43 protein-coding genes (1 of these 43 only partly in view) are annotated in these 57,671 nt (G+C 33.6%); 20 read left to right on the forward strand and 23 right to left on the reverse strand.

Annotated elements, in window-relative coordinates; genetic code table 11:
* The first annotated feature begins 56 nt into the window (after window positions 1–56).
* From QLS31_RS06680 to QLS31_RS06725, 10 genes are all read left to right on the forward strand, one after another.
* Window positions 57–536, forward strand: a complete 480-nt coding sequence (locus tag QLS31_RS06680) for a DUF6265 family protein (RefSeq protein ID WP_282710313.1) — start codon at window positions 57–59, stop codon at window positions 534–536.
* 189 nt (window positions 537–725) lie between these two features.
* A complete protein-coding gene (locus QLS31_RS06685) occupies window positions 726–2,873 on the forward strand; it encodes a TonB-dependent siderophore receptor (protein WP_282743211.1) in 2,148 nt (715 codons plus the stop codon).
* A 63-nt stretch (window positions 2,874–2,936) separates the two neighbouring features.
* Entirely contained in the window at window positions 2,937–4,082 is a 1,146-nt protein-coding gene (locus tag QLS31_RS06690; protein ID WP_282710316.1) for a PepSY-associated TM helix domain-containing protein, read from the forward strand.
* Between the two features lie 290 nt (window positions 4,083–4,372).
* Entirely contained in the window at window positions 4,373–5,878 is a 1,506-nt protein-coding gene (locus tag QLS31_RS06695) for an ankyrin repeat domain-containing protein (protein ID WP_282743212.1), read from the forward strand.
* An 86-nt stretch (window positions 5,879–5,964) separates the two neighbouring features.
* Window positions 5,965–6,447 carry a DUF2271 domain-containing protein gene (locus QLS31_RS06700; protein WP_282743213.1) on the forward strand — a complete coding sequence of 161 codons (483 nt, stop codon included), beginning with the start codon at window positions 5,965–5,967 and terminating at the stop codon, window positions 6,445–6,447.
* A 92-nt stretch (window positions 6,448–6,539) separates the two neighbouring features.
* Window positions 6,540–8,738, forward strand: a complete 2,199-nt coding sequence (locus QLS31_RS06705; protein WP_282743215.1) for a PepSY domain-containing protein — start codon at window positions 6,540–6,542, stop codon at window positions 8,736–8,738.
* 116 nt (window positions 8,739–8,854) lie between these two features.
* On the forward strand, window positions 8,855–9,850 hold the full coding sequence (locus tag QLS31_RS06710) for an FAD:protein FMN transferase (protein ID WP_282743216.1): 996 nt from the start codon (window positions 8,855–8,857) through the stop codon (window positions 9,848–9,850).
* A gap of 474 nt (window positions 9,851–10,324) precedes the next feature.
* The gene (locus QLS31_RS06715) at window positions 10,325–12,541 is read left to right on the forward strand and encodes a TonB-dependent siderophore receptor (RefSeq protein ID WP_282743217.1); all 2,217 of its coding nucleotides are present in this window, start codon (window positions 10,325–10,327) and stop codon (window positions 12,539–12,541) included.
* A gap of 147 nt (window positions 12,542–12,688) precedes the next feature.
* Window positions 12,689–13,237 (forward strand): PepSY-associated TM helix domain-containing protein, encoded by a 549-nt coding sequence (locus QLS31_RS06720; protein WP_282743218.1) that lies wholly within the window; start codon window positions 12,689–12,691, stop codon window positions 13,235–13,237.
* Window positions 13,238–13,372: 135 nt separating this feature from the next.
* On the forward strand, window positions 13,373–15,277 hold the full coding sequence (locus QLS31_RS06725; RefSeq protein ID WP_282743219.1) for an alpha/beta fold hydrolase: 1,905 nt from the start codon (window positions 13,373–13,375) through the stop codon (window positions 15,275–15,277).
* A 162-nt stretch (window positions 15,278–15,439) separates the two neighbouring features.
* Here QLS31_RS06725 and QLS31_RS06730 read toward each other — a convergent pair whose 3' ends face one another.
* Window positions 15,440–15,817: a hypothetical protein gene (locus tag QLS31_RS06730; RefSeq protein ID WP_282743220.1), complete on the reverse strand. Its 378-nt coding sequence runs from the start codon at window positions 15,815–15,817 to the stop codon at window positions 15,440–15,442.
* Window positions 15,818–16,076: 259 nt separating this feature from the next.
* On the reverse strand, window positions 16,077–18,710 hold the full coding sequence (locus QLS31_RS06735; protein ID WP_282743221.1) for a valine--tRNA ligase: 2,634 nt from the start codon (window positions 18,708–18,710) through the stop codon (window positions 16,077–16,079).
* Between the two features lie 217 nt (window positions 18,711–18,927).
* On the opposite strand from QLS31_RS06735, the gene QLS31_RS06740 reads away from it, so the two are divergent.
* A complete protein-coding gene (locus tag QLS31_RS06740; RefSeq protein WP_282743222.1) occupies window positions 18,928–19,314 on the forward strand; it encodes a DUF1573 domain-containing protein in 387 nt (128 codons plus the stop codon).
* Between the two features lie 61 nt (window positions 19,315–19,375).
* Here the strand turns inward: QLS31_RS06740 and QLS31_RS06745 are convergent, their stop codons facing one another.
* Window positions 19,376–20,707, reverse strand: a complete 1,332-nt coding sequence (locus QLS31_RS06745; protein ID WP_282743223.1) for an aspartyl protease family protein — start codon at window positions 20,705–20,707, stop codon at window positions 19,376–19,378.
* A gap of 127 nt (window positions 20,708–20,834) precedes the next feature.
* Between QLS31_RS06745 and QLS31_RS06750 the strand changes: the two genes are divergently transcribed.
* The 6 genes from QLS31_RS06750 to lgt all read left to right on the forward strand — a co-directional run bounded on the left by QLS31_RS06750 (window position 20,835) and on the right by lgt (window position 26,275).
* Window positions 20,835–22,040: a pyridoxal phosphate-dependent aminotransferase gene (locus QLS31_RS06750; RefSeq protein WP_282743224.1), complete on the forward strand. Its 1,206-nt coding sequence runs from the start codon at window positions 20,835–20,837 to the stop codon at window positions 22,038–22,040.
* A 232-nt stretch (window positions 22,041–22,272) separates the two neighbouring features.
* A complete protein-coding gene (gene folE / locus QLS31_RS06755; protein ID WP_282743225.1) occupies window positions 22,273–22,944 on the forward strand; it encodes a GTP cyclohydrolase I FolE in 672 nt (223 codons plus the stop codon).
* 90 nt (window positions 22,945–23,034) lie between these two features.
* Complete coding sequence (locus QLS31_RS06760) at window positions 23,035–23,400, forward strand: four helix bundle protein (protein WP_282743226.1); 366 nt, start codon at window positions 23,035–23,037, stop codon at window positions 23,398–23,400.
* Window positions 23,401–23,470: 70 nt separating this feature from the next.
* On the forward strand, window positions 23,471–24,949 hold the full coding sequence (cysS, locus tag QLS31_RS06765) for a cysteine--tRNA ligase (RefSeq protein WP_282743227.1): 1,479 nt from the start codon (window positions 23,471–23,473) through the stop codon (window positions 24,947–24,949).
* Between the two features lie 82 nt (window positions 24,950–25,031).
* Entirely contained in the window at window positions 25,032–25,280 is a 249-nt protein-coding gene (yidD, locus tag QLS31_RS06770) for a membrane protein insertion efficiency factor YidD (RefSeq protein WP_099714647.1), read from the forward strand.
* A 68-nt stretch (window positions 25,281–25,348) separates the two neighbouring features.
* Entirely contained in the window at window positions 25,349–26,275 is a 927-nt protein-coding gene (lgt, locus tag QLS31_RS06775) for a prolipoprotein diacylglyceryl transferase (protein ID WP_099714646.1), read from the forward strand.
* A 60-nt stretch (window positions 26,276–26,335) separates the two neighbouring features.
* Here lgt and QLS31_RS06780 read toward each other — a convergent pair whose 3' ends face one another.
* From QLS31_RS06780 to QLS31_RS06835, 12 genes are all read right to left on the reverse strand, one after another.
* On the reverse strand, window positions 26,336–28,603 hold the full coding sequence (locus QLS31_RS06780; RefSeq protein WP_282743228.1) for a T9SS type B sorting domain-containing protein: 2,268 nt from the start codon (window positions 28,601–28,603) through the stop codon (window positions 26,336–26,338).
* A gap of 141 nt (window positions 28,604–28,744) precedes the next feature.
* A complete protein-coding gene (locus QLS31_RS06785) occupies window positions 28,745–29,359 on the reverse strand; it encodes an acyloxyacyl hydrolase (protein WP_282743229.1) in 615 nt (204 codons plus the stop codon).
* 135 nt (window positions 29,360–29,494) lie between these two features.
* Window positions 29,495–32,467, reverse strand: coding sequence for a protein translocase subunit SecDF (gene secDF, locus QLS31_RS06790; protein ID WP_282743230.1), 2,973 nt, complete (start codon window positions 32,465–32,467; stop codon window positions 29,495–29,497).
* Between the two features lie 226 nt (window positions 32,468–32,693).
* On the reverse strand, window positions 32,694–33,629 hold the full coding sequence (gene mdh / locus QLS31_RS06795) for a malate dehydrogenase (RefSeq protein WP_099714643.1): 936 nt from the start codon (window positions 33,627–33,629) through the stop codon (window positions 32,694–32,696).
* A gap of 125 nt (window positions 33,630–33,754) precedes the next feature.
* A complete protein-coding gene (gene gyrB / locus QLS31_RS06800; RefSeq protein WP_282743231.1) occupies window positions 33,755–35,698 on the reverse strand; it encodes a DNA topoisomerase (ATP-hydrolyzing) subunit B in 1,944 nt (647 codons plus the stop codon).
* Window positions 35,699–35,879: 181 nt separating this feature from the next.
* Window positions 35,880–37,496 (reverse strand): asparagine synthase B, encoded by a 1,617-nt coding sequence (gene asnB / locus QLS31_RS06805; RefSeq protein WP_282743232.1) that lies wholly within the window; start codon window positions 37,494–37,496, stop codon window positions 35,880–35,882.
* A 195-nt stretch (window positions 37,497–37,691) separates the two neighbouring features.
* Complete coding sequence (locus QLS31_RS06810) at window positions 37,692–39,317, reverse strand: amidohydrolase (protein ID WP_282743233.1); 1,626 nt, start codon at window positions 39,315–39,317, stop codon at window positions 37,692–37,694.
* Window positions 39,318–39,490: 173 nt separating this feature from the next.
* Window positions 39,491–41,167 (reverse strand): asparagine synthase B, encoded by a 1,677-nt coding sequence (asnB, locus tag QLS31_RS06815; RefSeq protein ID WP_099714639.1) that lies wholly within the window; start codon window positions 41,165–41,167, stop codon window positions 39,491–39,493.
* Between the two features lie 233 nt (window positions 41,168–41,400).
* On the reverse strand, window positions 41,401–41,850 hold the full coding sequence (locus QLS31_RS06820; RefSeq protein ID WP_282743234.1) for a hypothetical protein: 450 nt from the start codon (window positions 41,848–41,850) through the stop codon (window positions 41,401–41,403).
* A 179-nt stretch (window positions 41,851–42,029) separates the two neighbouring features.
* Window positions 42,030–43,838: a TonB-dependent receptor gene (locus QLS31_RS06825; protein ID WP_282743235.1), complete on the reverse strand. Its 1,809-nt coding sequence runs from the start codon at window positions 43,836–43,838 to the stop codon at window positions 42,030–42,032.
* A gap of 47 nt (window positions 43,839–43,885) precedes the next feature.
* On the reverse strand, window positions 43,886–44,749 hold the full coding sequence (locus QLS31_RS06830) for a PhzF family phenazine biosynthesis protein (protein ID WP_282743236.1): 864 nt from the start codon (window positions 44,747–44,749) through the stop codon (window positions 43,886–43,888).
* Window positions 44,750–44,831: 82 nt separating this feature from the next.
* A complete protein-coding gene (locus QLS31_RS06835) occupies window positions 44,832–47,846 on the reverse strand; it encodes a tetratricopeptide repeat protein (RefSeq protein WP_282743237.1) in 3,015 nt (1,004 codons plus the stop codon).
* Between the two features lie 236 nt (window positions 47,847–48,082).
* Here QLS31_RS06835 and QLS31_RS06840 point away from each other — a divergent pair, with 236 nt between their 5' ends.
* Together QLS31_RS06840 and QLS31_RS06845 are read left to right on the forward strand one after the other, a co-directional pair.
* Window positions 48,083–48,766, forward strand: coding sequence for an ATP-binding cassette domain-containing protein (locus QLS31_RS06840; protein WP_099714636.1), 684 nt, complete (start codon window positions 48,083–48,085; stop codon window positions 48,764–48,766).
* On the forward strand, window positions 48,766–49,656 hold the full coding sequence (locus QLS31_RS06845; RefSeq protein WP_282743238.1) for a glycosyltransferase: 891 nt from the start codon (window positions 48,766–48,768) through the stop codon (window positions 49,654–49,656). Before QLS31_RS06840 ends, QLS31_RS06845 begins: the two co-directional genes overlap by 1 nt.
* Here QLS31_RS06845 and QLS31_RS06850 read toward each other — a convergent pair.
* From QLS31_RS06850 to QLS31_RS06860, 3 genes are read right to left on the reverse strand one after another with little or no spacing between them, the layout of a single operon-like run.
* Window positions 49,653–50,753, reverse strand: a complete 1,101-nt coding sequence (locus QLS31_RS06850; protein WP_282743239.1) for a glycosyltransferase family 4 protein — start codon at window positions 50,751–50,753, stop codon at window positions 49,653–49,655. The two genes, QLS31_RS06845 and QLS31_RS06850, sit on opposite strands and share 4 nt — an antisense overlap.
* The gene (locus QLS31_RS06855; protein WP_121342642.1) at window positions 50,750–51,157 is read right to left on the reverse strand and encodes an FdtA/QdtA family cupin domain-containing protein; all 408 of its coding nucleotides are present in this window, start codon (window positions 51,155–51,157) and stop codon (window positions 50,750–50,752) included. The genes QLS31_RS06850 and QLS31_RS06855 overlap by 4 nt, the downstream gene beginning before the upstream one ends.
* Window positions 51,141–52,265, reverse strand: coding sequence for a glycosyltransferase (locus QLS31_RS06860; protein ID WP_282743240.1), 1,125 nt, complete (start codon window positions 52,263–52,265; stop codon window positions 51,141–51,143). Before QLS31_RS06860 ends, QLS31_RS06855 begins: the two co-directional genes overlap by 17 nt.
* A gap of 42 nt (window positions 52,266–52,307) precedes the next feature.
* Here QLS31_RS06860 and QLS31_RS06865 point away from each other — a divergent pair, with 42 nt between their 5' ends.
* Window positions 52,308–53,216, forward strand: a complete 909-nt coding sequence (locus QLS31_RS06865; RefSeq protein WP_282743241.1) for a glycosyltransferase — start codon at window positions 52,308–52,310, stop codon at window positions 53,214–53,216.
* Here QLS31_RS06865 and QLS31_RS06870 read toward each other — a convergent pair.
* The 5 genes in view from QLS31_RS06870 to QLS31_RS06890 are tightly spaced (at most 35 nt apart) and all read right to left on the reverse strand, a layout consistent with a single transcriptional unit that may run on beyond the window.
* Window positions 53,213–53,968 carry a transferase gene (locus QLS31_RS06870; protein WP_282743242.1) on the reverse strand — a complete coding sequence of 252 codons (756 nt, stop codon included), beginning with the start codon at window positions 53,966–53,968 and terminating at the stop codon, window positions 53,213–53,215. The two genes, QLS31_RS06865 and QLS31_RS06870, sit on opposite strands and share 4 nt — an antisense overlap.
* Window positions 53,961–55,448, reverse strand: a complete 1,488-nt coding sequence (locus tag QLS31_RS06875) for an oligosaccharide flippase family protein (RefSeq protein ID WP_282743243.1) — start codon at window positions 55,446–55,448, stop codon at window positions 53,961–53,963. Before QLS31_RS06875 ends, QLS31_RS06870 begins: the two co-directional genes overlap by 8 nt.
* A 3-nt stretch (window positions 55,449–55,451) precedes the next feature.
* Window positions 55,452–56,552 carry a DegT/DnrJ/EryC1/StrS family aminotransferase gene (locus QLS31_RS06880; RefSeq protein WP_282743244.1) on the reverse strand — a complete coding sequence of 367 codons (1,101 nt, stop codon included), beginning with the start codon at window positions 56,550–56,552 and terminating at the stop codon, window positions 55,452–55,454.
* Window positions 56,549–57,499 (reverse strand): FemAB family protein, encoded by a 951-nt coding sequence (locus QLS31_RS06885; RefSeq protein ID WP_282743245.1) that lies wholly within the window; start codon window positions 57,497–57,499, stop codon window positions 56,549–56,551. The genes QLS31_RS06880 and QLS31_RS06885 overlap by 4 nt, the downstream gene beginning before the upstream one ends.
* Window positions 57,500–57,534: 35 nt before the next feature.
* Window positions 57,535–57,671: the 3' portion of a trimeric intracellular cation channel family protein gene (locus QLS31_RS06890; RefSeq protein WP_099714626.1), read on the reverse strand. Its footprint extends 466 nt past the window's final position; 137 of the gene's 603 nt are visible here — the last part of the coding sequence; its start codon lies off the right edge, out of view — the gene reads right to left on this strand; its stop codon occupies window positions 57,535–57,537.

Below are 57,671 nucleotides of genomic sequence, written 5' to 3' on the forward strand. Positions count from 1 at the left end.
TCTATTTTATTTTTTTATACTTTAGCGTTTCAAAATAACACCAAATACTTACACATATGTTTCGAAAAACAACTCTTATACTGCTTTTGCTAGTTATTGTTTCCTGCAAAAATTCTGATTCCAATAAAAACGAAAAAATCAAAGCGGCAAGTTGGCTTTTGGGGAATTGGGAAAACAAATCAGCCGATGGTAATCTAACGGAAAATTGGGAGAAATTGAACGATAGCACCTTTCAAGCACAATCCTATTACATAAAAGAGAAAGATACAGTGCATTTTGAATCTATCATTTTACAACAAAAAGGAGAAAACTTAACGTATACTGCAACCGTAAAGGGACAAAATAATGACAAACCCGTTGTTTTCAAATTGACAACTGCAACCGATAAACAAGTATCATTTGAAAATTTGAAACACGATTATCCTCAAAAAATCAGTTACAGCCAAATTACTCCAGACAGTTTAGTCGCTAAAATTTCGGGAATCCAACAAGGAAAATCAAGTTCTGAACAGTTTTCGATGAAAAAAATCAAATAAAACTTTAACAATTAAGTTTCAATCAAAACCTTGCTCTAAATAAGCAAGGTTTTTTTTATGCCGTAAAATACTGACTTTCAAATTATTGTAAATTATTTTTTAATATTATTTATATTTAGTCTAAATAAGTTTTGCTAAAACAAAAAGCACTATTATATTTGCGGTATTATTTTTAATTAATCTAAATAAATGAAAACGATAAATACATTTTACCTGTCTGTTTTATTAATTGGCATAACAGTGAGTGCTCAAGAAAAAAAAGAGCAAGAAAAAGATTCTCTTAAAACCTTAAAGGAAGTTATTGTAAACACCAACAAATACAAGTACAAAAGAGAAAAAAGCACTACGGTTTCAAAAATGCCTTTGAACAATATCGAAAATCCTCAAGTGTACAATACCGTTACCAGCGAATTATTGAAAGAGCAAGTAGTGACTAATTTTAATGATGCTTTGAAAAATGCAACTGGTATAACGCGTCTTTGGGAATCAACGGGACGTGGCGGCGATGGAGCAGAATATTTTTCTATGAGAGGATTTGCTGTTCAGCCTACCATGATTAATGGTCTTCCTGGAATCAATAACGGAAGTATCGATCCTGCAAATGTTGACAACATTGAAGTTATAAAAGGACCGTCGGGAACATTATTTGGAAGCAGCTTAATTTCTTACGGAGGTTTAATAAACACTGTCACTAAAAAGCCATACTCAACTTTTGGTGGAGAAATAAGTTATATTTCAGGATCGTATGGATTGGACCGAATCACTGCCGATGTAAACGTACCTTTAAATTCAGATGTTGCCGTTCGAATAAATACAGCGTATCAAAAAGAAAATTCGTTTCAAGATGCAGGTTTTGGCAAATCATTTTTCTTTGCGCCTTCGCTAAGTTATAAAGTGAATGATAAACTTTCATTCTTAATAAATACAGAATTCACCAACAGAAATTCTGCTAAAGCGCCCATGATTTTCTTGAGCAGATATTCTCCTTTATCTTTTAATTCAATCGAATTATTCGAAAGAAATTATAAAAAATCGTTTACTTCAAACGAATTATCAATCAGTAATCCAACGTATAGTTTACAAGCTCAAATGTTTTACAAGTTATCTGACCAATGGACTTCCCAAACAGTATTATCCAGAAGTAACAGTAAAACAAGCGGATATTATTCGTATTTATTTGACGCATCAAATGGAAATGATTTTTCAAGATACATTTCTAAAAGAAACGGAGAAACTTTGGCAACTGATATTCAGCAGAATTTCATTGGCGACTTTAAAATTGGAAGTTTAAGAAACCGATTGGTCGCAGGTATTGATTATTATAAATCAAATATTATAAACGGAAGCACCGGTTGGTTAGGAAACGGAACTGTTTCCTTAATCGATGGATCAGATACGGGAGATTTGACCCAAGCAGGAGTTGACAACCTTTTAGTAGGTTCATTTGAAGGAAACTCAACTGCTGAAACGGAAGTTATTAGTGCTTATGCTTCGAATGTGTTGAATATTACGGATAAATTATCTGCCATGGCGAGTTTGAGAATTGATAACTTCAAATCTAAAACAGCAACCGAGGAAAACAGTCAAGCAGTCGTTTCTCCAAAATTCGGTTTGGTTTACATGCTGATTAAAGATAAAGTTTCTGTTTTCTCTAATTATATGAATGGCTTTGTAAATGTAACGCCACGAGAAGTTTCTGAAGTGGATGGTTCTAATCCGAGAATGGAATCTTTTGACCCAGAACAAGCCAATCAATATGAGTTTGGACTAAAAACAAACTTGTACAAGGATATTATTTCGGCATCGATTAGTTATTACAACATTGATGTAAAAAATAGAATAATGACTGATCCCAATAATATCAACAACTCCATTCAAGGCGGCGAAGTAAACAGTAAAGGTGTTGAGGTGAGTTTTACGGCAAATCCTGTCAAAGGATTTAACATCATTGCCGGATTCAGCAACAACAAAAGTGAAGTTACCAAAGACAATCCCGGAGATGGTTATTTAGGACAAAGACCCGAAGAAGCAGGACCGGAAACCCTGGTTAATTTCTGGGCTAATTACACGTTGACTTCAGGAAAATTAAAAGGTTTCGGAATTGGATTTGGCGGAAACTATGCCAGCGAGTACAAAACCTTAAACAGAGCGAATATTGGAACATTTGAGTTGCCAAGTTATACCGTTTTGAATTCGGCTTTATCTTATACGAGTGATAAATTTAATATCGCATTAAAATTGAATAATGCATTAAACGAAAAATACTATTCCGGTTGGTCCACTGTAACTCCTCAGCGTTTGAGAAGTGTAACTGCGGGTTTAACCTATAAATTTTAAGTTTCATAATTGGTTTTGTTTCACTAAACTCCCCATTTCGGTGGGGAGTTTTATCCTTTTTAAATGAAAAATAACAACTTCAAAAAAGCAATTCGAAAAATCCATCTTTGGCTTGGTTTGTCCTCTGGTTTAATTGTTTTTATAATCGCCATAACAGGATGTTTGTATGCCTTTCAAGAGGAAATACAGGACATCACAGAAGAATATCGTTTTGTGGAAACGCAAAATAAATCCTTTCTACCTCCATCTCAGCTGGAAATCATCGCACGAAAAGAAGTCCCTAATAAAGTGCTTCACGCCATCAAATACAATGAAAAAAATAATTCTGTTGAAGCTATATTCTTTCATTACGAACCCAGTTATCACTATACAACTTACATGAATCCTTATACAGGAAAAGTGCTGAAAACGATCAATAATGAGGACGGTTTTTTCCCTTTTATACTAGACGGACATTTCTATCTTTGGCTGCCTCATGAAATTGGGCAAACTATTGTAGCATCGGCGACATTACTATTTCTAATACTGCTCGTTTCGGGTTTAATTCTTTGGTATCCAAAAAATAAAAGTGCAGCAAAACAACGCTTTTGGTTCAAATGGAAAAAAGGTACGAAATGGAAAAGAAAAAATTATGATTTACATAATGTCACCGGTTTTTACATCTTGATAATCGGAATTATTTTTGCCATTACGGGATTAGTATGGGGATTTCAATGGTTTGCGTATTCGTATTATAAAGTGTCCGGCGGTGAAAAATCATTATTATATGAAGAACCTCTTTCGAAAAAAAATCAGAAAACTGCAACTACTACAATCGTAAAACCATTAGATGCTGTTTGGCTTAAAATGCAGAAAGAATATCCTCAAGCTAAATCCATTGAAATTCATCCGCCGGAAACGAATCTTTCACCAATAGCCGCCAATGCGAATAGTGACAAAGGAACGTATTGGAAAATTGACTACCGCTATTTTGATCAATACAGCTTGGAAGAAATGACTGTTTCCCATCTTTGGGGCAGAAAAACAGCTGATAAAGTTACTGATAACCTCATGAAAATGAATTATGATATTCACACCGGAGCCATATTAGGATTACCGGGGAAAATATTCGCCTTTCTTTGTAGTTTACTCATTGCAAGTCTGCCAATATCCGGATGCTATATTTGGTGGGGACGAAATAAAAAAAATAAAAACACAACAACAGTTTAAGTGTAAATCAAAATAAAAAAGCATAATTGAACTATTTAAAGCAATTGCATTAAACCTTTCAATTCATTTTATATCTAAATAGATAATTGAAAAAATTCTTATGCTTTTTGAATTAGATATAGTGCAAACAAGTATAAAAAAACACAATAAAAAATTTCTCTTTATAGGGTAAATAATAATTGCTATTATACTATTTATTTTTACATTTGCGTTATTTTTATTTATTCTAAATAACTAAACTATTAAATAAACAAACTTTCCCTATTAATAAGAACCTTGACAATACATTTATGAAAAAGAATCTTTTTATTTCATTTGCTTTAGTCGCTACTTTATTTGTGAGTGCGCAGCAAAAAAATACACTTTTGGAGCAGTCTTTCTGGAAAACAACACCAGATGTAAACGCAGTTAAAGCAGAAATAGCAAAAGGGAACAGCCCATCAGCATCAACACCAAACGCTTTTGATGTAACCGTTATGGCTATTAATAATGATGCACCTGAAGCTACAATAAAATTCTTATTGGAACAACCCGGAAATGAAGTCACTAAATCTACTCATGACAATCGTATTTATTTACATTGGGCCGCTAATAAAGGAAATACAGCAATCGTAGAATACCTTATAGCCAAAGGATCAGACATAAACCTAGAAGATAGCCAAGGTTTTACTCCAATTACATTTGCAGCCAATAATGGTCAAAATAATACTGCTGTTTATGATGCGCTTTTTAAAGCTGGAATAGATCCAAAGAAAAAATATAAAGACGGTCTAAACCTATTGTTTATGGCAATACCGTCGGACAAAAACCTGACACTTACTACCTATTTTGTTTCTAAAGGATTGTCTCTTAAAGACATTGATAATGATGGAAATACGGCCTTTAATTATGCAGCCAGAACTGGAAATGTAACCCTTTTAAAAACACTGCTAGAAAAAGGAGTGAAATACACTGATAATGCACTAATTATTGCTGCACAAGGTTCTCGTAGAGACGCAAACACAATTGAAACCTATAAATACTTGGTAGAGGAATTAAAACTAAAACCAACAGTAACCAGCAAAACAGGAGAGACTGTACTTCATTTTCTGGTAAGTAAATCCAACCAAACTGAAATCATCAATTACTTTTTAGCAAAAGGAGTAGACGCCAACAAAGCCGATAATGAAGGGAATACTGCATTAATGGCAGCAGCCGGGTCAAGAGAAATTGCTGCACTAGAACTGTTATTGCCAATTGTAAAAAACATCAATATACAAAATGGTAAAGGTGAGTCGGCATTAACGATGGCTGTGAAATCTGGGACACCAGAAGCAGTTGCATTACTATTGAGTAAAGGCGCCACTGCAAACGTTCAAGACAAAGATGGAAACAACTTAGGATATTACTTAATACAGTCCTACAGACCAATAGGTCGTGGACCGGAAGCTGCTAATGGACCAAAACAAGATCCTTTTGAAGCTAAAATAAAACTACTTCAGGATAAAGGATTAAACGTAGTCACTCCTCAAAAAGACGGAAGCACGCTTTATCACTTTGCTATCGCAAAAAGCGATTTAACTTTGCTAAAGAAAATTACTGATTTAAGCGTCGATGTAAACGCAAAAAACAAAGATGGTTTAACAGCATTGCACAAAGCAGCTATGATCTCTAAAGACGATACTATCTTAAAATACCTGATATCCATAGGTGCCAAAAAAGAAATCACCACTGATTTTGACGAAAGTGCCTATGCCTTGGCAAAAGAAAATGAGTCTTTAACAAAAAACAACGTATCTCTAGAATTTTTAAAATAACAGTATGAAATTGCCGTGATACAAAATCACAAACAATAATGAAGAATGGCGATACCATATTCCTTTAAAACAAATATTATCTACATATGAAATCAATCCTGAAAATTAGTTTATCTATAGCGTTTCTATTCCTTTTGTCCTTTCAAGCTGTCGCACAAACCAGTAAATACAAATGCATGCTCCAAATGTCCAACTACATGGGAGAAGGCGCTTATATTGTAGTTTCACTTGTAAACGCTAAAGGCGAATATGTGAAAACATTATATGTAATGGGTGACGATAAAAAATGGTACAAAACCCTAAAAGAGTGGCATAAATTCTATTCTAAAAAACCAGAAAACATCAGCGCCAAAACTGGAGCTTCAGTAACTGGTGGCGACCGTAGCATCACAACAATAGAAATTGAAGATGCTAAAATCAACAAAGGATTTAAATTGCGATTTGAAACAGCAGTAGAAGATCATAAATATTACACCGCCGATTTAGAAATTCCGCTTACAACAGAAGGAATTGCTGCAAAAACTGAAGGTAAAGGTTATATTCGTTACGTAAGATTAAACAAAATATAAAATAAACAGCTTTTACATTAAACCATAATAAGTCATATAAGCTTTTACAAAACGTAAAACTTATATGACTTATATGTTAAAATTTATTATCAATGACTCTTTCTTTTTGGCGTTACTCACATTTGGCTTTGGCAGTATTTTCTGCTGCATTTTTGATATTGGCATCCGTAACTGGTGTCATACTCGCAGTCGATGCCATACAAGAGAAAACACCGCCATACAAAGTAGAAAATTTCGACAAAATAACACTTGGAGAAACTTTGCCAATATTGCGCAAAACCTATCCTGAAATAACGGAATTGAGTGTAAACCACAATCAATTTGTTACCCTGCAAGGTATCGACCAGGAAGATAATGATGTCAATGCCTATATTGATCCAAGAACTGGAAAAATACTAGGAGAACCTATCAAAAAAAGTGAGTTTATCCAATGGACAACTGCACTCCATCGTTCTTTATTTCTTAAAGAAACGGGGCGTTTTTTTGTTGGTTTTATTTCCTTTTTGTTAGTATTGATTTCCATTTCGGGTTTTGCTTTGATACTCAACCGACAAAGAAGTCTTCGCAGTTTGTTTTCTAAAATTGTAAAAGAAAATTTTGCCCAATATTACCATATTTTTCTAGGACGATTATCGCTGATTCCGATTCTGATTATCGCACTTTCAGGAACCTATTTAACCTTGGAAAAGTTTAATTTTTTCCTTGAAAAAACAGATTCAGAAGAAAAAACTGAAACGACTGTAACTACGCCTATTGCAGAAAAAAGTGCAGCTACTTCCGTTTTTAAAAATACACTTCTGGCTGATGTTCAAAAAATCGAATTCCCTTTTTCGGATGATCCCGAAGAATATTATATCATTACATTAAAAGACCGAGAAATAGAAGTCAATCAGGTTTCCGGGGCAATTGTAAATGAAACTCCTTTTCCGATGAGAACTTTAATATCGGATTTGAGTCTTAACTTACATACCGGTCGAACCAATATTTTATGGGCGATAATTTTAGGAATAGCGAGTTTAAATATTCTCTTTTTTATCTACTCGGGATTTGCAATGACTTTGAAACGAAGATCGAGTCGCATTAAAAACAAATTCAAACCCGAAGACAGTACATTTATTTTGCTGATAGGTTCTGAAAATGGAAGTTCATTACGATTTGCTAATGCTATTCACACACAATTACTTGCTCATGGAGAAAAAGCTTTCCTTACTGAATTGAATAATTATTCGGTTTACCCAAAAGCAGAACATCTTATCGTATTTACTTCAACCCACGGATTAGGTGATGCTCCTTCTAATGCGAGCAAATTTATTTCGCTCATTAACAAAACCGAACAACAGCACAAAATCAATGTTTCGGTAGTCGGATTTGGTTCAAAAGCGTATCCTGATTTTTGTGGTTATGCACGTGACATTGACACTTTATTGGCGAAACAAAATTGGGCGGAGCACTTTTTAGAATTACAAACCGTAAACGACAAATCAGCTGAAGAATTTGTAGGTTGGGTAAAATTATGGAGTGCCAAAACAGGAATTTCTCTTTCCTCCACTCCATCAATATACAATGAGGTTCCAAAAGGTTTGGAAAAACTGGTCGTACTGGACAAGACCGCTATTTCTGATACGGAACATACTTTTTTACTCACATTACGTGCTAGCAGGAGCGCTAAATTTACGTCGGGCGACCTCTTGGCTATTTATCCCGCAAATGACACCCGAGAACGCTTATACTCTATCGGAAACCATAATGGCAATATATTATTAGTGGTAAAACTGCATCCTTCAGGTTTGGGATCCGGCTTTTTATATGGTGTGGAACCTGGTTCGATTATAAAAGCCAGAATCCTCAAGAATGCTGCTTTTCACTTTCCGAAAAAAGCACCCAAAGTGGCACTAATTTCAAATGGAACCGGTATCGCTCCCTTTCTGGGAATGATAGAACAAAACAAGAAAAAAACCGAAATTCACTTGTATTCCGGCTTTCGAAAGGAAACCGAAACTGTTTTAGGATATAAAAAATTCGCCGATGAAATGATGGAGAAACAACAACTCCAAAGTTTTCATTTGGCTTTATCCCGTGAAGCAGACCATAATTATGTGATGGATTTAATCAAACGTGACGCTGATTTTTTCATGGATTTGTTAGAACAAGGAGGCGTTGTAATGATTTGCGGTTCGCTTGCTATGCAAAAAGATGTAGAAGCTGTTCTTGATGAATTATGTCTTTCCAGAACAAGTATGGAAATTGCAGCTTATAAAGCGAATGGACAAGTGTTGACGGATTGTTATTAGTGGAATTATGTTACTTTGTCATTGCGAGGAACGAAGCAATCACATTAGTTGCTCAACTTATATGCTTATGCTAGTGCGATTGCTTCGTTCCTCGCAATAACACTGATACTTTTATTATGAAATTCCAATTCCTGTTTCTCCTTTTACTAATTTGCGCTTTCACAAGCCACAGCCAAGTCTTACGCAAAAGAACAACGCTCTTGATGGGAGGTCGTTTTGATATTAGCATTGTTGCCAAAGATTCACTATCGGCAGAACAAAATATAGACGCCGTTATTGCAGAAATTACCCGAATCGAAAATTTAATTTCTGATTGGAAATCGGACTCACAAGTATCTGAAGTGAACCAAAATGCGGGTATTCGACCAGTAAAAGTGGATAGAGAAGTTTTTGAATTAACACAAAGAGCGATTCAATTTTCTGAAGTAACTCATGGCGGTTTTGACATCAGTTTTGCAGCGATGGATAAAATCTGGAAATTTGACGGTTCCATGACTGCGATGCCATCAGCGGAAGCCATTAAAAAATCGGTTGAAAAAGTGGGCTATAAAAATATTGTTTTAGATAGCGTTCAATCTACCATTTTCCTAAAACTAAAAGGAATGAAGATTGGATTTGGAGCATTAGGAGAAGGATATGCCACCGATAAATGCCGAGATATGATGCTTGCAAAAGGCATCAAAGCCGGAATTATAAACGGATCAGGCGATATGAGCACTTGGGGAAAGCAACCTAACGGGAAACCTTGGAATATAGGAATTACCAACCCCTTTCATCCCGAAAAACTTCTGGCTGTTGTTCCATTAAAACAAGATGCAGTAACCACTTCAGGGAGCTATGAGAAATTTGTTGTTTTTGACGGCAAACGCTATTCACATATCATCAATCCGGCAACGGGCTATCCGGCAATGGGCTTGTGCAGTGTAACGGTTTTTGGACCAAATGCTGAAACGGCTAACGGTTTGAGTACTTCGCTAATGGTTTTAGGAAAAACAGCAGGACTGCTTTTACTCAACAAATATCCTGATTACAGCTGCATCATAATTACTGATGATGGAAAAGTAGTGAAATCAAAAAACTTCCGAATCAAGAAATTTAAGGCAAAACTTTAATGATTCTAAGTTTAAACTTCCGAAATTAAATACTATTACTACAAAGACAGGCTTCGTATTTGTAGTTCGGAATGGTTAATTCCAATATTCTGTTTTGACACGAATTCCACAAATCAAGCATTCCCTTTTAAAAAAGGTGCTAATCCTTAAAATTTGCAGCACCGAAAATGTCCTCCTCAACCATGGTATTTGCAAATTGCTTTAACAAAATTTAACATAAAAGATCTTCAAACACTTTTCAAGAGAAGAATTTCAGAATTTACAGGGTAAAAAAAATAATTTTAACAAGACAAAGACCATAAAAAAGGAAACTTGAGGTAAAAATGGCTCTTTAATAAAAATATAAAATACTAAAAAACAATACGTTAAATATATTTTTAATTTTTATTAATATTTAATCTAAATAAGTTTTGCAAATCCATACTTGGGTTTTATATTTGCATCGTTATTTTTAATTATTCCAAATAAACAATCATGAAATATATTTTACTTCCAACTTTAACACTTTTATTCAGTTTATCCTGTCTAGCACAAGAATCAGCAAATGCTTCTGGTGATAAAAATTATGATGAAACTACTTCTTCAGAATTTGACACTATAAAAAACAAAAAAGGAGGGATACTAAAAGAAGTTATTATCACAGCCAACAAGGAGAAAAAACCAGTTTCAGCATTGAGATCAGGTTTAAAACCAATGGACACTCCACAAAGTGTACAAGTTATTGGATCTGAAATTATAGCACAACAACAAAGCATTCGTTTGAGTGAGGTACTGAAAAATGCCAATGGTGTTTATGTAGGTTCTGCACGTGGTGGCGCTCAAGAATCATTTTACTCTAGAGGTTATGATATGTCAGCCAACAATATGTTTAAAAATGGTTTTCGCTATAATGCTGGGTCCATTCCAGAGGTTTCTTCTTTGGAAAAAGTAGAATTTTTAAAAGGTAGTGCGGCTTTATTATTTGGTAACGTTGCTCCGGGAGGAATCTTAAATTTAGTTACCAAAACACCATCTTTCAAAAGTGGTGGAGAAATTTCTATGCAAGCAGGAAGTTTTGCTTACTATAAACCAGCTGTAGATTTTTACGGACCATTAAATAAACATATTGCATATCGTTTTACTGGTTCTTACGAAAATTCAGAAAGTTTTAGAGATGTTGTGAAAAACGAACGTTTATACATCAATCCTTCCTTCCTTTTTAATGTAACTGATAAAACTCAAATTACAGTACAAGGAGATTACTTGAAAAGCAATTGGACACCAGATTTTGGAACTGGAGTAATAGGAAAAGAAATTGTTGATGTGCCACGCAGTAACTATTATGGTGCATTATGGTCAAATGGAAAAACAAAATCAGCAAGTGCTTCCGCATTACTTAATCACAGTTTTAATGACAACTGGAAATTAAATTTCAATGCTTCTTTTCAAAATTTCGACAGAGAATCAAAAGCTACAGAACGTATTGTAATATCTCCAACAGCTAATCCTTATGGAAATTTCAATAGACCATTAGGACAGAATAAAGGTACTGAACAAATTTTTGGAGATCAATTAAGCATACAAGGAAACTTCAACACCGGAAAAATAAAACATCAATTGTTTACAGGTGTAGATTTTGAAAACTCTTTTGCTCAAGCATATACTTTTGCCTTTAGTCCTACTAATTATGATACTGTAAATATATTTACTTTCGACCCTGCAACACAGCGAATGGATGAACCAAACTCTACGCTTACCCGAATAGTAAGCACTGATACTAATCGTTTTGGGGTTTATGCACAAGATTTGATTTCATTTACAGAAAAAATTAAGCTTTTAGCGGGTATTCGTTGGTCTTGGCAAGAAGCAGAAGTAATCAACAACAGCTTGACAACTCAAGCTCCAATACGTAAAGATGAGGCATTCTCTCCAAAATTTGGATTAGTGTATCAACCAACAAAAGAGATGTCTTTGTTTGCCAGCTACTCTAACTCATTTACACCAAATACTGGAACTACAGTTGATTTAAAACCAATAAAACCTTCAATCATAGACCAATATGAAGCAGGTATTAAAAAAGATTTCTGGAGAGGTATTTTGAGTACAAATATTACTGCGTACCAAATCACAAACAGCAATTTGGCACAAACAGCAGAATTTAAAGCTGATGGATCAAACAATACTGATACGACTATAAAAGTCTTGAACGGAGAAACTACTAGCAAAGGAATTGAAATTGATATTACAGCCAGACCTACAGAAGGCTTAAACATCATTGCCGGTTACAGCTACAACGATATGCGTTATACCAAAACATCAGGATTAAACGGAAGTACTATTGAAGGAGATCGTGTGGTAAGAACTCCAGCTAATACCGCTAATTTAAGCTTTTTCTATACCTTGCCAGCCGGAGCATTAAAAGGTGTTTCTTTTGGAGCAATCGGGAACTACATTGGTGACCGTCTTGGAGGTTGGAATAATCTAGTTGTAATTAATCCTAATACTGGAGCTCAAACAATCAATGACAGAGAAATTCCAATGAGTGGGTATACTACAATCGATGTTTCTGCAGGTTATACTTGGAAAAAAATCTCAATCTTATGTAGGTTGTCAAACATTACAAATGAGTTGAATTACACGGTACACGAAAACTACAGTATCAATCCAATTGCACCGCGTCAAATATTGACAAGTTTAAAATATAAATTCTAAAACCAAAGTTTGGTTTTATTTCATCCAAAACTTTTTCTGCCAATTTCATTTTTTTGAAAAGCAGAAAAAGTTTTTGTTATTTTAACGAACTAAAAAATTGTATTTGCAAAAGAATAAAAATACGATTCCCTCATTAAATTAAAAATTATGAAAAAAATAAAATTCAGAAATTTGCACCGTGATTTAGGCTATTTTTATATTGGACTTATTGTATCATTTGCCTTCTCTGGACTTTTGATGAACCACAGAGATGCTTGGCATCCAGAAAAATATACTACTGAAACAAAAGCAATCGAAGTGAAATTGCCGGAGGAAAGTGAAATCAACGAAAAATTTTCTGAAGATTTAGGTAAACAACTGGGCATCGATGACAAAATGAGACGTCACACAGTGAAAAAAGGAGAATTTAAAATTTCTTTTGAAAACCACGATGTCGAAATTGATATGAAAACCGGAAAAGGAGAAATCATCTCTTTTGTAAAAACACCAATAATTAGTCAGGCGATGAAATTGCATAAAAACACTTCTAATTTCTGGATTTATTATTCTGATATTTTTGCCATCAGTTTAATTATCATCGCTTTGACAGGAACAATAATGATCAAAGCCGGAAAATTCAGTTGGAAAAACAGAGGTTGGAAACTCGCAGTAGCCGGAGTAATTTTTCCATTGATTTTTCTATTTTTATTGGGATAAAATTCAATTTAACACATAAAATTCAAAAACCTCGTTTAGAAATAGACGGGGTTTTCTATTTTTCACCAAAGCGTTATTTTTTTCATATATTTGATAGTAACAATTGATATATAATGACTTAACAAATTTTAAATTATGAAAAAAACATCTATTTTATTTGGGGCTTTATTAATCATGATACTTTCATCATGTAAGGATGAGAAAAAAAAGGAAGAAGCACGTTTGCCTGAACAATATGACTTGGAAGATTTTTACAATACCAAATCGATAAGTGCATCAGGGTTCAATGACGATGAAACAAAAATTCTAATAAACAATAACACAACCGGAATCTACAATGCGTATGAGTTATCTCTCGCAGATACTACCGCTATAGCATTGACAAAATCTACTAAAGAAAGTATTTATACTGTAGATTATTTACCGGGAAGTTCTAAATTCATTTATTCGGCTGATGAAGGAGGAAATGAGAATTCTCATTTATTCCTAATGGATCGTAAAAGTAGTACTCCAAAAGACATCACTCCTTGGGCAAATAGCGCCAATAGTTTCAATGGCTGGAGCCAAGACAAAAAAAGTATGTATATAAACAGTAACAAGCGAGATGTAAAGTATTTTGATATTTTAAAATTAGACACTCTAACTTGGAAACCTACCATTTTATACCAAAACGAATCCGGTTTAACCCCATCAGTAATTAGTAAAACGGAACGTTATATAGCACTTACTAAAGAAATCACTACGGATAAAAACGAAATGTATTTATACGATAGTAAAACCAAAACAACTAAACGTCTCAGTAACGACAAAGAAGCAAATTGGAGTCCAATGGCTTTTGAAAAAAATGACAGCATTTTTTATTATACCAGTAATGAAGACAAAGAATTCAGTTCGTTACTCAAATACAATATCAATACCGGAAAATCAGAAGAAATTTTCAAAGATAAATGGGATGTAATGTATATGTCTTTAAGCGAAAAAGAAAAATACCATATTGTTTTTGTGAACAATGACGGGAAAAACAAAGTACTCCTTTTTGAACATGCAACCGGAAAACCGCTAAAGTTACCTGACTTTGATGATGGTGATGTAATAAATGTAATCATTTCCAATAGTGAAAATAAATTATTGCTGACTGTAGGAAGCAGTACCAGCTCTCCAAACTTATATCTTTATGATATTCCTTCCAAAAAACTAAAACAACTGACTTCCACTCTAAGTAAAAAAATCAATCAAGACGACCTTGCAAAAGCCGAAGTGATTCGTTTTAAATCTTTTGATGGCAAAGAAATACCAGCTATTTATTATAAGCCTTTACAAGCTTCTAAAAACAATAAAGTTCCAGCATTAATCTGGGTACACGGAGGACCTGGAGGACAAAGTCGCATTGGATATTCAAACACCATACAATATCTGGTTAATAAAGGATATGCGGTTTTGGCCGTAAACAATCGCGGCAGCAGTGGCTATGGAAAAACATTTTACAAAATGGATAATAAAGATCATAGTAACGGAGATTTAAAAGACTGTATTTGGGGCAAAAAATGGCTAACAGAACAGGATTATATTGACCCGAATGCTATTGGTATTTACGGCGGAAGTTATGGCGGATGCATGGTTTTAGGCGCATTAGCATTTCATCCTGAAGAATTTAAAGTAGGTATCGATTTATTTGGCGTTGCAAATTGGCCCAGAACATTAAAAAGTATTCCTCCTTATTGGGAATCATTCCGCAAAGCGCTCTATGACGAAATGGGAGATCCGTATACTGCTGATAGTATTCGATTGAAAAAAATATCGCCATTATACAATTACGATAAAATAAACAAACCATTACTTGTTTTCCAAGGGGCTAATGATGTAAGAGTATTGCCTGTAGAAAGTGATGAAATTGTAGAAGGAGTAAAGAAAAATGGAGTGCCGGTTCAATATGTAGTATATCCAGATGAAGGGCATGGATTTCAAAAAAAGGAAAACCAAATTGCGACAACAAAAACCACATTACTCTTCTTGGATAAATACCTAAAATCTAAGAAATAGAAATAATTAAGTATGCTCAAAAAAAAAATCCATCTCGTTATAAATGAGATGGATTTTTTTAATGTAAACCTTCTGAGTCTATCATTATTAGTTCAATACTTATATCTAAGGGAAATTTTTGAATTGCAACCAATTTAAGCGGCGAGCAATTTCATAAAAAGCTTAATTTATTTGAATTCCATTTTTTTCAAGTAATTCAAAAAGGGCAATACTTTGATTTGGTTCGTATTTTTCTACACCACTTTGATACCATTTTGCTATCAAATTCATCTGATACGAAGTATAGCCCTCCGTATCAATACTTAAGCCGAGTAAACCCGACAGAAGAAAATCTTCCAGAATTTTATTAGTTACAATACATTCCGGAATTCCATCACTAACGCATCCGTTCATCCGTTCATAATCTGATCTCCCAGAATCAAATCCAGCAATAAAAGCTTCATTCCTTTTTGCATAATTAAATTCCAAAAATGGATTCAAACCAATTGAATATCCTTCAAAATAATGTTGTCTATAAGCCGGACTATATATTTTTTTCATTTCTATACTAAATTATTAATTGAGAATCTCATTACAAACATATTAACAATATTTTAGTAAGTGCATAAAAATCGTTTAAAGGATAAAATACTCTTTAAATCACAATATCATTGACGTTTATCGATGAAAAATTGTCAAATTACAACAAATCACAAGAATTCTGCTTTTTCCTAAATCGGAATTATTTATCTAATTTTCAACAAAAAAATCCCATTCGCCGAGACGAATGGGATTTTAAATTTTATAAATAAACTAACTCTTATTTCAATCCTGCCAAACTATGTTCGATAGTTTCAATTTTAGATAAGGCATCAGCTTCTTTTTGTCTTTCGTTTGCCAAAACTTTCTCTGGCGCACCAGCCACAAATTTCTCATTTGCCAGTTTATTTTGAACTGATTTCAAGAAACCTTGCGTATAAACTAACTCAGTAGTCAGTTTTGCAATTTCCTCTTCAACGTTTATATTTCCTGTAATCGGAATGAAATACTCATTTGATTTTACACGGAAAGATAATGCTCCTTCTACTTTATCCGAAACATATTCTAATGAAGTAATGTTTCCTAATTTAGTTATAACAGTATCAAAATAAGTAGACACTTTATCATTGTTTACCGCTTTCAATTCGATTGTATCTTTAAACGGAATATTCTTGTCTTTACGAATCGTTCTAATTCCAGAAATCACTTCAATTGTATTTTCGAAATCAGTAATTAGACCCGCATTAAAAGGTTTCATTTCCGGCCAAGTCGAAACAATTAATGCTTCCTCAGTAGTTCTTTCGGCAAGAATTTGCCAAATTTCCTCTGTCAAGAAAGGCATAAAAGGATGTAATAATTTCAAATTATTTTCAAGCATTTCGATGGCTTTCGCAAAAGTTACGCTGTCAATTGGTTGTTGGTACGCCGGTTTTATCATTTCAAGGAACCAAGAACAGAAATCGTCCCAAACCAGTTTGTAAATGGCCATTAAAGCATCGGAAATTCTGTATTTTTCAAAATTGTCTTCGATTTCCAAAAGTGTTTGTTGCAATTTGGCTTCATACCATTCAATCGCCACTTTGGATGATTCCGGTTGCGGAATTGTATCCGAAACTTCCCAACCTTTTATCAGTTTGAATGCATTCCAGATTTTATTGGTAAACGCTTTTCCTTGGTTACACAATTCCTCATCAAACATAATGTCATTCCCTGCAGAAGCGCTCAAAAGCAATCCTACACGAACTCCATCAGCACCAAATTTTTCAATCAAATCTAAAGGATCAGGTGAATTTCCTAATGATTTAGACATTTTGCGACGTTGCTTGTCACGAACTAAACCAGTCAAATATACATTTGTAAATGGTTTTTTTCCTGTGTATTCATAACCAGCAATAATCATTCTCGCTACCCAGAAAAACAAAATATCCGGACCCGTTACTAAATCATTCGTAGGATAATAGTATTTAAAATCTTCGCTTTCGGGATCCATAATTCCTCCAAAAACAGACATTGGCCACAGCCAAGAAGAAAACCAAGTATCTAATGCATCAACGTCTTGTTTCAAGTCAGAAGTTGTAAGTTGTAAGTTGTTGGTTCTTTCTTTAGCTAAAACTAAAGCTTCTTCGATAGATTCAGCAACCACGAAATCTTCTTTTCCGTCACCGTAGAAATAAGCTGGAATTTGCTGTCCCCACCATAATTGACGAGAGATATTCCAATCGCGAATATTATTCAACCAATGTGCATACGTATTATTAAAACGAGCTGGATGCAATTTGATTTCGCCATCTTCTAAAACAGATTTAATCGCAGGTTTAACCAAATCTTCCATTTTCAAGAACCACTGGTCTGATAAACGAGGCTCAATAACAGCTTTAGTTCTTTCAGAAGTTCCAACTTTATTCAAGTGTGTTTCTGTTTTTGCCAAAGCTCCAATAGTTTCTAATTCTTTGGCAATTGCCTCACGAACCACAAAACGATCTTGTCCTTGATACTGCAATCCAAAACTATTCAAAGTAGCATCGTCATTGAAAATATCAATAATTTCCAAATTGTGCTTCTCGCCTAATGCTTTGTCATTCATATCGTGCGCCGGAGTCACTTTCAAACAACCAGTTCCAAACTCGATATCAACATATTCATCTTCGATAATTGGAATTACTCTTCCGCAAATAGGTACAATTGCTTTTTTGCCTTTCAAATGAGCAAAACGTTCGTCATTTGGATTGATACAAATCGCGGTATCTCCAAAAATAGTTTCCGGACGTGTGCTTGCAATCGTCAGGAAATCTTCACTTCCTTCGATTTTATATTTTAAGAAATATAATTTTCCTTGTTGTTCTTCGTAAATTACTTCTTCGTCAGACAAAGTAGTTTTTGCTTCGGGATCCCAGTTTACCATTCGGTATCCTCTGTAAATCAATCCTTTGTTATATAAATCCACAAAAGAACGAATTACTGAGGCTGACATATCAGGGTCCATCGTAAACTTGGTTCGTTCCCAATCACAAGAAGCCCCTAATTTTTTCAATTGATCAAGAATTACACCTCCGTATTTATCAGTCCATTCCCAAGCATGAGCCAAAAATTCTTCGCGTGTTAAATCATTTTTATTGATTCCTTCGGCTTTTAATTTAGCAACTACCTTAGCTTCAGTAGCTATCGAGGCATGATCCGTTCCCGGAACCCAGCAAGCGTTGAATCCTTTAAGACGCGCTCTTCTAATTAATACATCTTGTATGGTATTATTCAACATGTGTCCCATGTGTAAAACTCCAGTAACATTAGGCGGTGGAATTACAATGGTGTAAGGTGTTCTATGGTCTGGTTCTGAGTGAAAATAATTGTTTTTCATCCAGTAGTCATACCACTTATTTTCAATGGTTTTAGCGTCAAATTGTGCAGGAATTGTCATTTTATTGTGGATTCGTTTAATCGTTAAATTCGATTGTTTGTTAGTTCAGTTAAACAAATAACCAAATCAACAAATAAACTTTAAAACTTTGGTCTGATATTTGTAATTCTAATTGGGAACAAAAGTAAATAATTAAGTACACTATAAAAAGAGAAATAAAAATTTGTACGTTAATTAAAAGAAAGTAAATTTACTAAATGAATTTAAATATAAGAAAATGAAAAAAACAATAGCTTTATTCGCATTCGCATTAATCAGCAGTATCGGTTTTGCTCAGAATGGCCCAAAAATTGAATTTGCAGCCAAAGACAATACAATTGATTATGGAAAGGTTACTAAGAATGAAAATGGCTCTCGTGATTTTATCTTTACAAATACAGGTAATGCTCCATTAATTATCACTAATGTACTGTCTACTTGTGGCTGCACGGTTCCTACAAAACCAGATGAACCAATCATGCCAGGGAAAACAGGAAAAATAACTGTGAAATATAATATGACTCCAGGACCAATCAGAAAAACGATAACTGTTGAGTCAAATGCAGTAAACTATGAAGGTGGAAGAGTTGCTCTAAAAATTAAAGGTGAAGTTATTTCTAATTAATTTCAGAATCAAAAATAAATTAAAAACGCTTTTGGATATTATTTCCAAAAGCGTTTTTTGTTTATAAAATATTGTACAATTGAAACCTGAATTTTAAGATTTCGCTTTTACGTTCTATTTCTAAAGTAATCCATTTTTCTTCTTCCTCTTTAAAAAGAGCATTGATTTCTTGCAATGAAAGTTTATGAATGGGATTATTATTAATCAAAATGATGACATCTCCTTTTTGTAATCCTGCGTTAGCTGCCGGAGAATTTTGCCTTACATAGGCAATCTCATAAATAGGTTTTAATTGGAATTTGTATTTAAAGTCATCCATAAATACTCTTACACCACCGGACTCATTATATTTTGTAGACAACGGAACCGTTTCCATTCGTACGGTCTCTTGAACCCACTGTAATCCATTTTGTTGTATTTCAACTCCACTTTTATTGTAGCTGAAAGGCGCACTGTAATCACTATTCTTTTTTAAATACATTTGGTTATTTCTATAATCAAAAACAACTGTAAACCGCTTCATAATTTCTCCTCCTACTGAGCCTTTCCGATCTGGCACCATATTTACATTCCTAATTGATACCGAATCTGGAAAAGCTACCACAGGACTATTAAATTCAAAATCTCCCATCTCAAATTTTTTAATTATGGCCCTTCTTCCTTTTACATCACCACTAAAACCTCTTCCTAAAAAGTCTTCGAAATTTTTTGCAGGAACTTTAATCAATTCTGAACGATCTTGAAACAACCATATTGCATCGCTGTTCCCTATATCTATCAATAACTTTACAGGAATTTCTTTATTATCCTGAATTATTGTGCTTTTTAAATAGGGCTTGGATTTTTCAACAGTGATAGGAATTGTTTTGTAACTTTTTTCAATTTTTTTTCTGTTTTTATCATTGTCCTTATAAACTATAACTCTCTTTTTCCTGTAATTGACTTCTATTAAATTATTTTGAAAAAAATGATACCCAATAATTCCATTGACCGGAATCCCTACATGTGACGATAAATTAAATTCAGGGTCCAAAATAATATAGAGCATATGATTACTATACTTCATATCATTAAACTCTAAGACATTATTAGTGGATTTCAATCCTTCAACAGCCTCTTGGCTTCCTAATCCTTTCAGCAATATTTTCTCGGCATTGAAAAAACGAACTTCTTTTTTATCTTCTAAACTAAATAATATCGTTTCTGAAACACCGGTATCCAATAAAAAATTCAATTCTACTCCATTTACTTTTATAGGTACAAAGACTAAATTATTAATCAATTTAAAAGGGACACTAATTTTATTCATGTCTTTTTTAAACTGAAATCCTTGTTGTGCAAAAACAGGGCAAGCAAACAGGTAAATGAGAATTATTACTATTCTTTTTTTCATTATTAATCTTTTACATAAAAATACTAAATAAATCATATCAAAAATGCAGATTTAACAATATATACGCATATTGATTATAATAAATTCGAAAAAAAAATTGCAAATTTGCAATTCAATAATCAAGACTATGCCAAAAATATCAAACAAAGGCAAACAAATGCCTGAATCGCCAATACGAAAATTAGTTCCATACTCAGAAATAGCGAAGAAAAAAGGACATAAAGTATACCATTTAAACATTGGCCAACCAGATATCAAAACTCCTGAAGTTGCGATGAATGCAGTTAAAAATATTGATTTAACTATTCTTGAATACAGCCATTCTGCTGGAAATGAAAGCTACAGAAAAAAATTATCTGCCTATTATATCAATCAAGGCATTTCGGTAAATATTGAAGATATTATCATCACTACCGGTGGATCAGAAGCACTTATGTTCGCGATGGGAAGCACTATGGATCAAGGAGATGAAATCATTATCCCAGAACCATTTTACGCTAATTACAATGGATTTTCAACAGCTTCAGGCGTTACTGTTGTTCCAGTAATTTCGACAATTGAAACAGGTTTTGCTTTACCGGCTATAGAAGATTTTGAAAAACTGATTACTCCAAAAACTAAAGCCATCCTGATTTGTAACCCAGGAAACCCAACGGGATATTTATATTCGAAAGAAGAAATTATGAAATTGGCAGCTTTGGTCAAAAAACATGATTTATTCTTGATTTCTGACGAAGTATATCGTGAATTTACCTATGATGGTGACATCCATTATTCAGTAATGAATGTTCCCGGACTTGAAGAACACGCTATTATGATTGATTCGGTTTCTAAGAGATATAGTATGTGCGGTGCAAGAATAGGATGTATTGTTTCTAAAAATAAAGAAGTCATGGCGACCGCTATGAAATTTGCACAAGCAAGATTAAGCCCTCCTACTATTGAACAAATTGCAAGTGAAGCTGCCCTTGATACTCCAAAAAGTTATTTTGATGAAGTAATTTCAGAATATAGAGAACGTAGAGATACTTTAATAAATGAATTGAATAAAATTGAAGGTGTTATAGTATCTAAACCAAAAGGTGCTTTTTATTGCATTGCACAACTTCCAGTTGATAATGCTGATGATTTTGCACAATGGCTTTTAGAAACCTATGATTTGAATGGTGAAACCGTTATGGTAGCTCCTGCTGCAGGGTTTTATTCGACTCCAGGAATGGGATTGAATCAGGTTCGAATAGCTTATGTGCTAAAGAAAGAAGATTTAATTAGTGCTGTATCAATTTTGAAAGCAGCGATTCCGGTTTATAATGCAACGCAATCAAAAAACTAATATAAGCTTTGCTTTTTTAGTGCTAAACTGACGCTAAAAAACATTCCTATTACATCAAAAGGCAGTAACTATTGAGTTATTGCCTTTTGCTTTTTATAACCAATAGAAACAAGTCATTGACTTTATAGCCTATAAAGTCATCATTAAATAGTATGAGCTTTAGAAATTCTTTAATTTTTATTATTTATCTTTACGGCTTAAATATTTACACCCACAATAATAGTTGCTTTTAATGATAAAAAACGAAGAATTTCAAGACGAAATAGGAGATAATCATGTTAGTTTATCCGCAAAAAATCCAGTAAGAGATGATGCTTTTGACATTACTGATGATGAAAAAATTGAGAAAATAAAAAAAGACGTTGAGAGCATTCTACTGACACTTGGAATGGACTTGACTGACGATAGTTTAAAAGGCACGCCCAATCGTGTTGCAAAAATGTTTGTAAAAGAAATTTTTGGAGGTTTAAATCCTGCAAAAAAACCAAAAGCATCTACATTTGACAATAATTACAAATATGGCGAAATGTTGGTTGAAAAAAACATTATCGTTTACTCAACTTGCGAGCATCATTTATTACCAATCATAGGAAGAGCTCATGTCGCTTATATTTCTAACGGGACCGTAATTGGCTTATCTAAAATGAATCGTATTGTAGAATATTATGCCAAAAGACCTCAGGTTCAAGAGCGTTTGACTATGCAAATTGTTCAGGAATTACAAATCGCTTTGGGTACTGAAGATGTCGCTTGTGTGATTGATGCGAAACACCTTTGCGTTAATTCAAGAGGAATCAGTGATATCGAGAGTAGCACTGTGACATCAGAATTTGGTGGAAAATTTAAAGACAATGTAACTCGCAGAGAGTTTTTGGATTATATTAAATTAGAAACAAAATTCTAAATTGGGTTAATCGTTTATTCGATGAATCGTTCAATCGAAAATATGTAAACCATTCAAACAACAATAAATTATTAAATAAACCACTTTGCTATGTATATTTTTTCATTTGAGAAACTGGAAGTTTGGCAAAATTCAAGGCTTTTCATTTTGGACATTTATAAATTAACAAATAACTATCCTACAAACGAAATATATGGAATGACATCTCAATTAAAGAGAAGTGCTTCCTCTATAGAGACAAACATTGCTGAAGGAACTTCCAGAAACACTAATAAAGACAAAGCTCATTTTTTAACAATGTCTTATTCATCTGCAATGGAAACATTAAGTCATTTATTGATATCCTATGATTTGAATTTCATTTCAAACGAAGAATATTTATCGACTAGGGAAAAGTTAGAAAAAATTTGCAATCAAATTAATAGCTTAAAAAAATATTACTTATCTAATGATTGAATCGGATAACTGTTCAACAAATAAACAGTTAACCAAATAAACAAATAACCGATTAAACGATTAACCTCTTATGCCATTATATAGTAGCCAAACTCTAAAAATATACAATTCTCTTTCGGGAGAAAAAGAAATTTTCACACCAATACATGAAGGAAATGTAGGAATGTACGTTTGTGGACCTACGGTTTACAGTAATGTGCATCTTGGAAATGTGCGAACATTCATGTCTTTTGACGTTATTTTCAGGTATTTTTTGCATTTGGATTACAAAGTGCGTTACGTTCGAAACATTACGGATGTGGGTCACATTGTGGATGATGTGGATGAAGGTGAAGATAAAATTGCAAAAAAAGCCCGTTTAGAGCAACTGGAACCTATGGAAGTGGTGCAACGCTATACGGTAGATTTTCATGATATTTTGAATGAATTTAATTTTTTACCGCCAAGTATTGAGCCAACAGCTACAGGTCATATTATTGAGCAAATTGAAATTATTAAAACCATAATCGACAAAGGAATTGGTTACGAAGCCAATGGGTCGGTTTATTTTGATGTAGTGAAATTCAATGAAACCAATCATTATGGCAGATTAAGTGGTAGAAACATTGAGGATATGCTGGCTAATACCCGTGATCTAGATGGTCAAAGTGACAAGAGAAATTCACAGGATTTTGCGCTTTGGAAAAAAGCCGAGCCTCAACATATCATGAGATGGCCTTCGCCATGGAGCGATGGATTTCCGGGTTGGCATCTTGAATGTACCGCAATGAGCACAAAATATTTAGGTAATCATTTTGACATTCACGGAGGTGGAATGGATTTGAAATTCCCGCATCATGAATGTGAAATTGCTCAAAATGAAGCATGTACTGGACAAACTCCAGTCAATTACTGGATGCACGCCAATATGCTTACGTTAAACGGTAAAAAAATGGCCAAATCTACTGGTAATAATATTTTACCAAGAGAAATATTAACCGGAGAAAATACTATTCTAAGCAAAGCCTTTTCAGCATCAGTAGCACGATTTTTTATGTTACAAGCGCATTACAGAAGTATTCTTGATTTTTCTGATGATGCCATTGTCGCTGCCGAAAAAGGATACAAACGATTGATGGAAGCAATGAATTCGTTAAAAGATATCACTGCTGACACAAAAAGTACAATTGATATTCCGGCTTGGAAACAATTGTGTTATGATGCCATGAATGACGATTTTAATACGCCAATTTTAATAGCGCAGTTATTTGAAGGCGTTCGTTTTATCAATTTGTTGAAAGATGGAAAAGAAACGTTGAATAACGAGGATTTAAAATCTTTTGAAAAAGCAATGAACAGTTTTGTTTTTGAAGTCCTGGGATTGGAAGATGAAAAAGTTTCGGATAGCAGTAATGACAAATTAGAAGGAACGGTAAACATGCTTATTGAAATGAGAAAACAAGCTCGTGACAATAAGAATTTTGCTTTATCAGACCAAATTAGAGATCAATTGATTGCATTGGGAATTCAATTGAAAGATGGAAAAGAAGGAACTACTTTTAGCATTTAGTTTTCTATATCAAGTCGCAGACTAATACCGTAAAATAATTTTGATTAACAAAAGTGAAGTTTTAAATTCTAATACTAAAGTCATGTTGTCAAAAATAGTTGTTTACCCATTTTTGCTATTGGTTCGATTTTATCAAGTTGCCATTTCCCCTTTTACTCCAGCAGCTTGTAGATTTGAGCCTACCTGCTCTTCCTATATGATTGAAGCATTACAAACCCATGGCTTATTTTATGGTGGATTTTTAGGAATGAAACGTATTTTGAGTTGCCATCCTTGGGGCAAAACAGGTTATGATCCTGTTCCCAAAAAAGCATGTCATCATAAACATTAACTTTTTTTAAATACGAAATTTTACTTTAAATCTTTATTTTTACGACTAATAAACAAATTTAACACTAAATGACACACGCTTTAAACATCGTTTGGAATCCATCAGAAGGGATCGATTTAGGCTTTTTTATCATTCGATATTACAGCTTAATGTTTGTAATTGCTTTTGGTTTAGGCTGGTACATAATGAAACATATATTTGAACGTGAAGGAGAATCTATAGAAAAATTAGATTCATTGTTTATCTGGACTGTACTTGCCACATTAATTGGTGCCCGTTTAGGACACGTTTTCTTTTATGATTGGGAATATTATCGCAATCATTTATTGGAAATCATTTTACCTTTCCGTTTTTCTCCAAATTTTGAATTTACCGGTTATCAAGGTTTAGCAAGTCATGGCGCTGCCATTTCTATCATAATTGCGATGTATTTTTACAGCAAAAATGTGCTTAAAAAACCACAAATGTGGATTTTAGACCGAGTAGTAATTCCTGTAGCCAGCGGAGCCATTTTTGTGAGATTAGGAAATTTTTTCAATTCAGAAATTATAGGTCATGAAACCACATCGCCATTTGGAATAAAATTCATCAAAGATCATTTCAGTCCGATGGATGCGGTCAATGCTACTCAAATAGCCAATCCTAAAGATGCCTATACAGCAATAGCAACCGATCCAAAATTTGCATCATTACTAGAGCAGGTTCCAGTAAGGCATCCTACGCAATTGTACGAAGCATTTTGTTACGTTTTTGTTTTTGCTATTTTATTTTTCTTGTATTGGAAAACCGAAAAAAGAAATAAAACAGGATATCTATTTGGTATGTTTCTAGTACTTTTATTTTCTGTTCGTTTTGTTGTGGAATCCGTTAAGGAAAGCCAAGGTGGATTCGAAAGCGCTTTGGGATTATTCTCTACAGGACAATGGCTAAGTATTCCTTTTATACTTATAGGACTGTATTTCATTTTTACTGCTGAAAAACCTCTTAAAGTATAACATCATATTTACTTAACAAAACGAAAAAGCTCCCGTCGCAATGGGAGCTTTTTTGTTTTATTATCTTTTTAATGAAAAATGGGATTTGAATTTCTTAGGAATATCTTGTTCAGTGTACTCAATACTGAACCAATAATCATTCGCTGGCATTGGCTGTCCAATGTACGTTCCATCCCACCCCGTGCCATTTGGAAAAATTTCTTTTAAAAATTTACCATGACGATCAAATATTAGAATTTTTGAATTTAATTGGTCTTGCAAAGCAAAAACATTCCAAGTATCATTATACCCATCAGCATTTGGTGTGAAAAACTTAGGATAATTGATTACTAAAACATTAGTTCTAGTTATTGGCGGACTACAGCCATTTTTGTCTATAACAGTAACGGAATGAGTTCCTAAAGAAACATATTCAAAAACGGGCCTTTCCTGAAATGGTCCATCATCTAATTGATACAAATAATCGCCAGTTCCTGTAGCGATAACTGTAACTATTTGATTTTTCGCAAAAGCCTCAGAAACTGTCCAATCTACATCTAAAAGGGTATTTGAGGGAGTCACAATAACATTAATTGTTTGTGAAGTGGCACATTGATTTGAATTTGGAGAAAAAACATAAGCACCACTTGCCATATTGTTAACAATTGCAGGCGACCAAGTTCCTGAAATTCCATTTGGAGAAGTAGTGTTCAAAATAGGCGGTATACCTCCCATACAGATTGACAAATTAGAAAAATTAGGCTGAACAAGAGGAGTAACAGTAACTGCTAATGTTTGGCTATTGGCACATTCAGATGCATTTGGCGTAAAAACATAACTTCCGCTAGTTGTATTACTAACTGTTGATGGCGACCAAGTTCCTGTGATTCCATTAGGAGAAGTTGTTGCTAATATTGGCGCAGTAGACCCTGAACAAAATGGGGCTATTGCGGGAAAATTAGGTGTTCCTTTTGGTATAATCGTCACACTTAATGTTTGTGTATTCGCACATTGATTTGGATTTGGTGTAAAAACATAGTTCCTGCTAACAGTATTACTAATCGTTGATGGAGCCCATGTACCAACAATACCATTTGGAGATGTATTTACCAAAAGTGGTGCGGTAGTTCCAGAACAAAACGGTGGAATACTTGCAAAATTTGGCGTAACAACCGGTACAATATCTATTGTGACTCTTGTAGGTGTTACTGAAGTACATTGTCCTGTATTAGGTGTAAAAGTATAAGTAACTGGACCTAAAACTGCCGAATTAACTGTAGCTGGACTCCAAGAACCTGAAATAGCCGGTGTATTATTTGAAGTTGTTGGCAAGATTGGTGCAGTCGCATTTTGACAAACTGTAGTTGGAATACCCGTAAAAGTTGGTGTTACCAATGGGGTAACGATTACATTCAAAGTTTGTGTGGTAGCACATGGAAACAAAGTTGAATTTGGAGTAAATACATAACTTCCGCTAGTCGTATTGCTTATTATTGCTGGCAACCAAGTTCCTGTGATTCCATTTGGAGATGTAGGACCTAGTAACGGTGCTGGAGTTCCAGTGCAAAAAGGAGCAATAGCAGGAAAATTTGGAGTTACTGTTGAAGTTCCGCAAGGCACACTACAAGTGATAGTTTGTGGAGGCACACAAGGATGTGTAGCTGAAGACAACGTTAATGTTGCAGATTGTCCTGGTAACATATTAAATACTTGAAAATGAGAAACACCTGTACTTCCGGTTACAGGAGAACCACCTTGAATTGTATAGGTGTAATTATACGAATTAGAAATCAGAGGATTATTAGACCAATCAAAAAATACGGAAGAAGCTCTATCAGCTGGTAAAATCTGCGAAGCGTCACATCTGAAATTAAGAATAGTGGCGCCATTATTAGCAACTACAATAACATCAATTTTTGAACGAGTACTTTCAACACCTCCTACAGTTTCACTAACATAATAAGAAGTAGTTCCTAAGGTAGCTGTTGAAGGAGTTGGCGCGGTAGCTGATCCCGTTCCCCCAGTTGCATTAGTACCATACCAATTTAATGTTCCTCCGGAAGATGCTGTGGCCGTCAATGCAGTTGCTACAGCATTTTGACAATAATAAACAGGAGTAGTAACTGTTGGCGGGGAAGCTAAAATATCTAAATTTTCATTTCTGGATATAAGAAATAGTAAAGCATCCTTAGAATTAGAACTTGTTTTTAAAGTAAAAATCGAGCCACTCTTAACTAATCCAAGGCTCTTGTTTTCAAGACCAATGCTGCTATTTTTAGCATGAAGAATTGAATTAGACAAAATTGTAATTAAAAAAATAAAAACGAAAGACTTAATAAATTTTTCCATTATTAGTTAGGTTTTAATTTCATCAAAAAAACAGCGAGCTTTAACAAATATTTAGTAAATATATAAATTTTACACTTTCATAATCTATAAGTTCATAGATATTAATAGATTATACATAACATAGAAAATTCAGAAGTAATTCTATAAAGGAAATAAAAAACTAAAATCAATATTTTTAGTATTATAACCTGAATTTGAACCTTGCAATCCAGCATTGGACACATGACGAAAATTCGGTCTTATGTCAACTGTTATTTTATTTACTTTAAAAGTAAAACCTAAAGCTAGTACATCTGAAAAAGCAAAACCTTTTGATAATCGCTCTGTCTCTGTGTCAGTAAACATAGGTCCAATACTACCAAGAATATATATACTTGCTGTTTTAAAAACTGGTTTACGCATCAAAAAACCAATATTTAAAACATATTCTTTTATATCTTTTAACTTGGTATATCTTTCTCTTTTTTCAATATAATTGGGGTCATAAGGCTTAACAAAATAAAAATTCAATAGTTGATGTTTCGCAAAGTTTAGTTCTGGTTGCAACAAGATTTCATATTGAAAATGTTTTGTTTGTTTTACGGTATAGTATACTTGTAGTTTATAGTAACTGTTTGTATACGTATAATCGCTATTTTTTAATTCAGTTCCAAATCCATAATCAAAACCTAACTTTACTTTACTCAATGTATCTTGAGCATAAAATGTCTGACAACTAAAGATAATGATTAAAATAAAAATTATTTTTTTAGACATGAAATTTAGTTTATAGCCAATATATTTCTTTACCATTAAATTACAAATAAAAACTTAAAATTGGCATTATGGATTAAAAAAAAAGAGATTCAACTTTCGCTGAATCTCTTTTAAAAATTTATATAAAAAGCTCATTTAGCTTTCTTGATGTGCTTTTTCTACTTTGCGTTTATCCTCTTTAGATATTGTATCCACAAGTACCGGAGTAGCAATAAACAATGAAGAATATGTTCCTACAATAATACCCACTAACATAGCGAATATAAATCCTCTGATAGATTCTCCTCCAAAAACAAACATGATTAATAAAACCACAATCATTGTTAATGAAGTATTGATTGTTCTAGACATTGTTGTATTAATAGATTGATTTACAATCTCAGCAAAAGTACCTTTAGTTTTACCTGCTAAATACTCTCTAACTCTATCAAATACAATAACAGTATCATTCATAGAATACCCAATAACCGTTAGAATCGCAGCGATAAAGTGCTGATCGATTTCCATACCAAAAGGCATAAATTTATAACACAAAGAGTAAATCCCTAATACAAAAACAACATCATGCGCAATAGCTGCAATTGCACCTAAACTATATTGCCATTTTCTGTAACTGATCATTAAGTATAAAAATACGATAGCCATTGCTCCAAGTACTGCCCAGTATGCATTTGTTTTAATGTCTTCTGCAACAGTTGGACCAACTTTAGATGCTAATAAAATACCTGATTTTTTACCATCATAAGCATTTACAAATTTCTCATACGTCATATCTGCTGAGAAATGTTGTTTTAAAGTAGCAAATAACAATTTATTCACTTCTTCATCAGCTTTAATTCCTGGCTCCTGAACTTTATATTTTGTTGTGATTTTTAATTGATTATCACTACCAAAAACTTTTACTTCAGCACTACCATCAAAAACTTTAGCTAACTCCGCTTTTACAGCTTCAGTTTCAATTGGTTTTTCAAAACGCACTTGGAATGTTCTTCCTCCTACAAAATCAACCCCTTGATCTAAACCATTTGTTGCCAATGAAATAATACTTATAACAACTACAACACTAGAAAACAAATATGTCCATTTTTTTACTCCTAAGAAATCAAAGTGAAAGTTGTTAAACATATTCTTAGAGAAATTCGTAACAAACGTCAAATTATTCTTTTTACTTATGTTCCAATCAATGAAGATTCTTGCAATGAAAATAGAGGTAAATAATGAAGTTACAATACCAATCAATAATGTAGTAGCAAAACCTTTAATTGGTCCTGAACCAAAAATAAACAATACCGCTCCTGTTAAAATATGCGTTACGTTAGCATCAGTAATTGATGACATTGCACCTCTCCAACTGTAAGAAGTCTTAATGGCTTCCTCTAATGTTTTACCTGAACGTAATTCTTCTTTTGCTCTTTCGTAAATAATGATATTCGCATCAACTGCTGTTCCCATTGTTAAAACGATACCTGCAATACCTGGCAATGTAAGAACTGCTCCGATACTTGCTAAAATTCCGAATAAGAAAAGTAAGTTAACCGCTAACGCTACATTAGCATACCAACCTGCTTTACCATAATATATCATCATCCAAAGTGATACTAAAAGCAATCCTATCAAAGCAGAATTAGTACCATTATCAATAGCTTCTTGCCCTAGGGATGGTCCTACCACTTCTGATTGAACAATATCTGCAGCAGCAGGAAGTTTACCTGCTCTTAAAACATTCGCTAAATCTTTAGTTTCTGTAACATCAAAAGCTCCTGAAATTTCAGATCTACCACCAGAAATTGGACCTGTAGATACTCCCGGTGCAGAATAAACCACATCATCCAAAACAATAGCAATATTGCTTTTTTGAGTATATGCTCTACCTGTTAATTCTTCCCAAGATTTTGCTCCTTGACCATTCATTTGCATTGAAACCGCTGGTTTACCCATTTGGTCAAATGTATCTTTTGCATCAGTAACAACACCACCACTCATAGAAGGAACATTGTCTCTGTTTCCTTTTAAAGCGTATAATTCTACAGCATCAACACTTCTTGCTTTAGCATCTTTAATAGTCATTGGTTTACCCCAAACAAATTTTGCATAACGTTGGTCACCTGCTAATAAAACTCTAATATCTGCTCTCTTCAAATATCCGTTTACTACGGCAGTATCTTTTGGAGAGAAAAGCCCTAAAACTGGACCTCCACCTTGACCAATGATTTTATCAAATAAAGGATTTTCTCCTTTTTTAGTAGCAGTTGAATCTTTTTCATCTGTAAGTAATGCACTTAAAGAATCTTTTACAACTGGTTTTACTTCAGTAGTTTTGATTTCAGTTTTTTTCAATGACTCATTAGCAGCCATTAAGAAATTACCAATTTCTTCAATTTTATACGTTTCCCAAAACTCTAATTGAGCTGTACTTTGTAATAATTTTTTAATTCTGTCTACATCTTTTGCACCAGGAAGTTCCACAAGGATTCTTCCAGATTCTCCTAATTTTTGAATATTAGGTTGTGTTACACCAAATTTATCGATACGTTTTCTTAAAACACCAAAAGCACTTTCTACAGACTCATCTACTTTTCTGGAGATAACCTTTTTTACTTGTGCATCTGTCATTTGAAAATCAACTCCACCTTCACCTTGCAAGCTTCTGTTTGCAAAAATATCAGGAGATGCTAATTTTACAGTTCCTTTTGAATTTTCATCAAAAGCATCATAAAAAGCATCTAGATACGATTGATTTCCTTTTTGATTTGCAGTAGCATCAGCCAAAGACTTATTGAAAATTGGGTTTTTAGAATTATTCGATAATCCTTTTAAAATATCTTTTACAGATATTTGAAGTATAACATTGATACCACCTTCTAAGTCAAGACCTTTATTGATTTGTTTGTCACTAACTTCATTGAATGTAAAATCGGTAAAACCAAGATTAAATACTTTTTCTTTACCAATAGAATCTAAATATTTTACTTCTTTTTCAGGATTTCCACCTGCGAAAGATTTTGCATCACTTTTTACTTTGCTCGCGACAAAAGTGAAAGAAAGTTGGTAAATACTTACCAATGCAAATAGAATTGCGAAAAATTTAATAAGTCCTTTATTCTGCATTATTACTAAAAATTAATTATTTTTTATTTATTTATTTTTGCTTTAAACCTTATAGAATAAGACTTGACATCGATTTTTTAATTTCAAAAAAGAATATCTCGAACTACATCATTTTTTTAAACCGAGCAAATATATAATTAACGTTAAGATTAACCAATTTATTTATTAATTAATCTCAAGAAAAAGACTGCATATTAGCAGTCTTCCTTATTATATATGTATTTTTTTATGCTAAAATCGATTTTAAGGCATCATTCATTTGTCTAACGGCATCAGCACTTTTAGCAAATAAGGCTTTTTCTTGTTCATTGAGCTTAATATCAAGAATTTCTTCTACTCCATTTTTACCAATAATACAAGGAACACCTATACAGATATCATCTTGACCGTATTCTCCTTCAACAAAAACGGAGCAAGCGATCATTTTCTTTTGGTCATTCAAAATACTGTCAACTAAAAAAGCAACTGAAGCACCTGGAGCATACCAAGCTGATGTTCCTAAAAGACCCGTAAGTGTAGCTCCACCTACCATTGTATCTGCAGCTACTTTTTGTAATTGTTCTTCTGATAAAAATTGAGAAACCGGAATTCCATTATAAGAAGCCAATCTTGTCAAAGGAATCATAGTAGTATCACCATGTCCACCAATAACCATTGCTGAAATATCATTTGCAGGTTTATCTAAAGCCAAAGACAAATACGTTCTGAAACGAGAGCTGTCTAATGCTCCTCCCATACCTATTATTCTATTTTTTGGTAATCCAGTAGATTTCAATGCTAAATAAGTCATGGTATCCATAGGATTAGAAACTACAACTATTATAGTATCCGGTGAATGTTTCAATACGTTTTCAGCAACCGTTTTCACGATTCCTGCATTAATACCTATTAATTCTTCACGAGTCATCCCTGGTTTTCTTGGAATTCCTGATGTAATCACAACTACATCACTTCCAGCGGTTTTAGAATAATCATTAGTAACGCCTGATACTTTGGTATTAAAACCCGTATTAGTAGCACACTGCATAATATCTAAAGCTTTACCTTCAGCAAAACCTTCTCTGATATCTAACAACACTACTTCGCTGGCAATTCCTCTGTAAGAAATTACATCTGCACAGGTCGCACCTACATTTCCTGCTCCTACAATGGTAACTTTCATATTTTAAAGTTTATTCGGTTATTAGTTTATTCGGTTATTAGTTTATTCGGTTATTAGTTAATTTGGTTAATCTCTATGGTGTTAATCGTAATTTGTTCTAACAAAAAGCAAACGATTAAACTACGTTATGCATCAATATTAGCATAAACTGCATTCTTCTCAATAAATTCTCTTCTTGGTGGTACCTCATCACCCATTAACATAGAGAAAACTCTATCGGCTTCCGCCAAACTGTCAATAGTTACCTGACGTAAAGTTCTGAAACTTGGATCCATTGTAGTTTCCCACAATTGCTCCGCGTTCATCTCCCCAAGACCTTTATAGCGCTGAATTCCTGCGCTTCCGCCCATTCTTTCATTCGCTTGATCACGTTGTACGTCATTCCAAGCGTATTCTTTCTTGTTCCCTTTTTTAACTAAATATAAAGGTGGTGCTGCAATATATACGTGACCTTCTTCGATTAATTCTTTCATGAATCTAAAGAAGAATGTCAAGATTAAAGTAGAAATGTGGCTACCATCGACATCGGCATCACACATAATAATTACTTTATGGTAACGCAATTTTTCAATATTCAACGCTTTACTATCTTCGGCAGTTCCAATTGTAACACCAAGAGCAGTAAATATATTTCGAATCTCTTCGTTTTCAAAAACTTTGTGATGCATTGCTTTTTCTACGTTCAAAATTTTACCACGTAATGGCAAAATTGCTTGAAACGCACGATCACGACCTTGTTTTGCTGTTCCACCTGCCGAATCTCCCTCGACAAGATATACTTCACATTTTGCAGGATCTTGTTCCGAACAATCAGAAAGTTTTCCTGGCAATCCACCGCCACCCATTACGGTTTTGCGTTGTACCATTTCACGCGCTTTTTTGGCTGCGTGACGTGCTTGTGCTGCAAGAATTACTTTTTGAACGATGATACGGGCATCATTTGGATTTTCTTCCAAATAATTCTCAATCATTTCACTCACTGCCTGACTCACCGGAGAAACAACTTCTCTGTTCCCCAGTTTTGTTTTAGTTTGCCCTTCAAATTGTGGTTCAGCAACTTTTACCGAAATAATAGCTGTCAATCCCTCACGAAAGTCATCACCAGAAATATCAAACTTCAACTTATCTAACATTCCAGAAGCATCTGCATATTTCTTTAAGGATCTGGTCAAACCAGTTCTAAAACCTTGCAAGTGCGTTCCTCCTTCATGTGTATTGATATTATTCACATAAGAAAAAATATTTTCGGTATAACTTGTGTTATAAATTAACGCAACTTCAACCGGAATCTCTCCTTTTTCATGGTCCATAGAGATAACGTGTGCAATAATTGGCTCACGATTTCCATCTAAGTAACGGATGTATTCTTTTAAACCTTCATCAGAATGAAAAATTTCAGAAACAAAATTTCCGTCTTTATCTAATTCTCTTTTATCAGTAAATGTAATTGTGATTCCTTTATTCAAATAAGATAATTCACGCATACGAGCTGACAAAGTATCATAAGAATACTCTATTGTTTGCGTAAAAATACTTGGATCAGGGTAAAAAGTTACAATCGTACCTCTTTTAGTCGTTTCTCCAATTTGCTTAACTGGATACAACGCCTTTCCTTTTTCATATTCTTGTTCGTACACTTTTCCATCACTACTATGAACAGTAGCTCTCAAATGGTTCGACAGCGCATTCACTACAGAAACCCCAACACCGTGAAGTCCTCCAGAAACTTTATACGAATCTTTATCAAATTTACCTCCGGCACCAATTTTAGTCATTACAACCTCCAATGCCGAAACACCTTCTTTTTTATGAATACCAACCGGGATACCACGTCCATTATCTTCAACAGAAATAGACCCATCTTCATTTATATCGACTCTGATGGTATCACAATGACCTCCCATTGCCTCATCAATAGAGTTATCTACAACCTCATAAACTAAATGGTGTAGTCCTCGAACACCTACATCTCCAATATACATTGATGGACGCATTCTTACGTGCTCCATTCCCTCTAATGCCTGAATACTATCCGCTGAATAATTGTCCTTCTTGATTTCTTCGCTCATATATTTTATTCTAAAAAAATGTAATTTTTGTCTAACACGCAAATATATAAAAACGCAAATTATATAACCGTTAAAATCCCTTTTTAAGCTCTTAAGTTATTAACATTTGTTCATATAACTACAAAAAAAACGCTCTCAAAATCGAGAGCGTTTTCTATTCCTGCAAAATCAATTTAATATTTTAAACCGTAACTCCTGTTTTAGCAATTTCGGTATCTGCCTGAACGTGCGCTGCATTGGCTCTTCCGCTTGGATCCTGATTTTCTTGCCATTTCGGAATCCATTTTCTAACCGTTTGTGCCGCACTAACTTGCGGATAATATTTGTTAAATATAGATCTGTAAAAATACGCTTCTTTAGTTGCAGGGGAATTGTATGGAAATTCAGCAGCAGCTCCGGCTAATTGCTCATCAGTAACTTGAGAGGAACAGTATTCAATCAATTGATCAATCCAGTTGTATCCTACTCCATCTGAGAACTGTTCTTTTTGTCTCCATAAAACCTCTTCTGGAAGATATGGATTATCCGGTGTGTCAAATGCTTTTCTCAGAATGTATTTTTCCTTTCCATCGTACGTTTTAGGCATCTTTTCTTCTGCTTTGATACGAACTGCCATCTCCAAGAAAGCTTTGTCTAAAAACGGAACTCTAGCCTCTAATCCGTGAGCCATCGTTGATTTATCAGCTCTTAATAAATCGGCAGTAAATAATTTCTGCACTCTTTCGATTGTTTCCTTTTGAAAATCTTCTGTTGAAGGCGCATTTCTAAAATACAAATATCCTCCAAAAATCTCATCTGCTCCTTCGCCCGAAAGCACCACTTTTATTCCCATATCCGTAATCGCTTTAGATAAGAAATACATTGGAGTACTTGCTCTTACCGAAGTCACGTCATAGGTTTCTAAATGCCAGATTAGTTTGTCCAATATTTTAATTCCTTCTTCGATAGTGAAGTGAATTTCGTGGTGTTCCGTTCCTAAATATTCCGCTACTTTTCTGGCAGCAGCAGCATCCGGAGCATCAGCATCTAAACCAATCGAGAATGAATGTAATTTTTTACCGCTTTCCGCCAAGAGTCTGGAAGCAATTGCCGAAGTCAAGGAAGAATCCAATCCTCCAGAAAGCAACACCCCAATTGGCACATCACTCATCAATCGTTTACGAGTTGCTTCGGTCAAAGTTTCTCTGATTAATTCTAAATCTAATTCTTGGTCTGCTTTTAAATAATCTTCATATTCCGGCTTGTAATATTTTACAAAACCCGTTTTTTGAGTATAAAAATGTCCTGGAGGAAAAGTAGAAAATGTTTTACATTGATCTGCAATAGATTTCATTTCCGATGAAAAATAGATTCTTCCTCTTTCGTCCAAACCATAATACAACGGCTTTACTCCCATTGGGTCTCTACCCGCAATAAAATCATCACCATCAACGACTACAAAAGCCCAATCTCCATCCAACATATTGCAAAAATCGTATCCAAACTCTTCGTACAAATGCACAATAACCTCTGAATCTGATTTTGTTCTAAAAGTATGTTCTTTTAAAACACCATCTCTTAATTCCTGATGATTGTATATTTCGCCATTATGAACCATATAGGCCGTTTTTGTGCCTTGTATCGGTTGTTTTCCGGAATGCAAATCGATTATAGACAACCGTTCATGGCTTAAAATATGTCCTTTTTCGGTAACATGCAAATCACTTTCATCCGGGCCACGATGCGACATTCTTTTCGAAAGCTCCCCAACTAGCTGTTCGTCTTTTGCTCTTCCAATAATGGCTAATATTCCGCACATAACATTATATTTTTATTTTTTACCAATTCTAACTCAACAAATATGCGATAGTAGTTACAAATACAAAACACAAACACACTATTTAGTTTAAATTTGAAACAAAAAAAATAATTTTACATTTAAAGTGTAATTAAAATACTCAATTAATAAAATTATTCCATTACAATTATAAATCCTCAAAGAGTATCCTCTTATTTATTTCACTTTCTTGCCTTTTAAATACGTACTTGTTGGCTTCATTTTTACTATTTTATGCTCTTCCACTTTCATTAAATCCTGATCATACATTACAAAATCAGCCCATTTACCCACTTCCAGACTTCCTTTTTCTTTTTCTTCGAAATTAGAATAAGCTGCCCAAATGGTCATTCCTCTTAAAGTTTCGGCTCTAGTCAAAGCATTTTCCATCTGGAAACCACCTTTTGGGTATTCCTTACTGTCTTTTCTGGCAACTGCAGCATGAAAAGTCAGCATCGGGTTCACTTCCTCTACAGGAAAATCAGTTCCTAAAGCTACCATTCCAGCTTTTTGGAGTAATTTTTTATAAGCATACGCATTTTTTAGTCTTTCTTTCCCCAATCTATCACCAGCCCAATACATATCGGATGTCGCATGCGTAGGTTGAACCGAAGGGATAATCCCGAATTTAAAATAGTCAAAATCAGCTTCACGTAAAACTTGGGCATGCTCAATTTTCCATCTTCGGTCTTTAGTACCTTCTAAAACTTGTCTGTATATTTTTAAAATCACCGTATTTGCGGAGTCTCCAATGGCATGCGTATTGAGTTGAAAATCCGAAGCCGCAATTTGCCTTGCCACTTCTTTTAATTCTGTAACCGGTGCCAACAAAGCGCCATATTGGTCTGGCTTGTCAGAATACGGTTTGTGCATGCAAGCGCCACGAGAACCCAAAGCGCCATCGCCATACATCTTAAAGGAACGGACATTTAGATTATCGGTTTTATAAATTCCTTTTTTTAGATACAAGTCGATATTTTTTTGATTTGCTGTAACCATTGCGTACACATTAAGCCTCATCACTTTTGCTTTTTGCAAACTATCCATCAAATGAATAATATCCGGATCTAATCCTGCATCATTTATTGTTGTCAATCCGTAATCAAACATCACTTTTTCAGCATCCAATAAAGCAGCTATTTGTATTTTACGAGTTGGTTTCGGAATTATTTTAAAAACCAATTCCATCGGATTATCAACTAAAATTCCTGTTGGTTCTCCGTTTGCAATCTCAATTTGACCGCCAACAGCTTTCGTATTTTTTGTAATTCCGGCCAATTTCAATGCCTTACTATTCACAATAATTGCATGCCCGTCAACTCTATTCAATACTACAGGAATATCAGGAAAGACAGCATCTAATTCTGCTTTTGTAGGATACTTTTTTACTTTCCAATCGTTTTGGTCCCAACCGTTACCTACAATAAACGTTGGATTTTTATCTTTTTGAAAAGCCTTTAAACGAGTAATTATTTCGTCCATACTTTTGGTACCGCGCAAATCAGCTTCCTGTAAACTTAATCCATAGCTGTAAAAATGACAATGCGCATCAATCAAGCCTGGATAAATAAATTTCCCTTCGGCTTCTATCGTATTCTTGGATTCATATTGTTTTGCAATTTCACGATTTGTGCCAATAGCTACAATTTTTCCCTTATCAATTGCCATAGCCGAAGCCTCCGCAAAAGAATTATTGACCGAGTAAATAGTTGCATCTGTAATAATGGTATCAACGGAAATCTTATCCTTTTGATCACAGGAAATCAATAAAAATAAAGCAAGGAATGATGTAATAAATCTCATAATAAACATTTTAGTTATGCTAATATAAAAAAACTCCACCTAATTATTTTAGACAATGCCGTAATTATATTTTTTTCAAATTGTAAACTTCTCCATAAAAATAGTTCCCATAAAAAAACGCTCTCGAAATGGAGAGCGTTCTATCTATTTATAAAATCTTATTTTAATACTGTTTATGCTTTTGCATATGCATCATCATGCACACTAGCTACTGCTCTTCCTGAAGGATCATTCATGTTCTTGAATGCTTCATCCCATTCCAATGCAATTTTTGTACTACACGCCACACTTGCTTCTTGCGGAACACACAAAGCTGCGGCATCACTTGGAAAATGCTCATGGAAAATAGAACGATAATAATATTCCTCTTTTGAAGTTGGCGTTTGTAGAGGGAACTTGTATTTAGCATTTGCTAATTGTTCATCCGAAATTTCAACAGCTACAACCTCTTTCAAAGTATCAATCCAACCGTATCCTACACCATCACTAAACTGTTCTTTTTGTCTCCAAGCAACACTTGGCGGAAGCATTTCTTCAAAAGCTTTACGAACTACCCATTTTTCCATAGGATGTTCCTTGTTGATCATTTTATCTTGTGGATTAACTCTCATCGCCACATCCATAAATTCTTTATCTAAAAACGGCACACGCCCTTCAATTCCCCATGCTGCTAAACTTTTGTTGGCACGCAAACAGTCATACATGTGTAATTTACCTAATTTACGTACGTTTTCTTCGTGGAATTCTCTTGCGTTTGGCGCTTTGTGGAAATACAAGTATCCTCCAAAAAGTTCATCTGCTCCTTCACCCGATAATACCATTTTGATTCCCATAGATTTAATAACTCGCGCCATTAACCACATAGGTGTTGATGCTCTAATAGTAGTCACATCATACGTTTCTAAATTGTAAATCACATCTTTAACTGCATCTAAACCTTCCTGAATAGTGAATTTTATTTCGTGATGAATAGTCCCAATATGATCTGCCACTACTTGTGCTGCCGCTAAATCTGGAGAACCTTCTAATCCTACCGAGAAAGAGTGCAATTGTGGATACCAAGCATCGGCAACATCACCAGATTCGATACGTTTTTGCGCATATTTTTTGGCTACAGCCGAAGTTATAGAAGAATCTAACCCTCCCGAAAGCAATACTCCATAAGGCACATCGCTCATCAATTGTCTGTGAACTGCGGCTTCTAAAGCAACTTTAATTTCGTCAATGCTGGTTACGTTGTCTTTTACGGCATCGTAATCTGTCCATTCTCTTTTATACCATTGTACAAATTCTCCGTCTTTACTTGACATATAATGTCCCGGAGGAAACAATTGAATTTTAGTACAATATCCTTCTAATGCTTTCAATTCTGAAGCCACATAAAAAGTTCCGTGTTCATCCCAACCTATGTATAATGGAATAATTCCCATGTGATCACGAGCAACAAAATACTCATCTTTTTCTACATCATAAATGGCAAATCCAAAAATTCCGTTCATTTCATCAATAAAATGAGGTCCTTTTTCTTTGTAAAGTGCTAAAATAACTTCACAGTCACTTTCAGTTTGAAAGTTGTATTTCCCTTCAAATTGTTTACGCAATTCTCTGTGGTTATAGATTTCACCATTTGCAGCTAAAACAAGTTGTTTGTCTTCACTAAATAAAGGTTGTTTCCCTGACGCAGGATCAACAATTGCCAAACGCTCGTGAGACAAAATAGCTTTTTCATTACTAAAAATTCCACTCCAGTCCGGTCCACGATGACGGATAATTTTAGACATTTCTAATACTTGCGGTCTTAAAACTTCCGCTTTTTGTTTTAAATCAAAGGCACATACTATTCCGCACATAACTATATATTTTTAATGTTTTTGTTTATTTTGATAGGGCAAAGATGGAGTTATAGTTCTAATTGAAAAACACAAATGCCATTTTTAATTACAAACAACAACTAAAAATGATTATTTGTATTTAAAATGTAATTAAAAAAGAATAAAAACAGAATTGAAGTTGTGGATTGTAAAATGGGACGCGGATAAGACAGATGCAACTCCCGGAGTTTCGGGACGGATTATAACGGATTTTATTCAATATTCTCCACTAAATACTTCGTACCATTAATCTCAAAAGTAAACCCTTTTTGATTTCCCATGAGTTTATTTCCCAAAGGCGATTGTGGTGACAATGCGATAATATTGATCCCTTCGACATTGATTTTAGGAAGCGCCACACTCAGGTATAAATAGATTCCGTTCGCTTTTACCAAGCTCCCTACAATGATGGTTTCGGCAATTGTAGTGGCATCAATTTTATCTAAAACTGTTTTTTGATCCAGTACTTCTCTCAATTTACGATTGAGTTTTTCCTGCTCAATATGCATCATTGACAAAGCGGTTTCGTGTTTGTCTCCGGCAGAACCTTTGGCATCGTTCTTAGAATCTTCGGTAAGCGCTACAATCATGTCTTTGAAAACATCGATTCGATCCTGAACTAATTGTAGATAATGCGTATGTATTTTTTGCTTGAAAGTCATAATTTAAAGTTTAACCACAATGTTCACAAAGAAAGCACAATGTTCACGAAGTTTTTTTATTATAGTTTCTGTATTTAGAAAAAGTTTAATCATAAAGAAGACAAAAGGCTGACTTCTTTATGATTAAACTTTCTGTAGTCTTTGTATCTTCTTTGTAAACTTTGTGGTTAAGTAACAAATTAAAAATCAAATTTATAGTTCACTCCTAAAATTACCTGAAAACCTTGAACCGGATAATTCTGCCATTTTTGGTAGGCATTATTAGTGATATTATTGGCTCTTGCAAAAGCAGTCAATCGATCGCTGTATTTGAATCCTACATTTGCATTTACATCAAAATAAGATTTTAAAGTTACAGGAGCGGCATTCGCTGAAAAATCAGTATTTATCTGGATATCTTTACGCTCGCCTACATAAAACACATTTGCACCAGCGAACCATTTCTCAGTTATATTGAAATCAAGATTTGAATTTATTTTTATTGTTGGCATATTCCAAGCTTCTTGCTGAAAATCATTGGTGTAACTACTGAAAGTTCCGTTGATTCCAAAAGATACAGCTGAAGAAAAATCAGCTTTTAATTCTCCATAAAAACGCAATGTTTTCATATCGTCATACACCACTTGAAAGGAATTTCCAAAAGCATAATCCTCGTTACCCGCATTTTCAGTATAATCATTGCTTCTAAATAAAGCTTTATTCCTTTCGTTTGCATACGAAGCTTTTATATTATAACTTACTGTATTGGTTAATTTTCCTTTTAATCCGGCAAAAATATCATACTGCTTATCTGTTGGCACAATATTCAATGTTGGTGATAAAAACGGATTTTCATTGACAAAATCCATATAGGAGTTTTGCTCTAAATCCCCTTCGGCTCCTGCATAGAAAATCATCAAATCACCAACAACTTTGTAAGAAGCATTGAATTGTGGATACACTAAAAAGGTATTGTTGCTGTTTTCATTATCCATACTATAAAACAAACCAACTCCAATATTCAGCGTCCAATCATCTTCCTGCATTACAAAACTGGGAACAATTCCAAAATTTGTAAAACCATATTTTACTCGCTCTGTATTGGTATTTAAATAATTTTTCTTGAAACTACCGCTAACATAATCTACAATTATATTTGTTTTTACAGCGCTTTCCATTACATCAAATTCTACTGTTGGTTTTGCATAAAAACGATTTTCAGAAGATCCAGAAGCATCCGAAAAATGATTGTATTTCAGACTTGCTTTGTTCAAAATACTTTCGTTAAATGCTACATTTCCGCCTAACGATATCGTACCGTAAGTTTGCTGAGGATTAATTCCGTTAATCAAAACCATTCTGTCTTGAGGAGTCAAAGTGCTGCCAAAATTTGCAGGTAATCCGTACCAATTATAAATTTGGTTTTGATAACCCAAATCCAAATTCCATGACACGTCTTTTTGATTGGAACCATACATCAAGTCCAACGATGTATCGTAAAAACCATCCTCTAATGCTATATTTTGGATTCCGCCTTCAGACGAATGATGACGAAACATTCCACCAACATAATCTGTGTCATTAAGATCATGATTCACGAATAATTCCCCAATAAAGGTTCCGTAATTCCCCACTCCAAAAGTGGCGTAATTTTTAAACAAATGGGCTTGCTTTTCTTTCTCTACCCCTTCTGCTTTCCCTTTGGATGGTGTAAAAGTTGAAGCTACCGGAAAAGAGAAAATCGTGTATTTTATCTTTTCTTTTTTGGCATTTGCGTCTTCATCCAGTTCAGGAATTTCTTTTACTTTGAAAGCGTCCGAAATTTTTGGCGTATACGGTTTTACAACATTTACGGTCTCTGTTCCTATTTGCTCTTTCTTTTGTGCAAACGAAAATTGGAATACGAAGAAGAATAAAATCCCCAACCCAATTCTCCCCGAAGGAAAGGGAGCCGAAAAAGTTGCTGCCTTATTTGTGAATGATTTTATGTTTAATTGTTTAAATGTCATGTTTTATTTTTTTTACTTCTTATTTCTAACGCTAATAATCTTAATCTTTAAACTTCCCATTCGCCTTTTGCAATGAATTGCGTTTCTCCGCCTATTTTTATATCAAAATGATTTTCACTTAATTTTCCATCAAAATAAATCTGGGAAGCTCTGTTTATAAAATCTCCCTGATGATTGACTATTTTAATTTCTGGTGAATAATATTTCAAAAGAAAAGCCTGTAAACAAGTGCTGGCACTTCCCGTTGCAGCATCTTCAATAAGTTGATTGTTTTCAACACATAGCATTCTGCTAATGAGTTTTGCATCTTCTAAACAATAAAAATATAACGCTCTATGATTGGTTTTACAGTGTGTATGCAACCATTCGTTCATTTTATCCTTGTCAAGAATTAAATTCTCCAATGCTTTTTTATTTTTCAGAGGGACAATAACAAAGGCACTTCCGGTACTTACTTCCTGAATGGAAAATTTATCATCAAAATCAGCACTGCTTAAATTGCTGAAGGATAAAAAACCTTCTGCTGAAAAAGTATCTAAAAACTGAGGTTGAGCCGCCTCCAACCAAACCAAATCTCCCGATTGATGCACTGGAATTTCACCAATTGGAACCGATAACGTAATCTTTTCTGGTTGGCCTTCAAATATGGTATTCATCAAAACCCACGATGTTCCTATTATTGGATGTCCAGCAAACTTCATTTCGTGCTCTGGAGTAAAAATTCTAATTGTTGCTGCTTTATTTTCAGGGTCAAGCTTTGTTATAAAAGTGCTTTCCGCAAAGTTGATTTCACGGGCAATTTTTTGCATCTGTTCGTCACTAGAGGCTTCAGCCTCTAAAAAAACAGCCAATTGATTGCCTGCATATTTTTGCTTTGTAAAAACATCAACGATGTAAAAAGGTAAATTCATTCTATTTGTTTTTTGACTTTCGATTATTCTAAAAATTTCATGCCGATTTTTGTTGTTTTCCAACATACAATCACAGCCTTCTTTATTTAGTTATCGATGAATTTGTTTTAGATTCCTCAGCTTTTATAGTATCCAATTCTCTTTGTGCATCTGAAACTACATCCGTAAAATCAGTAAAATTTTGGATTACATTTTCTAAAATGTAGGTTGCCTGATAACTGTCTTTCAGTCCGTAAAAGTTTTTCGCCATTAATACTAATCCTTTCGCACCAAAATATTTATAGCTGGAATAATTCTTCGCTAATTTTTGAACGGCAGTATTAGAAGCTTCAAACTTTTCGTCTTTATTTTTAAAATAAGCATCATAATACAAGGCTTCGGCAGCTAATTCTCCTTTGGCAATCGTCATTAATTTTGCGTAGGCAACTTTCGCTTTCGCTTCATCACCTGTTTCAATTGCCGCACGCGCTATGATAATTTGCGCATCACTTTTTACATTATCATCCGTTTTAGGATTCATCAATACTTTCTCCGCGTAAATAACTGAATTTGGATAATCCTTTTTGTCATAATACGATTTCATCAAATTAGATTGTGCAAAAGTTTTATTCTGAGAAATATCCGCTTCGTTTTCTAAACGGGATAAAACCGGAATTGCTTTCTCATACTCTTTATTTTTAAGGAAAATTTGAGCTAATCTTGATAACGATTGTTCTGTAAATTCACTTCTGGATTGCGCAATTACATATTCATAATTAGCAATAGATTTACTCTCCGAACCTTCAGAATAATACAATTGAGCAAGATAATAATTAGCTTTTAAAGCATGAATCCCACGAGGAAATTGGTTTATATAACCACTAAATCCTGCTATTGCCTGTTTAACATTATTTTGTTGAAATTGTTTTTCAGCAGCTTCATACGTGTCATTATCAAGCTCTGCATCTGTTACAGCAACAAAATCCAACGTACGAACCCAAGTTGCATATTCATCAACTCTGCCATTGTCCACATAAATCAATCTAGCGGTGGCTACAGCTTCTAAAGCCTCTGGAGTTCTAGGAAAATCAGCAGCTACTTTCTTAAATTTCAACAATGCCTGCTCGTCTTTATCCGTATTATAATACACTAATCCCTGACGCAAAATAGATCTGGAAGTGAAAGAACCTTTTTTAAATTCCGTATTTAAACGGTCATACGTTTTAACGGCAAGATCATTTTGATTTTCGGCAACGTACGTATTGGCCAATTCAAAAAGTGCATCGTCTCTGTATTCTGATTTTGGATACAATTGTAAAAAAGCATTTAGCTCATCTATTTTCTTGTCATTTTTTGCTATAAATCCATAGCAAATCGCTTTTTGAAAATACGCATAATCTGCATCTACACTTTTAGATTCTATTACTTTACTGTACGCATCCATAGCCGGACCGTATTTTGAAGTTACAAAACGGCAATCCGCCAAACGCAAATACGAATCATTCAAACGTACTTTATCCGAAGGTGCTTTTTCTATTTGATTTTGGAAATAATTACCCGCTTGATCGTATTCTTTCAATTTAAAATACGTGTATGCAATATTGTAATTGCTGTTTTTAAATTCTGGTGTTGTAGCCGCTTGGTTTGCACCAATGAATTGCTTGAAACTTAATAACGCGTCTTTGAAATCATTCAAAACATATTCTGTTTCACCTTGCCAGAAAGTAGCACGAGCAGTAAAAACGGCATCTTTTTGTTCGCTCACAGATTTTGTGAACATCTTCAAGGCTTCCGGATAATTCCCATCGGTGTATAATTCTAAACCTCTGTAAAAAAGTACTTTTTGGTACGCTAATTTGTTTTCTGGTGATTTATTTTTTTCCAATAAAACTAAGGCTTCTTTGTAGTTTTTAGACGAAATATAAGAATCTATCAATAATTTCTCCACCTCTGAACGGCTTGCACTATCTGGATATTTTTTCAAAAAAGCTTGCAAAACCGCTGGTACACTTTGATACGAATTCCCTAATTCATAACTTAATTTTGCATAATTCAAGCTCGCATCTTCTTGAATTGCCAAATCAAAATCCATTTCAGAAGCGTTTTTGAAAGCATTCAAAGCCTGCTGTTTTTTATCGGTATTCAGGTAACTTTCTCCCAAATGATAATAGGCATTTTGCGCTACAAAATCTTTCCCTCCAATGATTTTATTGAACTGAGAAATCGCGTTTTCGTAGTCTTTTTGTTTGTAATACGCATATCCCAATTGATAGAAATCCGTATTATTCCATTTTCCTTTTTTTCCTTTATAATCTACTAAATATGGAATAGCTTTATCATATTGTTTCAAATTGAAGTAGCTTTCGCCAATGATTTTACTCAGTTCTGATTTTTCCAAAGGAGTTGATTTAGCCATTGCTTTCTGTCCTAAATCAATTGCTTTTTGGAAATTCCCCAACTTAAAATTCATATCAGCCTGATAATACGAAAGCTTTTCTTTGTACTTTTCTTCACCTGAAACTTCATCAAAATACTTTGTTGCCTGCTTGTAATCATCACCTTCATACGCCATAAATCCCAAATAATATTTGGCTTGAGAACCATATTCAGCAGAGTTTACGACTTTATTCAAATACACTGTAGCTTCTTTTTTCTTTTTGGCATTAAAAAAACTATACCCTTTCTGAAAATTGAATTTATCTTGGTCGTTTCTGCTTAAACTGCTTTCGTCTACTTTATCAAACCATTGTAACGCTTGCGGATAATTCCCTTGGTTAAAATGATAATGTGCCACTTCAATGTACGCCTGATTTTGTTTTACGCTTGTAGGATAATCCGAAACAAATTGCTCCATCAATTCATCCGCATTGGATTGATTGGTTCGAATGGCGCAATTAGCGGCATAATAGGCACAATCTGATTTTAGTTCTTCAGTAGTCGCTGTTTCCTTTACTTTATTAAAAATTAGTTGCGCCGATGCATATTGCGCATCTTTAAATAAAGAAACCGCTTTATTGAAATCTTTTGAATCGTGAGTGTAAATTGTTGATTTTTGTGCCGAAACAGAGGCAGTTATAATGAAAATTGGAATAAAGAAGAGCCAAGAAATTTTACGCATTGTGATTTTATTTTAATAATTCAAATGTATCATATTCTGAAGTCTATAACGAATCGTTATCGGCTTTTATTATGAACATTTTTTTTAACACTGAAGAATTTAACTTTATTCATCCCTTTAAACTCCGCCACTTTGACTTATTATTTATAATTATCAGAATTCTATCTAATTGAATAGAATTTATTTTGAATAGAACCGTTATCTTATTACTTTTACCCAATAAACAAATGCAAACTATGTCACAATCCGTACTGTCTCTAAAAAATGTAAATATTTACCAAGAAGGTAAATCTATTTTATCCCAAGTAAACTTGGAGGTAAAACATGGTGAATTCCTTTATATTATTGGAAAAACAGGCTCTGGAAAAAGTAGTTTAATGAAAACTTTATATGCTGATTTACCTTTAACAGAAGGAGAAGGAAATATTGTAGATTTTGATTTAGCCACATTAAAAGAAGATGACATTCCGTTTTTGAGAAGAAAGATTGGAATCGTTTTTCAAGATTTCAAATTATTACCGGACAGAACTGTAAAAGACAATATGTTATTTGTCCTAAAAGCTACCGGCTGGATTGACAACGTAGAAATGCAAAACAAGATTGACGAGGTTTTAAATAAAGTAGGGATGAGAGAATTTGGCAATAAAATGCCGCATCAACTTTCTGGAGGAGAACAACAACGTGTTGCCATTGCCAGAGCTTTACTGAACGACCCTGAATTAATCCTTGCTGATGAACCAACAGGAAACCTTGACCCACAAACCAGTGCCGAAGTTTTAGAAGTATTAAAAAGCATCAATGCTAACGGAAAAACCATCATTATGGCCACACACGATTATGCATTATTGATGAAATTCCCATCTAAAACATTGAAATGTGAAGATGCAAAAATCTTTGAAGTGGTTCAGAGAACGGCATAATGCTTTCCATTCTTGTTCCAATATACAATTACAATGTTTATCCTCTTGTTTTAGAGTTGCACAAACAATGTATGGATTGCGGAATAGATTTTGAAATTCTATGCCAAGACGATGCTTCAAAATCAGGTTTGAATGTACTCAATGAAAATGTGAATGCATTATCAAATTGCAGTTTTGTCTCCTTAAAAGAAAATCTGGCACATCGTGAAAACAGAAATTCCCTTGCCGAACAAGCAAAATTTGATTATTTGCTTTTCATTGACGGCGACTCAATCATTATTCATGACCAATACATAAAAAAATACATTGACAACCTTAATGATTTTGATGTTGTTTATGGCGGTAGGTTACATCCTGAAAAATGTCCTTCTAACAACCAAAAACTACGTTGGAAATACGGAAGGTTTATTGAGGATAAGTCTGCAATAAACCGAATGAAAAAACCGTATCAATCGTTACTTTTTAATAATACCATAATCAAAAAAGACTGTTTCAACAAAGTAAAATTTGACAAAAACAGAAAGAAATATGGTCATGATGACACCCAACTTTCGTATCAATTGAGTTTATTAAAATCTAAAGTAAATCACATTGAAAATCCTATTGAACACGGAGATATTGATACCAATTTGGTTTATTTGAACAAGACCAAAGAGTCTTTAGAAAATTTGATTTCACTGTACGAAGAAGAAAAAATTGATATTGAATTTGTAAGACTGATTCAATTGTATCATTTTTTAAAAAGAACAAAATCCAATTTTATCATTTCAAAAATGCATACCTTTTTAGAGAAACATCTATTGCAGAATTTGACCGGAAACAATCCTAATTTATTTCTTTTTAATTGGTTTCGAGTTGGCTATTTATGTTCGATAAATGATAAAAATTAATCCTTTTTGAGTCCAATAAATAATTGATTCCAAGTTTGCATAATAGCATCTATATTGTATTTTTCGCTGGATAACTTTGCCTTTTTCCCCATTTCTTTTCTTAATGTCGCATTTTCGATTAAAGTTACTACAGCCTCTACATAATCTGATTCGTTGCCGTTTTCAATCAAAAAACCGTCTTCACCATGAGACAAAATTCCTCTTGGCCCACACGGACAATCATAAGCAACACAAGGCAATCCGGAAGCCATCGCCTCAATTAAAACCATCCCAAAACCTTCAAATCGAGACGTCATCAGATAAAATGAGGCTTCTAAATATTTTTTATCTATATCCTGAACCGGTTCATAAAAAACAACATTGTCTGAAATATTTAGGTTTTCAGCCAACAATTTTAAATCGATATTTTTAGCTGATTTGCCGTAAATTTCCAAAGTCCAATCCGGGTGTTTTACAACAACTTTTTTCCAAATTTGCAACATTCTGTCAAATCCTTTTTCATACGTATGACGGCCAACAGCTATGACTTTTTTACTTTCTAAAGTACTCGATTTTTCTGAAGTAAACCACAAGGGATTTGGAATAACAATTGTATTATCTATATTCCATTCTGCAATGCTTTCGCTCGTTACAACAACAAATCGATCGTATTTCTTTATCCCGATTTTTTTTAAAGCATGAATACCATTAGACACAACTTTGGTCAAGAAATCATCCCTTAGTTCTCTTTCTTCAACAAACTTGGAACTGTGCATTTCTAGAATAAGAGGAACTTTATTTTTTAAAATAAAAGGAATTGAATATGCCTTTAAACCATTATCACAAACAACAACAATATCGGGTTGAATTGCTTTAATTTTACTTTTTAACCCTTTCGCAAAAAAATTAAAAAACTGAAAAAAGTTACCTTTCAATGGTAAATCGTGAAAAACAATATTGGAATTAAAAGAATAAAACAAAGGATAAAAACCCTCGTTTTGAGTCAGAATATGAACTTCATATCCCAATTTTTCAACCAGATAATTAGCTTTTATCGAAAGGACTCTGGCTACACCGCCTTCGTTATTTATGTTGGGAACTATATAAAGAAGCTTCATTTTTTGGATTCCAAAAATTCATCAAAATCCCTAATATAATCTTCTTCTTTGAAAACACCAGATGCCAAAACCAAACAAACGGCTCCAGAAGAAAAATTTTGCAATTCTCTCCAAATGCCTGTTGGTATTAGCAATCCAACATTTGGCTTGTTCAATATAAATGATTTTTTTTCTAATCCATCCTGAAGAACAACCTCAAAACTTCCGCTCAAAGCAATCAGCGTTTCTTGCTGCGCAATGTGCGAATGCCCACCTCTGTATGCATTACTCGGCACATCAAAAAGATAATACACACGTTTGAATTCAAATGGCAAAACATCCTCTTGAATAAATGCCAGATTCCCACGTGTATCTTCCACAACAGGGATTTTTAATAATTGTATGGCGTTAAGAGTTGTTTTCATTTTTTATTATTTCTAGAATCAATTTTTGCCATTGAAGTCCTATAATTTTAATATCAAATTTTTTGATACTATTAAAGCTGTTAGATTTACAATGATAATAAAATTCTTCATCAAAAGCCATTTTATTTATTGCAGCAATTAACAGCTTGAAATTTTGATTTTCGACCAAAATTCCGTTTTGTCCATCAACGATAATTTCATTAGGTCCTGAAAAACAGTCAAAAGCTATTACTGGTGTTTCGCAACACAAAGATTCAATAAGAACCATGGGTAATCCTTCGACTAGACTAGATTGAACCAAGAACTTTGCCTGTTTAATTATTACATATGGATGGTCAATTTGACCTGCTAAGTGAATGTATTTTGAAGAAGATGTTTTTAGTATTAATTTTTCTAAATTTTCTAACTCTGGACCTGCTCCAACAATTACCAAATGAATATTTGAGGATGATAAATCAGACAATAAATAAGCTTCTATAAGTTTACAAAACTGTTTCGTTACTGCTAATCGACCAACAGCAACTATATATTCAAAATCAAATTCATCTGATTTCTGAGAATTACATATTGATTTTATTTCATCAATGTCTATTGGATTATGAATTGTTTCTAAATTAGAAAAATTTAGTTCATTTTCAATTAATTTTTGTTGTGCTTTAGAAACGGTAATTATTTTATTAAAATTCCTAAAAATATAGTTTGAGAGTACTTTATATTTGAATAGATAGCTCTCATATCTTCCGCTGTGAACGGTTTGTATTTTTGGTAATGTATAAATGAATTTATAAATGAAAAACTCTTGAAAATAAACAACCCTAAATCTAAAATCAATTAACAAATCAAAATTTTGTTGATCTACATATTTTTTAAATGTAATAAACCGATTTATTTTATTAAATAATCCATTCGATTTACTTCTGAGTCTACCTAAATTAAGCAACTCACCACCATGATTGTAAGTTACTTGATCGATCATTATTATGTTATGCACCTCAAAATTATTTTTATGCAAATACTGCGATAACGTTGATAGTACTCTTTCGGCCCCTCCATTACTTAACATATATCCTATTAAGGCTATTTTATATTTTCGGGGAGTTTCGTTCATTTAAATCACTATTTTTGTTCAAATATAATAAACAAAACTGATTTGAATTCCCATAATCCACTAGTGAGTATCATTTGCCATTGCTATAATCATGAAAAATTTGTTGTTGATTCTTTGAACTCCGTTTTGAATCAAATTTATACAACTATTGAAATCATTATTGTTGATGACTGTAGCAATGATAATTCAGTATCAGTAATTATTGATTTTGTAGCAAAGCACCCTGAAATTATATTTATAAGAAATACACAAAATTTAGGAATAACAAAATCGTTCAACAATGCCCTAAAAACTGCCAAAGGAGAATTTATTATTGATTTAGCAACTGATGACATTTTGCTTCCTGATTGCATTGCATTGCAAGTAGCAACTTTTCAAAATAGTCCTTATAAAAATCTTGCCATTGTCTATGGAAATGCAGAATTAATAGCGGAAAACGGCAAATTTAAATCCTATTTCTTTGAGGTTAATGCTTCAAAAAAAGTAATTACTAAAAGACCAACTGGTGCGATTTATGCCACAATAATAACATCTGGAAAGACATTTTGTTCCGTTTCAGGCATGATAAAAAGAGACGTTTATGATACTTTGAATGGATATGATGAAAGACTCGAATATGAAGATTATGATTTTTGGATTCGAGCTTCAAGAGATCATGAAATTGATTTTATTGACGAAATTCTTATTCAAAAAAGAGTGGTCACAGATTCTTTGGAAACTTATTTTTTCAAAAAAAATAACGCCAGAGCAAAAAAAATAAATCACTCAACTCATTTGATTTTGAAGAAAGTAGTCCAAATGAATAGAAATAAAACAGAGGATTTAGCACTACAAAAAAGAGTGCATTATGAAATTATACATTGCTGGAAAAATAAAAATTATAGTTTATTATTTAAAAATCTTAGCTTACGGATTGTATTGTCTTGGAGAAAGAATTTCAAGACTTATTAAACAGTCAACAATTGTTCTAAATTCTCATTTTCCCCTTCCCAATCTCTGGAAATATTTGTTCTAATTAATTTTGCTGGAATACCTCCAATTAAAACATTTTCCCCAAGGGAAGTATAATCTTTATTGCACAAACTATTTGAGGCAATTGTACAATAATTTGGAGTGATTGTATTTTGCATAATCGAAACTCTATTTCCAATATAATTATGACTTCCTATGAAAATCGGAGCTGTTATTTTGAATTTTTCTCTCGTCTCTGTATCAAACATTTGATGAAAATTGGTATCAATAATTTGAGATTCTGATCCAAATCTTGCGTAATCCGCCAATACAATTTTTTCAACACAAATCAATTTACCATTTGAAGCTAGTGAAGACATATGTCCCATTTCGCAAACTCCATTTTCACTAACAAAAACAAAGTAATCCTTACCAAATTGAACATGTCCTTTGAATACTATTTTTCCAGCTATAATAATTTCAGCAATTCCTTTATGACGTGTGTTCATTTCATAAGCCTGACCAAACCCAATCATTCCTTTTTTAATATTGCCTTCTATTTCAATTTTTCCAATTATACTAGTAAACTTTACGCTTCCATAGAAAAAAACCGGAAGCTTTTTAGCTGTATTAAAAGGAAATTTTTTGAAATTAAAGTATAGCGTTTTTGTCCAATTTATGGAATAATAAAATTTAAGTTTTTGATACCTTAACTTTGCTTTTCTATAATTATTTTTTAAAATCTCAATCATTCTTTCTCTTAATTATAGCATTAAACAACCCTTTTAGCTCCACCTTTTTATTCATTTGATATAAAACAAAAACCAATGAAAGAACAACCATTACTGACATTGAGCTGTATTTCAAAATCGGATTCGAAATATATCTAAATAAAAAAGTAACAAGGCACATCAATATACAAATTAAATAAATTTGATAGAAATCGTTGTCAAAATAAAATCCATATCTTTTCTTTGCAATTATTTTTAGACCAAAAAAATGAATCAAATAATAGATACAAAAACTAAATCCAAGCCCTTCCAGTCCACAAAAATAATAACCTAAAACATTTAAAAATAAAGACACACTATTGAAAACAACAGCAGTTTTCAGAAACATTTTCGAATCTCCTTTGGCAATCAAAATATAGCCCATCGACCAAGAAACCGCTCTGAATAACATTGCCAATATTCCAAAACAAACCATTGGAATAATAGTACTAAATTCTGACGTAAATACAATTTTAACGATAAGCGGAATCAACGTTAAAAACAAAATTATTATAGGCGTTATAATCAATATCGAAATGAACGATTGTTGAACTACACTTGTTCTGACTTTTTCATTCTCATTACTAATTGAAGCCAATCTTGGAAAATAATCGGTACTCATTGCCGTGAAAATCACCCCAACATAAGAATTCAACAAGGTAAAACCCGCATTATAAAACCCGACTTGTTCTAAACCTCCTTGCTTTCCAACATAAATTTGGATTAAATAGGTTGTCAATAAAGTCAACAAACCACTTAATGTCAGCATGACTCCAAGCCTGACAATACTCTTGCCCTCCGTCATTAATTGATCCTTTGTTATGCCCTTTCTTTCAATTTTTACTTTTTTCGAAAAATAAAAAGAAAATAACAAAGCGGATAAAGAGGCAATAATTATGGTCGGGACAATGGCATCGATTCCATAAAAATAATACAACGGAATGGAAAACAGCAAGCCGAATACATTTCCATATAGATTCGCTTTCGCCAAAAACCTCATTTTTCTTAATCCTTGTAAAACTACTAATTCCCCTACTGTCAATTGCTTAAACAATAACGTAATGGAAAGAAAAACAAACGAATACATTTGGTCTGAATTTCCAAAAGTAATGATGCTTAACCAATTTGAAAAAACTATAGTTAGCAACGCCCCAACAATTCCCGTTATCAAAGCTACCTTTTTAACCACCAAAACAGTGGCTGAAACCGTATTTAAATCCTCGTTTTTATAATCTCCTGAAATATGTTTAACTGCACTTGTTTCTATCCCTAAACCTGAAAAACCACCTATCATACCAATGGCAGAATTCAACAAAGCTACAATCCCCATTCCTGTAGGACCTATGAAAACAGCAATTAATTTGGTTCGGATTACGGCAATAATAATCGTGAGAAATTGAACGCCACCAAAAAGTGATGTCGTTTTTAAAATTTGATGGTATGATGTTTTACTAGCAGACACTACTTAATATTTATTTAAAACTGAAACAATATAACTCACTTCATCCATCGTCAAAACTGGGCTTATAGGCAAACTCAACACTTCATTATGAATTTTTTCGGTGATTGGAAAAGATAAATAATTCCAATTAGATAATGCTTTTTGTTTGTGTGGCGGAACTGGATAATGTATTACGGTTTGAATACCATTTTGGTGTAAATAGTCTTGTAAATCGATTCTGTTTTGTGTTCGAATGACAAACAAATGAAAAACATGGTTATTTGATAAATCCCAATTTGGCACTATTATTTTATCGTTTTTAATTTCAGACAAATAACGTCTGGCAATAGTTCTTCGCCATTCATTTTCAGTGTCTAAATTGGGTAATTTCACGTTAAGGAAAGCCGCTTGCAATTCATCTAATCTTGAATTTACTCCTATATAATCATTATAATATTTTGTTTCCGAACCATAATTACGAAGTGATCGAATGACTTCTGCTAAGTCCGAATCATTTGTGATAACGGCACCGGCATCTCCTAATGTTCCCAGATTTTTCCCGGGATAAAAACTATACGCTACGCTTGATTTTTGATTGCTGATTCTTGATTTCTGATTTCTGATTGCACCATGAGCCTGAGCCGCATCTTCGATAACCAACAAATCATTGGCAACAGCAATTTCATGTATCGCATCCATTTCTGCCAATTGTCCATAAAGATGAACTACTAAAATAGCTTTTGTTTTTGAAGTGATTTTATCTGAAATTAAATCGGGATTGATGTTGTAAGTTTCCAACTTTGGCTCAACCAAAATAGGAATTAAATCTGCTTGTAAAATAGCCAGAATACTCGCAATATAGGTATTTGCAGGAACAATAACTTCGTCTCCTTTTTGTAATTTCCTTAATTGAATATACCCTTTAAAAATTAGAACTAGGGCGTCAAAACCATTTCCCGTACCGATGCAATGCTTTGTACCGCAATAATTGGCAAAACTGGTTTCAAATTCCTTGACTTCATTCCCTAAAATATACCAGCCATTGTCTAAAACCACTTTCATTTTTTCCTGAAATGCAGTTTCATACGGTTCGTTAATTTTTTTCAAATCAAGAAATGGTATCATATGAGATTCATTTTATAAAAATCCTGACTGTAAACAGAGCATCCTAATTCTTCTTTTTGTTTCAAAAGTCCTATATTATATCCTTTTTCATTGTCATCAGTAACGATACCCATATCAAAAAAAAGCTTTCCTTCGCTCTTATATTTTTGTATCAAACGAATGAATAAAAAATCCAATGCGCGCAGCTCCTCTCCTTTTTTGGTGGTAGCTCCATATTGCGATTTTACTACAGTTTCTGTCTCGAATAACGTAATACCAGCAATAATAACGCCCTCATAATACACTGAAAACTGTTTGATATTATTAGGGAACATTTCCTTTAACTTTTTGATTTCCTGAAGGGTATGGACCGGTTTTGCATTATGTTTCTCGAATAGTCTTGGCACTAAAACCAATTCCCAAAAAGATTCAAATTGATGTTCTTCCACCAATTCTAAATCGAGCGCTTCAATTTTTCTGAAATGCTTTAATTTACTTTTTGAAATCGTCAAAGGCATTGCCAAATTTATTGCGAGATTCATTTCTTTTTTATCTAAAGAAGCGCCTCTTTTAAGTAAAAAGAAGTCGGTTTCATGATTCCCGCCAGAAGAGTAGAAAAATGGAATTGGTTTACAATAAAAAGATTCTATCTCATTTTCTTTAAAAAAAGACAAAAGAGAATCTAAAATTATTTCTACTTTTTCTCCATTTATTTTAGCAGAATAAACCAATCCGCCGTACGTCAAACCTTGATGGGAAAAAACTTTTGCTCCAGCTTTATTTGCCGGCAAAACAGCTATCAGTTTTTCATCCTCAAAAACCATCAAGGAGAAATCCTCAAATCGCTCTTTGTGGTATTCCATAAAATCACGGTGAAATAAAAAGGTAGCGTTTTTGGCTTGACCAATAAAGGCATTCCAATTTGTATAATCGCTTTCCTGGTATTGTTTGACGGAATAATTTTTCACTATTTGATTTTAGACTTCGTGAAATTAAGCATTTTTTATTTATGTTCTAAAGTAGGTAAATACCATTTGAATTTCACCGCCATCAAACGAACCGAAATGATAACTAAAGAGGTTGTCAGGTATAAAACATCATTTTCTAAATTAAATTCCCGAAGAATAAAGAAAACTATTC

Source organism: Flavobacterium sp. XS2P24 (assembly GCF_030010285.1).
Classification (GTDB): domain Bacteria; phylum Bacteroidota; class Bacteroidia; order Flavobacteriales; family Flavobacteriaceae; genus Flavobacterium; species Flavobacterium algoritolerans.

Bases quoted from the DNA above. Each gene is read 5' to 3' on its own strand.
- folE (WP_282743225.1), top strand. From the start codon at position 22,273: ATGATAAAAAACGAAGAATTTCAAGACGAAATAGGAGATAATCATGTT.
- lgt (WP_099714646.1), top strand. From the start codon at position 25,349: ATGACACACGCTTTAAACATCGTTTGGAATCCATCAGAAGGGATCGAT.
- QLS31_RS06880 (WP_282743244.1), bottom strand. From the start codon at position 56,552: ATGATACCATTTCTTGATTTGAAAAAAATTAACGAACCGTATGAAACT.
- QLS31_RS06705 (WP_282743215.1), top strand. From the start codon at position 6,540: ATGACTCTTTCTTTTTGGCGTTACTCACATTTGGCTTTGGCAGTATTT.
- QLS31_RS06720 (WP_282743218.1), top strand. From the start codon at position 12,689: ATGAAAAAAATAAAATTCAGAAATTTGCACCGTGATTTAGGCTATTTT.
- QLS31_RS06690 (WP_282710316.1), top strand. From the start codon at position 2,937: ATGAAAAATAACAACTTCAAAAAAGCAATTCGAAAAATCCATCTTTGG.
- QLS31_RS06810 (WP_282743233.1), bottom strand. From the start codon at position 39,317: ATGAGATTTATTACATCATTCCTTGCTTTATTTTTATTGATTTCCTGT.
- QLS31_RS06715 (WP_282743217.1), top strand. From the start codon at position 10,325: ATGAAATATATTTTACTTCCAACTTTAACACTTTTATTCAGTTTATCC.
- asnB (WP_282743232.1), bottom strand. From the start codon at position 37,496: ATGTGCGGAATATTAGCCATTATTGGAAGAGCAAAAGACGAACAGCTA.
- QLS31_RS06685 (WP_282743211.1), top strand. From the start codon at position 726: ATGAAAACGATAAATACATTTTACCTGTCTGTTTTATTAATTGGCATA.
- QLS31_RS06840 (WP_099714636.1), top strand. From the start codon at position 48,083: ATGTCACAATCCGTACTGTCTCTAAAAAATGTAAATATTTACCAAGAA.
- QLS31_RS06730 (WP_282743220.1), bottom strand. From the start codon at position 15,817: ATGAAAAAAATATATAGTCCGGCTTATAGACAACATTATTTTGAAGGA.
- QLS31_RS06695 (WP_282743212.1), top strand. From the start codon at position 4,373: ATGAAAAAGAATCTTTTTATTTCATTTGCTTTAGTCGCTACTTTATTT.
- QLS31_RS06760 (WP_282743226.1), top strand. From the start codon at position 23,035: ATGTATATTTTTTCATTTGAGAAACTGGAAGTTTGGCAAAATTCAAGG.
- QLS31_RS06820 (WP_282743234.1), bottom strand. From the start codon at position 41,850: ATGACTTTCAAGCAAAAAATACATACGCATTATCTACAATTAGTTCAG.
- QLS31_RS06745 (WP_282743223.1), bottom strand. From the start codon at position 20,707: ATGAAAAAAAGAATAGTAATAATTCTCATTTACCTGTTTGCTTGCCCT.
- QLS31_RS06830 (WP_282743236.1), bottom strand. From the start codon at position 44,749: ATGAATTTACCTTTTTACATCGTTGATGTTTTTACAAAGCAAAAATAT.
- QLS31_RS06735 (WP_282743221.1), bottom strand. From the start codon at position 18,710: ATGACAATTCCTGCACAATTTGACGCTAAAACCATTGAAAATAAGTGG.
- QLS31_RS06725 (WP_282743219.1), top strand. From the start codon at position 13,373: ATGAAAAAAACATCTATTTTATTTGGGGCTTTATTAATCATGATACTT.
- mdh (WP_099714643.1), bottom strand. From the start codon at position 33,629: ATGAAAGTTACCATTGTAGGAGCAGGAAATGTAGGTGCGACCTGTGCA.
- QLS31_RS06700 (WP_282743213.1), top strand. From the start codon at position 5,965: ATGAAATCAATCCTGAAAATTAGTTTATCTATAGCGTTTCTATTCCTT.
- QLS31_RS06835 (WP_282743237.1), bottom strand. From the start codon at position 47,846: ATGCGTAAAATTTCTTGGCTCTTCTTTATTCCAATTTTCATTATAACT.
- QLS31_RS06825 (WP_282743235.1), bottom strand. From the start codon at position 43,838: ATGACATTTAAACAATTAAACATAAAATCATTCACAAATAAGGCAGCA.
- QLS31_RS06680 (WP_282710313.1), top strand. From the start codon at position 57: ATGTTTCGAAAAACAACTCTTATACTGCTTTTGCTAGTTATTGTTTCC.
- QLS31_RS06860 (WP_282743240.1), bottom strand. From the start codon at position 52,265: ATGAACGAAACTCCCCGAAAATATAAAATAGCCTTAATAGGATATATG.
- QLS31_RS06785 (WP_282743229.1), bottom strand. From the start codon at position 29,359: ATGTCTAAAAAAATAATTTTTATTTTAATCATTATCTTTAGTTGTCAG.
- gyrB (WP_282743231.1), bottom strand. From the start codon at position 35,698: ATGAGCGAAGAAATCAAGAAGGACAATTATTCAGCGGATAGTATTCAG.
- QLS31_RS06740 (WP_282743222.1), top strand. From the start codon at position 18,928: ATGAAAAAAACAATAGCTTTATTCGCATTCGCATTAATCAGCAGTATC.
- secDF (WP_282743230.1), bottom strand. From the start codon at position 32,467: ATGCAGAATAAAGGACTTATTAAATTTTTCGCAATTCTATTTGCATTG.
- cysS (WP_282743227.1), top strand. From the start codon at position 23,471: ATGCCATTATATAGTAGCCAAACTCTAAAAATATACAATTCTCTTTCG.
- QLS31_RS06710 (WP_282743216.1), top strand. From the start codon at position 8,855: ATGAAATTCCAATTCCTGTTTCTCCTTTTACTAATTTGCGCTTTCACA.
- QLS31_RS06850 (WP_282743239.1), bottom strand. From the start codon at position 50,753: ATGAAGCTTCTTTATATAGTTCCCAACATAAATAACGAAGGCGGTGTA.
- QLS31_RS06855 (WP_121342642.1), bottom strand. From the start codon at position 51,157: ATGAAAACAACTCTTAACGCCATACAATTATTAAAAATCCCTGTTGTG.
- asnB (WP_099714639.1), bottom strand. From the start codon at position 41,167: ATGTGCGGAATAGTATGTGCCTTTGATTTAAAACAAAAAGCGGAAGTT.
- QLS31_RS06845 (WP_282743238.1), top strand. From the start codon at position 48,766: ATGCTTTCCATTCTTGTTCCAATATACAATTACAATGTTTATCCTCTT.
- QLS31_RS06780 (WP_282743228.1), bottom strand. From the start codon at position 28,603: ATGGAAAAATTTATTAAGTCTTTCGTTTTTATTTTTTTAATTACAATT.
- QLS31_RS06870 (WP_282743242.1), bottom strand. From the start codon at position 53,968: ATGATTGAGATTTTAAAAAATAATTATAGAAAAGCAAAGTTAAGGTAT.
- yidD (WP_099714647.1), top strand. From the start codon at position 25,032: ATGTTGTCAAAAATAGTTGTTTACCCATTTTTGCTATTGGTTCGATTT.
- QLS31_RS06750 (WP_282743224.1), top strand. From the start codon at position 20,835: ATGCCAAAAATATCAAACAAAGGCAAACAAATGCCTGAATCGCCAATA.